At 71.5% G+C, this 50,674-nt stretch carries 40 protein-coding genes, 1 tRNA gene and 1 pseudogene (1 of these 42 cut by a window edge); 22 read left to right on the forward strand and 20 right to left on the reverse strand.

Features of this window, described 5'->3' with window-relative positions; genetic code table 11:
- Positions 1 to 702 carry the 3' portion of an aspartate-semialdehyde dehydrogenase gene (locus ACIBCU_RS04910; RefSeq protein ID WP_399229255.1) on the forward strand. Its footprint begins 327 nt before the window's first position, so 702 of the gene's 1,029 nt are visible here — the last part of the coding sequence; the start codon falls outside the window, past its left edge; the stop codon is at positions 700 to 702.
- Between the two features lie 68 nt (positions 703 to 770).
- Here ACIBCU_RS04910 and ACIBCU_RS04915 read toward each other — a convergent pair whose 3' ends face one another.
- From ACIBCU_RS04915 to ACIBCU_RS04925, 3 genes are read right to left on the reverse strand one after another with little or no spacing between them, the layout of a single operon-like run.
- Entirely contained in the window at positions 771 to 1,118 is a 348-nt protein-coding gene (locus ACIBCU_RS04915; RefSeq protein WP_399229257.1) for a type II toxin-antitoxin system PemK/MazF family toxin, read from the reverse strand.
- Positions 1,105 to 1,335 carry a ribbon-helix-helix domain-containing protein gene (locus ACIBCU_RS04920; RefSeq protein ID WP_033299349.1) on the reverse strand — a complete coding sequence of 77 codons (231 nt, stop codon included), beginning with the start codon at positions 1,333 to 1,335 and terminating at the stop codon, positions 1,105 to 1,107. Before ACIBCU_RS04920 ends, ACIBCU_RS04915 begins: the two co-directional genes overlap by 14 nt.
- 45 nt (positions 1,336 to 1,380) lie before the next feature.
- Positions 1,381 to 1,881: a DUF1203 domain-containing protein gene (locus ACIBCU_RS04925; RefSeq protein ID WP_362937135.1), complete on the reverse strand. Its 501-nt coding sequence runs from the start codon at positions 1,879 to 1,881 to the stop codon at positions 1,381 to 1,383.
- A 113-nt stretch (positions 1,882 to 1,994) separates the two neighbouring features.
- Between ACIBCU_RS04925 and pepN the strand changes: the two genes are divergently transcribed.
- Positions 1,995 to 4,571 carry an aminopeptidase N gene (pepN, locus tag ACIBCU_RS04930; RefSeq protein WP_362937132.1) on the forward strand — a complete coding sequence of 859 codons (2,577 nt, stop codon included), beginning with the start codon at positions 1,995 to 1,997 and terminating at the stop codon, positions 4,569 to 4,571.
- A 300-nt stretch (positions 4,572 to 4,871) separates the two neighbouring features.
- Here pepN and ACIBCU_RS04935 read toward each other — a convergent pair whose 3' ends face one another.
- The 3 genes from ACIBCU_RS04935 to ACIBCU_RS04945 form a co-directional block, all read right to left on the reverse strand.
- Positions 4,872 to 5,258: a hypothetical protein gene (locus tag ACIBCU_RS04935; protein WP_399229261.1), complete on the reverse strand. Its 387-nt coding sequence runs from the start codon at positions 5,256 to 5,258 to the stop codon at positions 4,872 to 4,874.
- Entirely contained in the window at positions 5,255 to 5,548 is a 294-nt protein-coding gene (locus tag ACIBCU_RS04940; protein WP_399229263.1) for a hypothetical protein, read from the reverse strand. Before ACIBCU_RS04940 ends, ACIBCU_RS04935 begins: the two co-directional genes overlap by 4 nt.
- A gap of 285 nt (positions 5,549 to 5,833) precedes the next feature.
- On the reverse strand, positions 5,834 to 6,637 hold the full coding sequence (locus tag ACIBCU_RS04945; protein WP_399229265.1) for a hypothetical protein: 804 nt from the start codon (positions 6,635 to 6,637) through the stop codon (positions 5,834 to 5,836).
- A 495-nt stretch (positions 6,638 to 7,132) separates the two neighbouring features.
- Between ACIBCU_RS04945 and ACIBCU_RS04950 the strand changes: the two genes are divergently transcribed.
- Positions 7,133 to 7,267, forward strand: a complete 135-nt coding sequence (locus tag ACIBCU_RS04950; protein WP_399229756.1) for a hypothetical protein — start codon at positions 7,133 to 7,135, stop codon at positions 7,265 to 7,267.
- Between the two features lie 406 nt (positions 7,268 to 7,673).
- Here ACIBCU_RS04950 and alc read toward each other — a convergent pair whose 3' ends face one another.
- The 6 genes from alc to ACIBCU_RS04980 all read right to left on the reverse strand — a co-directional run bounded on the left by alc (position 7,674) and on the right by ACIBCU_RS04980 (position 13,465).
- Positions 7,674 to 8,819, reverse strand: coding sequence for an allantoicase (gene alc, locus ACIBCU_RS04955; RefSeq protein WP_399229267.1), 1,146 nt, complete (start codon positions 8,817 to 8,819; stop codon positions 7,674 to 7,676).
- A 59-nt stretch (positions 8,820 to 8,878) separates the two neighbouring features.
- Positions 8,879 to 9,838, reverse strand: a complete 960-nt coding sequence (locus ACIBCU_RS04960) for a LysR family transcriptional regulator (RefSeq protein ID WP_399229269.1) — start codon at positions 9,836 to 9,838, stop codon at positions 8,879 to 8,881.
- A gap of 79 nt (positions 9,839 to 9,917) precedes the next feature.
- Positions 9,918 to 10,130, reverse strand: a complete 213-nt coding sequence (locus ACIBCU_RS04965) for a hypothetical protein (RefSeq protein WP_015577166.1) — start codon at positions 10,128 to 10,130, stop codon at positions 9,918 to 9,920.
- A 38-nt stretch (positions 10,131 to 10,168) separates the two neighbouring features.
- Positions 10,169 to 12,310 carry a 4-alpha-glucanotransferase gene (gene malQ, locus ACIBCU_RS04970; RefSeq protein WP_399229273.1) on the reverse strand — a complete coding sequence of 714 codons (2,142 nt, stop codon included), beginning with the start codon at positions 12,308 to 12,310 and terminating at the stop codon, positions 10,169 to 10,171.
- On the reverse strand, positions 12,311 to 12,643 hold the full coding sequence (locus tag ACIBCU_RS04975) for a hypothetical protein (RefSeq protein WP_362937119.1): 333 nt from the start codon (positions 12,641 to 12,643) through the stop codon (positions 12,311 to 12,313). It lies immediately after the preceding gene.
- A 285-nt stretch (positions 12,644 to 12,928) separates the two neighbouring features.
- Complete coding sequence (locus ACIBCU_RS04980; protein ID WP_104785722.1) at positions 12,929 to 13,465, reverse strand: HNH endonuclease; 537 nt, start codon at positions 13,463 to 13,465, stop codon at positions 12,929 to 12,931.
- A gap of 318 nt (positions 13,466 to 13,783) precedes the next feature.
- Here ACIBCU_RS04980 and ACIBCU_RS04985 point away from each other — a divergent pair, with 318 nt between their 5' ends.
- From ACIBCU_RS04985 to ACIBCU_RS05070, 18 genes are all read left to right on the forward strand, one after another.
- Complete coding sequence (locus tag ACIBCU_RS04985; protein WP_399229276.1) at positions 13,784 to 14,848, forward strand: mechanosensitive ion channel family protein; 1,065 nt, start codon at positions 13,784 to 13,786, stop codon at positions 14,846 to 14,848.
- A gap of 147 nt (positions 14,849 to 14,995) precedes the next feature.
- Positions 14,996 to 16,156, forward strand: coding sequence for an ROK family transcriptional regulator (locus tag ACIBCU_RS04990; protein ID WP_362937113.1), 1,161 nt, complete (start codon positions 14,996 to 14,998; stop codon positions 16,154 to 16,156).
- Between the two features lie 143 nt (positions 16,157 to 16,299).
- Positions 16,300 to 17,640, forward strand: coding sequence for an ABC transporter substrate-binding protein (locus ACIBCU_RS04995; protein ID WP_399229278.1), 1,341 nt, complete (start codon positions 16,300 to 16,302; stop codon positions 17,638 to 17,640).
- Positions 17,641 to 17,651: 11 nt separating this feature from the next.
- A complete protein-coding gene (locus tag ACIBCU_RS05000; protein WP_362937107.1) occupies positions 17,652 to 18,650 on the forward strand; it encodes a sugar ABC transporter permease in 999 nt (332 codons plus the stop codon).
- Between the two features lies 1 nt (position 18,651).
- A complete protein-coding gene (locus tag ACIBCU_RS05005) occupies positions 18,652 to 19,551 on the forward strand; it encodes a carbohydrate ABC transporter permease (RefSeq protein WP_362937104.1) in 900 nt (299 codons plus the stop codon).
- A 5-nt stretch (positions 19,552 to 19,556) separates the two neighbouring features.
- Positions 19,557 to 20,822, forward strand: coding sequence for a 6-phospho-beta-glucosidase (locus tag ACIBCU_RS05010; protein ID WP_362937101.1), 1,266 nt, complete (start codon positions 19,557 to 19,559; stop codon positions 20,820 to 20,822).
- Positions 20,813 to 21,781 (forward strand): BadF/BadG/BcrA/BcrD ATPase family protein, encoded by a 969-nt coding sequence (locus ACIBCU_RS05015; protein WP_362937098.1) that lies wholly within the window; start codon positions 20,813 to 20,815, stop codon positions 21,779 to 21,781. Before ACIBCU_RS05010 ends, ACIBCU_RS05015 begins: the two co-directional genes overlap by 10 nt.
- Positions 21,782 to 22,077: 296 nt before the next feature.
- Positions 22,078 to 23,469, forward strand: coding sequence for a hypothetical protein (locus ACIBCU_RS05020; RefSeq protein ID WP_399229281.1), 1,392 nt, complete (start codon positions 22,078 to 22,080; stop codon positions 23,467 to 23,469).
- 11 nt (positions 23,470 to 23,480) lie between these two features.
- On the forward strand, positions 23,481 to 24,521 hold the full coding sequence (locus ACIBCU_RS05025) for a glutamate ABC transporter substrate-binding protein (protein ID WP_399229283.1): 1,041 nt from the start codon (positions 23,481 to 23,483) through the stop codon (positions 24,519 to 24,521).
- Between the two features lie 47 nt (positions 24,522 to 24,568).
- Positions 24,569 to 25,906 carry a hypothetical protein gene (locus ACIBCU_RS05030; RefSeq protein ID WP_399229285.1) on the forward strand — a complete coding sequence of 446 codons (1,338 nt, stop codon included), beginning with the start codon at positions 24,569 to 24,571 and terminating at the stop codon, positions 25,904 to 25,906.
- Positions 25,903 to 28,638, forward strand: a complete 2,736-nt coding sequence (locus ACIBCU_RS05035; RefSeq protein WP_399229287.1) for a tetratricopeptide repeat protein — start codon at positions 25,903 to 25,905, stop codon at positions 28,636 to 28,638. The genes ACIBCU_RS05030 and ACIBCU_RS05035 overlap by 4 nt, the downstream gene beginning before the upstream one ends.
- A gap of 2 nt (positions 28,639 to 28,640) precedes the next feature.
- Positions 28,641 to 30,002 carry a PP2C family serine/threonine-protein phosphatase gene (locus ACIBCU_RS05040; RefSeq protein ID WP_362937083.1) on the forward strand — a complete coding sequence of 454 codons (1,362 nt, stop codon included), beginning with the start codon at positions 28,641 to 28,643 and terminating at the stop codon, positions 30,000 to 30,002.
- 150 nt (positions 30,003 to 30,152) lie between these two features.
- Positions 30,153 to 31,514 carry a VWA domain-containing protein gene (locus ACIBCU_RS05045; RefSeq protein ID WP_362937080.1) on the forward strand — a complete coding sequence of 454 codons (1,362 nt, stop codon included), beginning with the start codon at positions 30,153 to 30,155 and terminating at the stop codon, positions 31,512 to 31,514.
- A 111-nt stretch (positions 31,515 to 31,625) separates the two neighbouring features.
- Positions 31,626 to 33,068, forward strand: coding sequence for an FHA domain-containing protein (locus tag ACIBCU_RS05050; protein WP_399229290.1), 1,443 nt, complete (start codon positions 31,626 to 31,628; stop codon positions 33,066 to 33,068).
- Between the two features lie 73 nt (positions 33,069 to 33,141).
- Positions 33,142 to 33,546 (forward strand): globin, encoded by a 405-nt coding sequence (locus ACIBCU_RS05055; RefSeq protein WP_362937074.1) that lies wholly within the window; start codon positions 33,142 to 33,144, stop codon positions 33,544 to 33,546.
- A 187-nt stretch (positions 33,547 to 33,733) separates the two neighbouring features.
- Complete coding sequence (locus ACIBCU_RS05060) at positions 33,734 to 37,066, forward strand: FtsX-like permease family protein (protein WP_399229292.1); 3,333 nt, start codon at positions 33,734 to 33,736, stop codon at positions 37,064 to 37,066.
- Between the two features lies 1 nt (position 37,067).
- Positions 37,068 to 39,839, forward strand: coding sequence for an FtsX-like permease family protein (locus ACIBCU_RS05065; RefSeq protein ID WP_399229294.1), 2,772 nt, complete (start codon positions 37,068 to 37,070; stop codon positions 39,837 to 39,839).
- Positions 39,836 to 40,792: an ATP-binding cassette domain-containing protein gene (locus tag ACIBCU_RS05070; RefSeq protein ID WP_399229296.1), complete on the forward strand. Its 957-nt coding sequence runs from the start codon at positions 39,836 to 39,838 to the stop codon at positions 40,790 to 40,792. The genes ACIBCU_RS05065 and ACIBCU_RS05070 overlap by 4 nt, the downstream gene beginning before the upstream one ends.
- Positions 40,793 to 40,863: 71 nt before the next feature.
- Here ACIBCU_RS05070 and ACIBCU_RS05075 read toward each other — a convergent pair whose 3' ends face one another.
- The 7 genes from ACIBCU_RS05075 to ACIBCU_RS05105 form a co-directional block, all read right to left on the reverse strand.
- The gene (locus tag ACIBCU_RS05075; RefSeq protein WP_399229298.1) at positions 40,864 to 41,556 is read right to left on the reverse strand and encodes a hypothetical protein; all 693 of its coding nucleotides are present in this window, start codon (positions 41,554 to 41,556) and stop codon (positions 40,864 to 40,866) included.
- Positions 41,553 to 41,975 (reverse strand): thioesterase family protein, encoded by a 423-nt coding sequence (locus ACIBCU_RS05080; protein ID WP_362926592.1) that lies wholly within the window; start codon positions 41,973 to 41,975, stop codon positions 41,553 to 41,555. The genes ACIBCU_RS05075 and ACIBCU_RS05080 overlap by 4 nt, the downstream gene beginning before the upstream one ends.
- 5 nt (positions 41,976 to 41,980) lie before the next feature.
- Complete coding sequence (ettA, locus tag ACIBCU_RS05085; protein ID WP_104785750.1) at positions 41,981 to 43,645, reverse strand: energy-dependent translational throttle protein EttA; 1,665 nt, start codon at positions 43,643 to 43,645, stop codon at positions 41,981 to 41,983.
- Positions 43,646 to 43,853: 208 nt separating this feature from the next.
- A complete protein-coding gene (locus tag ACIBCU_RS05090; RefSeq protein ID WP_399229732.1) occupies positions 43,854 to 45,221 on the reverse strand; it encodes a Cys-Gln thioester bond-forming surface protein in 1,368 nt (455 codons plus the stop codon).
- Positions 45,222 to 45,514: 293 nt separating this feature from the next.
- The gene (locus tag ACIBCU_RS05095) at positions 45,515 to 45,940 is read right to left on the reverse strand and encodes a single-stranded DNA-binding protein (RefSeq protein ID WP_399229301.1); all 426 of its coding nucleotides are present in this window, start codon (positions 45,938 to 45,940) and stop codon (positions 45,515 to 45,517) included.
- 156 nt (positions 45,941 to 46,096) lie between these two features.
- Positions 46,097 to 48,091 (reverse strand): GTPase, encoded by a 1,995-nt coding sequence (locus ACIBCU_RS05100; RefSeq protein WP_399229303.1) that lies wholly within the window; start codon positions 48,089 to 48,091, stop codon positions 46,097 to 46,099.
- Positions 48,088 to 49,731, reverse strand: coding sequence for a dynamin family protein (locus ACIBCU_RS05105; protein ID WP_362926599.1), 1,644 nt, complete (start codon positions 49,729 to 49,731; stop codon positions 48,088 to 48,090). Before ACIBCU_RS05105 ends, ACIBCU_RS05100 begins: the two co-directional genes overlap by 4 nt.
- 307 nt (positions 49,732 to 50,038) lie before the next feature.
- Here ACIBCU_RS05105 and ACIBCU_RS05110 point away from each other — a divergent pair.
- A tRNA-Arg gene (locus ACIBCU_RS05110) sits at positions 50,039 to 50,111 on the forward strand.
- A gap of 213 nt (positions 50,112 to 50,324) precedes the next feature.
- On the opposite strand, the pseudogene ACIBCU_RS05115 reads toward ACIBCU_RS05110, so the two are convergent.
- Positions 50,325 to 50,674 (reverse strand): annotated as a pseudogene (locus tag ACIBCU_RS05115) (hypothetical protein); the annotation flags it as partial.

Genomic DNA, 50,674 nt, shown 5'->3' on the forward strand with positions numbered 1-50,674 from the left:
AACGCGCACGCGATCAAGAACCGCCCCAAGGGCATCATCGCCAACCCGAACTGCACCACGATGGCGGCCATGCCCGTGCTGCGCCCGCTGCACCAGGAGGCGCAGCTCGACGCGCTGACCGTCGCGACCTACCAGGCGGTGTCCGGCTCCGGTGTCGCCGGTGTCGCGGAGCTGCACGGCCAGGCGTCCAAGGTCGTCGCGGACGCGGACAAGCTGACGCACGACGGCGACGCGGTCGACTTCCCCGAGCCGGCCGTCTACAAGCGCCCGATCGCCTTCAACGTGCTGCCGCTCGCCGGCTCGATCGTGGACGACGGTTCCTTCGAGACCGACGAGGAGCAGAAGCTCCGCAACGAGTCCCGCAAGATCCTGGAGATCCCGGCGCTCAAGGTGTCCGGCACCTGCGTCCGGGTCCCGGTCTTCTCCGGCCACTCCCTCCAGATCAACGCCCGTTTCGCCCGCCCGATCAGCGTCGAGCGCGCCTACGAGCTGCTGAAGGACGCCGAGGGCGTCGAGCTCTCCGAGATCCCGACCCCGCTCCAGGCGGCCGGCAAGGACGCCTCGTACGTGGGCCGCATCCGGGCCGACGAGACCGTCGAGCACGGCCTCGCGCTGTTCGTCTCCAACGACAACCTGCGCAAGGGCGCCGCGCTCAACGCGGTCCAGATCGCGGAGCTGGTGGCGGCGGAGCTCAAGGGCTGATCCGCCTCGCCACCGAAAAGGGCGGCCACCGAAAACGGTGGCCGCCCTTTCACGTGCCTGGACCCGCCTCAGAGAGCGAGGTGCCTGCGCAGGGCGGCGTCGATCTCGCCCATCCGCTGACGCGGCACGGTCCCGACGCGCTTCAGGAACCGCTCGTGCGCCATCGCGCGTACCTGCTCGCACTGCACTTTGGAGTCCTTGGGCAGGCCTGACTCGTCCGCCTGCAGCAGCACCTGGAAGGGGTGGACCCGAGAGGTATTGGAGGTCAGCGGCACGACCGTGACCACGCCACGCCCGGTCCGGTCCACCACCGCGTTGGCGCCGTCGTTCGAGACGATCACCGAGGGCCGCGCCTTGTCGGCCTCACTGCCTCGAACAGGTTCGTACTCGACCAGGTAGATGTCACCGCGCTTCATCGGTCAGCCCGTCCCCGGAGAACCGGTCCCAGAAGGCGGCGTCCTCACTCGCGTCCCACTCCGCGAAAGCGGCCTCGTAGTCGGCCTCCAGGTTGGAGGCGCGCAGAGCCTCGATGGCGGCGTGTATCACCGCCGACCGGGAGTCCGCCTCGGTCTTCGCGGCGTACTCGTCGACGAAGGCGACATCCTCCTGCGGCAAGCTCACACTGATCTTCATACCGAATATCCTACCGCAGGTAGCACTCACTCGGCTACCGCAGCGTCAGCTCTGGCGCACCTCGAAGTGGAAGCACCCGTACTCCACCGCCCGCACGTGCACCAGCGCCACCTGCGGGTCGGCGAAGGCTTCCGCGAGGGCATCGTCGTAGCCCCGCTCCTCGTCGGCCGGGATCTCCAGCAGCCGGCCTCCGACGATCCTGCCGTCCGGGTCGTAGCGCCGGACCGTACGCAGCGCGCCCGCCCGCGAGAACGGGTAGCCGGTCCGGTCCGCCGCCGGGCCCTCGCACTCCTCGGCGTGGATGAAGACCGGGCCCTGTTCGTCGTACGCCCCCGGGCGCGCCCATGTCTCGGCCGCCCAGCGCCGCAGCGGCGCGTACGACACGAGGGCGATCCTCTCCCCGGGCTCGGCGCCGCGCAGGCAGCAGCGGAGGGGATCACCGCCCTCCGTCGCCGTGTACGGGACGCAGGGGCGTCCGGCGTCGTCGGTCGTGCGGAGCTCTTTCAGAGCGTCCGGCCCGATGGGCCGTGCCTCGTAAGTGGTCATGATCCGAGGGTGGCCCGATCGACTCCACCGGTCCGGCGGAAAACGGACATCGCGCTGTGCCCGCCCCACGTGGAAGGATGGCCAAAAACGTCGCATATCAAGGAGATGACCGCGTGCCTGGCACGAATCTGACCCGCGAAGAGGCACAGGAGCGGGCGCGCCTGCTGACCGTGGACGCGTACGAGATCGATCTCGACCTCTCCGGCGCACAGGAGGGTGGCACCTACCGGTCCGTCACCACCGTGCGCTTCGACTCCGCCGAAGCGGGTGCGGAGACCTTCATCGATCTGGTCGCCCCCGCGGTGCACGACATCGTGCTGAACGGCAAGGACCTGGACATCGCCGCCGTTTTCCGGGACTCCCGGATCACGCTGAAGCACCTCCGGGCCGGCGCCAACGAGCTGAAGGTCGTCGCCGACTGCTCGTACACGAACACCGGCGAGGGGCTGCACCGGTTCGTCGACCCGGTCGACGAGCAGGCCTACCTCTACACCCAGTTCGAGGTCCCGGACGCCCGCCGGGTGTTCGCGAACTTCGAGCAGCCCGACCTGAAGGCGACCTTCCGCTTCACCGTGAAGGCACCGTCCGGCTGGACCGTGATCTCCAACTCGCCGACCCCGGAACCCGAGGGCGACGTCTGGTCCTTCGAGCCGACGCCGCGCATCTCCACCTACATCACGGCGCTGATCGCCGGTCCGTACCACGCGGTGCACAGCAGCTACGAGAAGGACGGCCAGTCGGTGCCGCTCGGCATCTACTGCCGGCCGTCGCTCGCCGAGTACCTCGACGCGGACGAGATCTTCGCGGTCACGCGGCAGGGCTTCGAGTGGTTCCAGGAGAAGTTCGACTACGCGTACCCCTTCGCCAAGTACGACCAGCTCTTCGTCCCCGAGTTCAACGCCGGCGCGATGGAGAACGCGGGCGCGGTCACCATCCGCGACCAGTACGTGTTCCGTTCGAAGGTCACGGACGCGGCCTACGAGACGCGCGCCGAGACCATCCTCCACGAGCTGGCCCACATGTGGTTCGGCGACCTGGTCACCATGGAGTGGTGGAACGACCTCTGGCTGAACGAGTCGTTCGCCACCTACACCTCGATCGCGTGCCAGGCGGACGCCGAGGGATCGAAGTGGCCGCACTCCTGGACCACGTTCGCCAACTCCATGAAGACATGGGCGTACCGGCAGGACCAGCTGCCCTCGACGCACCCGATCATGGCGGACATCCAGGACCTCGACGACGTCCTGGTGAACTTCGACGGGATCACGTATGCGAAGGGCGCCTCGGTCCTGAAGCAACTCGTGGCGTACGTCGGCAAGGACGCGTTCTTCAAGGGCGTGCAGGCGTACTTCAAGGCACACGCGTTCGGGAACACGCGCCTGTCCGACCTGCTGGGCGCGCTGGAGGAGACCTCCGGCCGTGACCTGAGGACCTGGTCGAAGGCGTGGCTGGAGACGGCCGGCATCAACATCCTGCGCCCGGAGATCGAGACCGACGAGAACGGCCACGTCACCTCGTTCACCGTCCTCCAGGAGGCCCCCGCGCTCCCCGCCGGGGCGAAGGGCGAGCCGACGCTGCGCCCGCACCGGATCGCCATCGGCTGCTACGACCTCGACGCTGCCGGGAAGCTGGTCCGCACGGACCGGATCGAGCTGGACGTCGACGGGGAGCGCACCACCGTGCCGTTCCCGGCCGGAACGGCGCGCCCGGCGGTCGTCCTGCTCAACGACGACGACCTGTCGTACGCGAAGGTCCGCCTCGACGAGGAGTCCCTGCGGGTCGTCACCGCGCACCTGGGTGACTTCGCCGAGTCCCTGCCCCGCGCCCTGAGCTGGGCCTCGGCCTGGGACATGACGCGCGACGGCGAGCTGGCGACGCGCGACTACCTGGCACTGGTCCTCTCCGGGATCAACAAGGAGACGGACATCGGCGTCGTCCAGTCGCTGCACCGCCAGGTGAAGCTGGCCCTGGACCTCTACGCCGCCCCGGAGTGGCGCGAGGCGGGTCTGAACCAGTGGACCGAGGCGACGCTCGCGCACCTGCGCGCGGCGGAGCCGGCCAGTGACCACCAGCTGGCGTGGGCCCGTGCCTTCGCGGCGACGGCGCGCAGCCCGCTCCACCTGGACGTGCTGCAGTCGCTGCTGGACGGCACCCAGGAGATCGAGGGCCTGGCCGTCGACACGGAGCTGCGCTGGGCGTTCGTGCAGCGCCTCGCCGCGACCGGCCTCATCGACGAGGAGGAGATCGCCGCCGAGTACGAGCGCGACAAGACGGCCGCGGGCGAGCGCCACGCGGCGTCCGCACGCGCGGCCCAGCCCTCCGAGGAGGCCAAGGCCGAGGCGTGGGCGTCGGTCGTCGAGTCGGACAAGCTGCCGAACTCCTTGCAGGAGTCGGTCATCGGGGGCTTCGTGCAGACCGACCAGCGTGAGCTGCTCGCTCCGTACACCGAGCGGTACTTCACGGCGGTCAAGGATGTCTGGGACTCGCGCAGCCACGAGATGGCCCAGCAGATCGCGGTCGGTCTCTACCCGGCCCTCCAGGTCTCGCAGGAGACCCTGGACGCGACGGACGCCTGGCTGGACTCGGCGCAGCCGACCGCCGCGCTGCGCCGGCTGATGTCGGAATCGCGCGCGGGCGTGGAGCGTGCGCTGAAGGCCCAGGCCGCGGACGCGGCGGCGGCCACCGCGTAGCGGAACCCTGCACGCGAGAGGGGGCGCCTCCGCCGGGAGGCGCCCCCTCCATGGCTTCCCGCCGAGGGGCCGCAGCCGGCAACGAGAGTCCTGAAACGCCTTCCAGCGCAGGCTACTTGACGAGACAGAAACCCGTGGCACATCGAATCTCCGGCGGTCAAGGGCTCTCCTGGAAGGTCACCCCGTTCCACCGGAGTTCCGTTTCTGTGTACGTAACGTGCCGACCAGACCGTCCGGCCCGCAGATTCGCGTGACCACCAGGACTTGAAACGCCCGGGGGACTACCTTTCATGTTCGAGTTCAGTCACGCGAGGCCCTTACGCCACCTATGTTGATGTCGTCGCAGGACATCTCGATGAATTCGCCTATGGCGAAGCTCGCTTCGCGGGCATCCTCTTCGTCCTCGGCGTGGCGGTGGTCGTACCAGCTGTGAAGAGAATCAAATTCTCCGTGGATACCCTCAGGAGCCAGCTTACTCAGCTCCTCAAGAACGTGCCCTTTCTCGGTAATGGTCATGTCGTGAGAATTCTGTAGATCCAGCGGCGTGGCTGCCTCGCAGAAACTTTCCTGATCACCCTTGCTCTGAAATTCATCCGCTTCTGCCAACTGAAATCCCAGGACGCCGACAACGACCAGACCGATGACCGCCGCTATACCTATTCGCAGCTTAGCGCGCACCTGCATCACGTGCCTGCCGAAATTGCGTTCAAGTCGTGCTTGTCAAACTTGTAGTAGGCAGTAGCCGTACTGCTGCGCATACACGAGTTGTCATCCGTATCGTTACCCGAGGTCCGGTGACCAAGGTCTGCCGTGTGGCCGAATTCATGGCAGCCCATGACTACCCAGGTCCAGTCAGAGTGCTTGAAGGCCGTATTGAACTGGATAGTAAACACGTCACAGGAGGTCCAGAGCGCGTTCCAGTCCTTGCATCGCGTCTGAGCACCCCACGTGACGCCCTTCGTCGTGTAGTCGTGCACTTCGATATCCCCACCGCCCCACGAGGTGGAGATTACGCTACGTTCGAGTTCCCTCTTCCCCCACTCCATTGCACCCTTACCTTTGACAGTGAGGGAGTAGCCCTTTACTGCCTGATTTCTGTTGTCAGGATCAAATGACGAGTTATCGTGACTCGCATGGGCCGGTGTACACAGCGAGGCGATCAGGGCACCCGAAACAACTGCTACGGCGGCCCATCTGATTCTTATCACTATCATCTCCAGATTTAGCGAACAGCTGCAGGACGCTTCGGGACCTAACCCACTTTATTCCGAACCATCTCCCGTTCCCAGGTCAGACTTGGTGGCCGAGGGGAAGGGCTCTCCGCCTTCGGACACTCCCGGAATAGGGCTGTCGTTGACGTCTGGAACCGGTGATTCCCCGTAACCTGACGGCGCCGGCTCAGGCATATCGGCTGGCTGCGGCCTGTCCTCGGGCGGGGTGCTCTTGTCGAAGAGTTTTTCCAGAGTTCGAGTCAACGTCCATGCACTATGGTTCTGCATCGCGATACCAAGCGCCGAGCCAACCTCCGCAGAGGACGTCAAATTTTCGTTCTCCCCGATGTGCGCCCGCCCCTCCGTGCTGATCACGCTCCAGCGATTCGAGCCTATCGGCTCCCCCCAGGTCAGAAAGAAAATATACTCCTCGCCAACTTCGCTCCATGAGTAGTTATTGACCTGGTACCCCCGCCCCTCACTGTCCCAGCCCCACTCTTCAACAGTGATCGGATCAGCCCACGGATTGACGCCCGGCTTTTTGAGGTCGTCAGTTACCGTCAGCGTGACGTCTCTGGCCTGAGTGGTGGGAGGCGCTTCTCCCGGCTCCGTGACCTCATCCTCACCCGTGATGCGGCCGGGACCGACGGCAGTCACTGTGGCGCGAACCACCTTGACGGAAGTGACGGCCATTTGCTCGGCACTATCGAATTCAACAGTCTCCAAGGCGTCGACAACCACTTCAGGACGATCATCCATAACTCTCGGCTGGTCACCCACCCACATGAATGCCCCGCTCGTCAAGGCAATGACAGCGGTCGACGAGGCAACCCAGGCCCATTTTCTTACTGGCATCCAGAATCCCTCTTCCCTGAGCAGGCTTTACCTAATCTTCACAGCAAGAAGGAGGAGATGACAAGCTTACAAAGAGACCTAAACGCCCATCTGCCATCCTCACCGGAGTGACTTAGATCATTACCGTGCGGCGTTTAAGCCCTTCAATCGCGAAGTTTGTCCGGATTATTGACCTAAGTTGCGTCCCATTTGGCCAGTTTGAAAACCTTTCATGCCGGAAGGGGATGAATTCGAGTCCGAGAAAGGCCAGGCAGTTGATGAGTTCCGTTCGTAGCGGTGGTCGATTCCACGGGGCTCGGACCTGTGAGTTCGCCTCTTTTCAACCCTCACACACGCGGAGTCGAGAACTGCAGGGCAGACGTCGATCAGATCTCGCTCGCGCAGGAGGCGAAGAGCCGTTCAGGCCCGGCTGGAACGGGACTTGGGCGGCGAGGACGTCTCCCGGGATCTGCCGAGTCCCTGTCCCGCGCCCTGAGCTGGGCCTCGGCCTGGGACATGACGCGCGACGGCGAGCTGGCGACGCGCGACTACCTCGCACTGGTCCTCTCCGGCATCAGCAAGGAGACGGACATGGCTGCCAAAGCCGAGCGCCGCGCTGCGCCGGCTGATGTCGGAGTCCCGGGCGGCTAGGGGCGCGCCCTGAGGGACCAGGCGGTGGACGCGGTGGCGGCTTCCGCGTAACCGGCCCGTGCATCGCCGAAGGCGGCGTCTCCGGCAGGAGGCGCCGCCTTCGTGCGGCTGCGGCCGGGTTTCCCGGCGGCGGGCATGCTTGCGCTCTCGACGCTGCTGCCGGCCGTCGGCACGGCGGAGAGCGGCGCGATGGTGCTGCTGATCCTCTGGGGGCTGGTGCACGGGCGGTGCCCGTACCGTCAGCTGTGGTCCTGGCGTCGTCGCCGTCGGCCCCGGAAGCGGCGTCCGTGGTGTTCACCTCGTCGGTGACGCTGCGGATCGTCGGCGGCCCGGACGGTCCTCGCGCTGGAATCCGCCCGGCGGGCAGGCGCCGAAGCGCTGCCGTCCGCCGGGCGGCAGCAGGGGGCTACGAGGCCGACTGCTCGTAGCGGCGGGCCAGTTCGGCGGCGCCCGCCTCCGTCAGGGAGCCGTGCAGACGCATCCGGGCCACGCCCCCGTCGGGGTAGGCGTCCAGGCGTACGTGGGTGACCACGGCCTCGGTGCCGAGGACGAAGCGGTGCAGGGTGTCGGGCTGGAGCCGGGTGCGCGGGAGGATCTCGAACCACTCGCCGCTCTCGCCGTCGCGGCCCTGGAGGCCGATCCAGCCGGCCGCGTTCCCCTTGAGGTAGGCGGTGTCGATCTCGACGGCGCGCACCGCGCCCTGGGCGGGCAGCCGGAAGCGCACCCAGTCGTTCGTGTCGCGGACCCGGCGGCGGCGGTTCTCCCAGCCGTCGTCCATCTTGCGGGAGGTGCCGGGCAGGATGATCTGCGCCGGCGAGGAGTAGAAGCGGTCCGAGGCGTCCTCGTACATGCCGCCGTTCAGGATCGAGATCAGGTCGATCGTGCCCAGCGCCGCGAGCCAGGCCGGGTCGGGGACGACCTCGCCGTGGACGCGGAGGCGGGCGATGCCGCCGTCGGGGTGCTGGCAGATCCGAAGGTGGGTGTGGCGGCGGCCGCCCGTGACCTCGAAACCGTTGGCGGCGTGGCCGCGTACGGGGGTCGGCGGGACGAGCTCCTCCCACTTCACGTCGTCGGCGAGGAGCTCCTCCGTCCCGGGGGCGCCTTCCACGGCCGTCGCCTGGACGGAGACGCGCTGCGGGTAGTTGCCGCGGAAGTGCGCGGTGTCGACGACGATGCCGCGGATGATCCCGGGGGTGCCCAGCCGGACGATCGCCCAGTCGTGGTCCTCGGCTGCGGGGAAGGGGTGTTCCGCGTCCACGCCCCGGCGGCGGCGGGTCTCCCAGCCGTCCATGATCTTGCCCTTGTGGCCGAAACGCTCGGGGTCGAAGACGGCGGGTTCGCGGATCAGGAGGTTCTCGCGCTCGGCGAAGAACTCGTCGTTGGCCGCGATCACCCCCGCGCCGAGGCGGCGGTCCGCGAGGTCGACCAGTTCGGTGAAGGGGAAGTCACCGGTCCGGTAGTCGGCGTAGGGGTCACCGCCGCCGTAGGGGGCCGCGTCGTTGGCGTGCGGGTCGGTGGAACGGGACTCCGTCTGGATCTTGTCGGTGGGCATGTCCCCACTGTGCTGCCGCGACACCGATCAGGTCCATCGAAAGTTTTCGTACGATCCTTTCAGTTCTTCTGAACGTTCTGCTGAACGTCCTGCTGAACGTCCTGCTGAACGATCTGTTCCGCCGCCCGCTGGAGCGCCCCCAGCACCCGCGCGACCGCCGGACCGCGCTCCGCCCCCTGCCGCACCGCCGCGACGACATGACGGCAGGGCCGGTCCTCCTCGAGGACCCGCATCACCACGCCGTCGCGCGGCCGGTCGGAGGCCGACACCATCCGGGGGACCAGAGCGACGCCCATGCCCGCGCGGACCATGGCGAGGATCGCCGTCCAGCCGGCGGCGCTGTGGGCCTGCTCGGGGACGAATCCCGCGGCCTCGCACGCGGCCGTGGTGATCTCCGACCACGGGCCGGACCCGCCGAAGATCCAGGCCTCCCGGGAAAGGTCGGCCAGCCTCAGGGCGGGCGACCCGGCGAGGCGGTGACCGGCGGGCAGCGCCACGTCCAGCGGGTCGGCGAGGAGCGGCAGCCGGGCGAAGCGGGGGTCCCGGGCCGTCGGGGCGTGTGCTGCCAGGGAGAGCGCCAGGTCTACCTCGCCGGCCGACAGCAGCTCGTACGCCTGGGCCGCCTCCGCCTCCCGCACGCGCACCTGGGGCCCGGGCCGGTCCCCGGCCTCCAGCAGCCGCACGGCCGGCACGACGAGGGCGGGAACGGCGGTCGAGAAGGCACCGACCCGCACCTGGCCCGCCTCTCCCCGCAGATAGCCGGTCAGCTCGGCGTCGGCCCGCTCCAGCTGGGCGAAGACCGCCTCCGCATGGCGCAGTACGAGATGGGCGGCGTCGGTGAGCCGGACGCGGCGGCCCTGCGCCTCCAGCAGCGGTACACCGAGCTGCCTGGAGAGGTTGGTGAGCTGCTGCGAGACGGCCGACGGGGTCATGCGAAGCGCTTCGGCCGTGGCGGTGACGGTGCCCCGGTCACGCAGGGTGCGCAGGATGCGGAGCTTCTTGACGTCCCACTCGGTCATGGCCGAAACCTACCCGTCGCCCGGACATGCCGATGCGCCGCGCGGTACGTCGTACCGGCGGCGCACTCGGAAGAGCCTGCTAGGCCTGCTTCTTGGACTTGTCGAGGACCATGACGAGTCCCGCGATCACCAGGAACAGGACGATCGGGAGCGCGACGTAGAGGCCGAGGGTCTCCAGCACGTTCAGCCCCGGGCCCGGGTCGTCACCGTCGTCGCGGGTCAGCGCGAGCGCCGGGGACGACATGAGCAGCATCATCAGCGTCGTACCGGCCGCGACGGCGCCGGCGCGCATAGCGTTCTTCTTGTCCACGGTGCAAACGTAGCGAACGCCTACGAGGGGCGCGCGCCCGGGGGTGCCGTACGGGACTGGTGGCCATCCGTCAGGACGGCCATGAGCCGGTGCAGCCGGGGCGAGGCGGTGATCTCCTCCAGCGTGACGGGGTGGCCTTGGGCGTCGGCGATGGGCAGGCGCCAGTTGGGGTACTGGTCCCAGGTCCCGGGGAGGTTCTGCGGCCGGCGGTCGCCCACGGTGTCCGGGAGCCAGACCCCGGCCATCCGGGCGGGGGTGCGCCGCAGGAAGCGGTGGACGGCGCGGACGGCCGCCTCCTCGTCGCCGTCGCCCTCGGGCAGCAGCCGGAGCCGGGCCAGGTAGGCCAGCCACTCGGCGGTGTCGGCGGCGTCCTCGGCCAGCTCCTGCTCCAGGCTCCGGGTGAGCAGCCCCAGCCGGTGGCGGAGCGTCACGTGATCGCCGGTCAGGCGGGCGGCGGTGGACGGCAGATCGTGGGTGGTCGCCGTGGCCACGCAGTCCTCGCGCCACTTCTCGGGGGCCAGCGGCCGCCCCGTGCCGTCCCAGTCGCGCTCGAACCAGAGCACGGAGGTGCCGAGCACCCCGCGCCGGGCGAGCGCCTCGCGTACGCCGGGCTCGACGGTGCCGAGGTCCTCCCCTATGACGACGGCACCGGCCCGGTGCGCCTCCAGGACGAGGACGGCGAGCATCGCCTCGGCGTCCTGGCTGACGTAGGCGCCCTCGGTGGGCGGGCGCCCCTCGGGCACCCACCAGAGCCGGAAGAGGCCCATGACGTGGTCGATGCGCAGCGCTCCGGCGTGGGCGAGGAGACCGCGCAGGAGGTCGCGGTAGGGGGCGTAGCCGGACGCCGCGAGGGCGTCGGGGCGCCAGGGGGGCAGCCCCCAGTCCTGGCCGTGGGCGTTGAAGGCGTCGGGGGGCGCGCCGACGGACATGCCCTGCGCGAAGGCGTCCTGCTGGGCCCAGGTGTCGGCGCCGTCGGGGTGGACGCCGACGGCGAGGTCGTGGACGATCCCGACGGTCATCCCGGACTCCCGCGCGGCGCTCTGGGCCGTAGCGAGCTGGGTGTCGGTGAGCCAGGCGAGCCGGCAGTGGAAGTCGACCCGGTCCAGCAGCTCGGTGCGGGCGCGGGCGCTCTGCGGGGAACGGGGGTCCCCCAGCCCTTCGGGCCAGGCACGCCACAGGGGGCCGTGCACCTCGGCCAGGGCGCACCACAGGGCATGGTCCTCCAGGGACTGTCCCTGCTCGGCGAGGAAGTCGCAGTAGGCGGCGCGACGGCCGGGCGTCAGGGGGACCCCGCGGATGATCTCCAGGGCCTGCTTCTTGAGCGCCCAGACGGCGTCCCGGTCGATCAGCGCGCCCTTGTTCAGCACGGCCTCGCGAAGGGCCGCGGCTTCCTGGCGCAGGTCGTCCAGGGCCGCCCTGCCGGGCTCGGCGACGTGGCCGTACTCCGGGATCGACTCGATGTGCAGATGCACGGGGTCGGGGAAGCGGCGGGAGGAGGGGCGGTACGGGGACGGGTCGGTCGGGCTGCCGGGTACGGCGGCGTGCAGCGGGTTGACCTGGACGAACCCGCTCCCCAGGGTCCGCCCCGCCCAGGCGGCGAGGTCGGCCAGGTCCGAGAGGTCGCCCATGCCCCAGGAACGGGCGGACAGCATCGAGTAGAGCTGGACGAGGAATCCGTGCGTGCCGACGGGCGGCTGGGGTACGCGGTCCGGAGCGACGACGAGCGTGGCGGTGGCGTAGCGGCGGTCCGCGGTACGGACGGTCAGCCGGTGGACGCCCAGGGGCGGTTCGGTCCACCAGGTGGGCGTCGTCGGCGTGTTCGCGTCGGTGGCGGGGAGCACCCGCATGCGCAGGGGCGACCGCGCGTCGGTGGCGCCCGGTTCGGGGTCGACCGTCAGGAGCGCGCCGGGCGGCAGCGCGGTGAGCGCGGCCGGCAGCGGCTCCCCCGACCAGGCCACCACCGTCGGCGGGAGCAGTCGGGAGGCCGCTGCCGATTCGGCTGCGGCGAGTGATCTCCGCACCTCCGCGGGGGTGTCGGCGTCGACGCCCAGGGCGGCGAGCACGGCCGTGACCGTGTCGTCGGGGACGGACACCGTGACATCCGCGGACGGGGAGAAGGAGGTGGCGACGCCGTGCAGTGCGGCGAGCCGGGACAAGCCCATTCAGACTCCTGGGGACTCCATGCCCCCTGCGGTGCCGGGTGCTGTCGGCTCGCTGGTCAGAGGGGCGACGGCGGCGAGCGGTGGCTCGCTCGTGAGGGGTGTGGCGTCGGCGAGCGGAGGCTCGCTGGTGAGCGGGGGTTCGCTGAGGAGCGGGGCGCTGTCGGCGGGCGCGGGTTCACCGATCAGGTGGGAGACATCGGCGAGCGGCAGCTCACTGATCATCGGAGGGGCGGTGAAGGTCGAGGGCTTCTTGCCCGCCATCGGATCGGAACCCATGGGGCTAGGCACCTGTTTGGAGAGGGCGGAGAGCAGAAGCTGCGCAGAAGCGGGCATGTTGGCCTCCTGGCCGTGGACAACAGGACACAGCAGACCTACCCAGCGGGCGCGGGAGCAGACGTGGACGTGACATAGGCGTTATGACAACGATTCCAACGTGCCGTGGGTCACACTTCGTTCCCCGGCGCGTCAGGTATGGGCCGTTTTCAGCCACTCGGCGGCGCCTTCCCCGCGGCAAGGGCGCCCTGGACCCGGTCCCGGCCCGCACCCGCCCGCCGGACGTCGCCGCGCTCACCCGGCCGGGTGACGCGGCGGCCTCCGATACGTCGACGGCCCGGTTCCTCAGGCGGAAACGCCGTCGATCCGGGCCATCACGTCGTCCGCGCCGAAGGGCTGCAGATAGGGCAGCCAACGCGGGTCCCGGTGCCCGGTCCCGATGATCCGCCAGGCGAGACCGCTGGGCGGCGCGGGCTGGTGGCGCAGCCGCCAGCCGAGCTCCGGCAGGTGGCGGTCCGCCTTGACGTGGTTGCAGCGGCGGCAGGCCGCCACGACGTTGTCCCAGGCGTGCTGCCCGCCGCGGCTGCGGGGAATGACGTGGTCGACGCTGGTCGCGGCGGCCCCGCAGTACATGCAGCGGCCACCGTCCCTCGCGAAGAGCGCCCGGCGAGTGAGCGGGACGGGCCCCCGGTACGGGACCCGCACGAACCGCTTGAGGCGGACCACGCTGGGCGCCGGCACGGCACGGGTGGCACTGTGCATGAAGGCGCCGGACTCCTCGAGGCAGATGGCCTTGTTCTCGAGGACGAGGACGAGCGCGCGGCGGAGAGGTACGACGCCGAGCGGCTCGTACGAAGCGTTGAGAACCAGGACGTGCGGCACGGTGGATGCCTCCTTGTACGCCGGCGACGCGTGGCTCGCGCCGGGACGATCCGATCTCAGTCTCTCCTCATGCCTGGTCCGAGCGCCACCACGTGCGGGTAACGGGCCGGAGGGATTTTTCTCACCGTCCGGCCGTACGCACGCCCCGGGCACACCCGGAACAGGTGTGTGAACGGGGCCGCGGCCCCCCTGAGGGATCGGCCACACCCGCCGTGACCCCGGGTGAGACGTGTCTCTCCCTCCCCGACGGCAACGAACCGGCCCCCCGCCTTCGTTACTGTGGTTGGTCTGCTGTCGCCCCATATGGAGGTCCCCGTCGTGTCCCTGTCCGCCCTCCTGGCCGCGGCTCCGTCCCCCGGGGCCGCGGGCTCGCTGGACGAAGCCGCCGAGCGGGCCGGGAACGCCGCAGGCTGGGTCGAGGAGAACTGGTCCACCTGGCTGAACACCGGCCTCCGGATCATCCTCATCGCGGCCATCGCGATCGTGCTGCGCTACCTGATCCGGCGCGCCCTGACCAACCTCATCGACCGGATGAACCGCAGCGCCCAGGCGGTGGAGGGCACGGCCCTCGGCGGCCTGCTGGTCAACGCGGAACGCCGCCGCCAGCGCTCCGAGGCCATCGGCTCCGTGCTCCGCTCGGTGACGTCGTTCCTGATCCTCGGCACCGCGGCCCTGATGATCCTGGGCGCCTTCCAGATCAACCTGGCCCCCTTGCTGGCCTCCGCGGGGGTCGCCGGTGTGGCACTGGGCTTCGGCGCGCGCAACCTCGTCACCGACTTCCTCTCCGGCGTCTTCATGATCCTGGAGGACCAGTACGGCGTCGGGGACCAGATCGACGCGGGTGTCGCCTCCGGCGAGGTGATCGAGGTCGGTCTGCGGGTCACCAAGCTGCGGGGCGACAACGGCGAGATCTGGTACGTGCGCAACGGCGAGGTGAAGCGGATCGGCAACCTCAGCCAGGGCTGGTCCACGGCCGGTATCGACGTCACGGTCCGCCCGACGGAGGACCTGGAGTCGGTCCGCAAGGCGATCGCCGGCGCCGGCGAGACCATGACCAAGGAAGAGCCCTGGTCGGAGCGGCTCTGGGGCCCGGTGGAGGTGCTCGGCCTGGACGCGGTGCTGCTCGACTCGATGACCCTGCGGGTCACGGCGAAGACCATGCCCGGCAAGTCGCTGGGCGTCGAGCGCGAACTGCGCTGGCGCATCAAGCAGGCGCTGGACGCCGCCGGGATCATGATGATCGGCACCATCCCCCTCCACACGGACGGAGAGACCGTCACCGATCCGACGGCGGCCGTGTCGGCCCCCTCGGCGTACGCGTCGGCGACGTCGCCGCAGTCGCTGGCGGCGACCCCGATCCCGCCCGCCAACCTCACGAAGTAGCCGGCGCCGGACATCCGGTGCGCACAGCGCCCCCGCAGGTAACGCTTTGGTTGCCACGGGGGCGCTTCCCATTGACGCCCCGGTGGCGCCGCCATACCTTCCTCTCACCGATAGGAAAGTTTCCTAACAGAGGCAGGCGCGTCGCTCATGGCCGGAACCACACCAGGCACCCCCAGCGTTCTGCGTGCCATGAACGACCGGGCGGCGCTCGATCTCCTCGTCACCCAGGGGCCCCTGACCCGCACGCGCATCGGCGAGCTGACCGGGCTCTCCAAGCCCACCGCCTCCCAGCTGCTGGCGCGTCTGGAGGAGGCGGGCCTGGTCCGCTCGACGGGCAGCCAGAGCGGGCGCCCCGGACCGAACGCCGTGCTCTACGAGATCAACCCGGCCTCCGCCCATGTCGCGGCGCTCTCCGTCGGGCCCACCGGGATCGACGCCGTGATCGCCGACATCACCGGCGCGGTGGTCGGCTCCTGCCGTGTGGAGGCCGAGGCGGTCGCGGAGGACGTACGGCACCGCACCGCCCAGCTCGTCGCCGAGGCCGTGGACGGGGCCCTGCGTCCGACCGGTCTCGGCCATGACGACCTCGCCGCCGTGGTGGTGGGCACTCCGGGCGCGATCGACCCGCACACCGGGCAGCTGCGCTACGCGCCCCATCTGCCCGGCTGGCACTCCCGCACCCTGCTCGCCGACCTCGCCGAGGTGGTCGGCAGGCCGGTCGTCATCGAGAACGACGTGAATCTCGCCGCCGTCGCCGAGCAGTACGAGGGCGCCGCGCAGGACCACGACCACTTCGTGCTCGCCTGGGTCGACGAGGGCGTCGGCGCCGCGATCGTGCTGGGCGGCACCCTCCTGCGCGGTGCCACCGGCGGTGCGGGGGAGATCGGCTACATGCCGCTGCCCGGCGCCCCGCTCGCCCGGGGCGGCGCCGCCGACTGGGCGGGGCCCGACGCGGGGGGCGGCTTCCAGAGCCAGGTCTCCTCCCCCGCCGTACGCGACCTGGCCGGAGGCAGGCCGCTGGCCGAAGCCCTCGCCGACGAGGCCGTGTCCGCCGAGGTCGCCCGCAGGCTCGCCACGGGCCTCGCCTCCGTGGTCGCCGTGGTCGACCCGGAGCTGGTCGTGCTCTCCGGCTCCGTGGCGCAGGCCGGCGGGGACGACCTGCGCAAGCGGGTGGAGGCCGAGATGACCGGACTGGCACTGCCCAGGCCGCTGCTCCGCATCAGCGACATCGAGGGCGACCCGATACTGACCGGCGCCCTGCGCACCGCCCTCGCCCAGGCGCGCGACAGCACCTTCGACACCGCCTGACCCCTCCCGACGACCCGCCGTACCGCCCGCACCCGGTGGTCCGTACGGCACCCCCATGCCCGGTGAGCCCCTGCGCGCCGCGGTTCCGAGCCGTACCTCCACGCTTCACCACCCGCCCCTCCTCCCCGCGAAGGAAGTCCGCCATGGCGCTACGGCGCATTCGTATCCGCGTGCCCCTGGCGCTCGGCACAGCCGCCCTGCTGCTGTCCGGCTGCGCGAATCCGAGCACCGGCAGCAACACCGACGACCCCACGAAACCGGTCACGCTGAAGTTCTGGCACGGCTGGTCGGCGCCCGGCGAGGTCAAGGCGATCAACGAGAACATCGCCCGGTTCGAGAAGCTCCACCCCAACATCGACGTCGTCTCCACCGGCAACGTCAGCGACGAGACGATCAACCAGGCGCTGCGGGCCGGGGGCGGCGACGCACCCGACGTCGTCACCTCGTTCACCACCAACAACGTCGGCCAGTACTGCTCCTCCGGCATGTGGGCGGATCTCGACCCCTTCCTGAGGAAGAGCGGGATCGACAAGGCGAAGGTCTTCCCGAAGACCCTGCTGGACTACACGCGGTACGAGGGCGTCCAGTGCGCGACGCCGCTGCTCGCCGACGCCTTCGGCATGTACTACAACAAGGACGCCTTCGAGGAGGCGGGCATCAGCCGGCCTCCTCGCACCATGTCCGAGATGAAGGCCGACGCGGTCAAGCTGACGCGGAAGAAGAAGGACGGCTCGCTCGAGCGCGCCGGCTTCATGCCGAACTTCCAGCTCTACCAGAACTCCCCCGACCGGATGTTCGCGCAGTGGGGCCCGCAGTACTTCGACGGCGAGGGCAAGGCGAAGCTCGCCGACGAGCCCAGGACCGAGCAGTTCTTCACCACCATGCGCGGGATCTCCGACGCGCAGGGCGGCTACAACGCCATGGAGCGGCTGCGCGCCACCTTCGGTGACGAGATGTCGTCCCAGAACGGCTTCCTGACCGGCAAGCTCGCCATGCACCTGGACGGCGAGTGGCGCGGCCTGATGCTCGACGAGGCGAAGGCGGAGTTCGACTGGGGGGTCGCCCCTCTGCCGGTCCCCGACGACCAGGCCGACACCTACGGGCGCGGCTATCTGACGGGCACCGTCGCCGGCATCGCGCACAGCAGCCGGCACCAGAACGCGGCGTGGGAGCTGGTGAAGTACCTGACGATCGACACCGAGGCGGTCGTCCACTTCGCCAACGCGATCCACAACGTGCCGTCCACCTTCGACGCGCTCAAGTCGCCCGACCTGGACCCCGACCCGGCCTTCCGCGCCTTCATCAAGATCGCGCAGAACCCGCACAGCCAAGCAGTCCCGCCCTCGAACAACGGCGGTCAGTACATCACCTCGTTCCGCGACTTCTCGCAGTCCGTCGAAGCGGGCAGGACCAAGAACCTGCACGGCGCCCTGAAGGAACTCGACGAGCAGATCGACGCCGACAACCTCCAGTCGGAAAACTGAGGAGCCGAGTCATGGCACTTTCCCTCTCCACCCCGGCGAAGTCCGCCGGACAGGGGACCGAACCGGCCCCCCGCAACTCCCCCCTGCGGCGCAAGCGGAACCGCGAGCGGCTGCGCACCCTGGGGTTCCTCTCGCCCTGGCTGGTCGGCTTCTCGGTCTTCTTCGGCTACCCGCTGATCGCGACCGTCTACTTCTCGTTCATGCACTACAACCAGATCAAGGCGCCCACCTTCGTCGGGCTGCGCAACTGGAAGTACGTGCTGGAGCAGATGCCGTTGTTCGGCCCGGCCCTGTGGAACACCCTGTGGCTGGTCGTGGTGATGGTCGCGCTGCGCGTGGTGTTCGGTCTCGGTGTCGGCCTGCTGATCACGAAGATCAAGACGGGGGTCGGGCTGTTCCGCACGGCCTTCTACATCCCGTACCTGGCACCGCCGGTCGCGGCCACCGTCGCCTTCGTCTTCCTGCTCAACCCGTCCACCGGACCGGTCAACGAGATCCTCTCGTGGATCGGCCTGCACGGCCCGAACTGGTTCAACGACCCCAACTGGTCGAAGCCCTCGCTGGTACTGCTCTCCCTGTGGGGCATCGGCGACCTGATGGTCATCTTCATGGCCTCGCTGCTGGACGTACCGAAGGAGCAGTACGAGGCCGCCGACCTGGACGGCGCGGGGTCCTGGACGAAGTTCCGCTACGTCACCTGGCCCGCCATCACGCCGATCGTGCTGTTCGCCGTCGTCACGGGCGTCGTGCAGACGATGCAGTACTACACGCAGGCCCTCGTCGCGGGGAAGCTCGCCTCCGGCGTCTCCATCGGCCCCGGCACCGTGATCCAGCCCGGCTACCCGGACCACTCCACCCTGACGGTGCCGCAGCTCGTCTACTCGATGGGCTTCCAGAACTTCAACACCGGTGCCGCGTGCGTCCTCTCGCTCGTGCTCTTCGCCATCGCCATGGCCGTCACCCTTCTGCTGATGCGCAAGAGCGTCGGCCTCATCCCGGCGGAGGACTGAAATGACCACCACCCTGACCAGGCCGGACACCGCCGTGGCAAGCCGCCCGAGCGGCCCCGACGCCGCCCGGCACCGCCGCAAGCGCGTCCTGAACTGGATCGCGGTCCACTCCGTGGCCGTCGCGCTCGCCCTGTTCTTCGTCCTGCCGTTCGTCTTCGTCCTCCTCACCTCGGTGATGAGCGACGACCAGGCGATGAGCGGCGACCTGTGGCCCGACTCCTGGAACTGGTCGAACTACTCGACGGTCTTCCACACCCCGGGCTTCCTCGGCTGGTGGCGCAACTCACTGATGTACGCGCTCGTGGGCACGGTGTTCACGGTGTGCTCGTCGGTGCCGGTCGCCTACGCGCTGGCCAAGTTCCGCTTCCGCGGCCGGCGTACGGCGATGATCCTCGTCATCTCCACGATGATGCTTCCGCCGCAGGTCATCATCATCCCGATGTACCTGGTGTGGGCGCAGCAGTTCCACCTGTCGGGCTCGCTGTGGCCGCTGATCATCCCCATGGCGTTCGGCGACGCCTACTCGATCTTCCTGCTGCGGCAGTTCCTGCTCACCATTCCGCAGGAGTACATCGAGTCGGCGAAGGTCGACGGATGCGGTGAGTTCCGCACGCTCCTCAAGATCGTCGTACCGATGGCCAAGCCCGGCATCGCGGCCATCGCGCTCTTCCAGTTCTTCTACTGCTGGAACGACTACTTCGGACCGCAGATCTACGCCGCGCAGAACCCGGGCGCCTGGACCCTGAGCTACGGCCTGGAGTCCTTCAAGAGCGCCCACGCGGTCAACTGGAACCTGACGATGGCCGCGACCCTGCTCGTCATGGCGCCGGTCATCATCGTGTTCTTCTTCGCACAGAAGGCCTTCGTCGAAGGCGTCACCCTCACCGGAGTAAAGGGCTGAGAAGCATGAAGCTCGCAGTAGTTGGCGGCGGGTCCACCTACACCCCCGAACTGATCGACGGTTTCGCGCGGCTGCGGGACACCCTGCCGGTCGAGGAGCTCGTGCTCGTCGACCCGGCGGCCGACCGGCTGGAGCTGGTCGGCGGCCTGGCGCGGCGGATCTTCGCCAAGCAGGGCCACCCGGGACGGATCGTCACCACCTCCGATCTGGACGCCGGGGTCGCCGGTGCCGACGCCGTGCTGCTCCAGCTCCGCGTCGGCGGGCAGGCCGCCCGCAACCAGGACGAGACGTGGCCGCTCGAATGCGGCTGCGTCGGCCAGGAGACCACCGGGGCGGGCGGTCTCGCCAAGGCGCTGCGCACCGTCCCGGTCGTCCTCGACATCGCCGAGCGGGTACGCCGCGCCAACCCCGACGCCTGGATCATCGACTTCACCAACCCGGTCGGGATCGTCACCCGGGCACTGCTCCAGGCCGGGCACAAGGCCGTCGGTCTGTGCAACGTGGCGATCGGCTTCCAGCGGAAGTTCGCCGCGCTGCTCGACGTGACGCCGGGCGAGGTCCACCTCGACCATGTCGGGCTCAACCACCTGACGTGGGAGCTCGGGGTGCGCCTGGGCGGCCCGGACGGCAAGGACGTCCTGCCCGAGCTCCTCGCGGAACACGGTGACGCGATAGCCGGCGACCTGCGCATGCCCCGGCAGATCGTCGACCGCCTCGGCGTGGTCCCGTCGTACTACCTCAGGTACTTCTACGCGCACGACGAGGTCGTACGGGAGCTCGGCACGAAGCCGTCCCGCGCGGCCGAGGTCGCCGCGATGGAGAAGGAGCTCCTGGAGATGTACGGCGACCCGGCCCTGGACGAGAAGCCCGCACTGCTGGGCAAGCGGGGCGGCGCCTTCTACTCGGAGGCGGCCGTCGACCTGGCGTCCGCACTGCTCGGCGGGGGTGGCTCCGCGGTGCAGGTGGTCAACACGTACAACAAGGGGACGCTGCCCTTCCTGCCGGACGACGCGGTGATCGAGGTCCAGGCCCGGGTCGACGGCACGGGCGCGACACCGCTCGCGGTGCCCTCCCTGGACCCGCTGTACGCCGGGCTGATCGGGCACGTCACCGCGTACGAGGACCTGGCCCTGGACGCCGCGCTGCGCGGCGGCCGCGACCGGGTGTTCAAGGCGCTGATGGCCCACCCGCTGACCGGACAGTTCGAGTATGCCGAGGCGCTCACCGACAAGCTGATCGCGCACAACCGGGAGCACCTGGCGTGGGCCTGACCGCACATGTGCTCGCGATCGACGCGGGCAACAGCAAGACCGACGTGGCCGTGATCGGCGCCGACGGGACCGTCCTCGGCACCGGGCGCGGGGGTGGCTTCCAGCCGCCTGTCGTCGGGATCGGCACCGCCGTCGACGGGCTGGCGGAGGCGGTCCGGCCCGCCCTCGCGCAGGCGGGAGTCGACGGCGTTCGCCATGTGTCGGCATGTCTGGCCAACGCCGATCTCCCGGTCGAGGAGGAGGAGTTGGCCGAGGCGCTGGAGGGCCGCGGCTGGGGCGGCACCGTGGAGGTGCGCAACGACACCTTCGCGATTCTGCGCGCGGGGGTCGACGAGCCCCGCGGCGTCGCCGTGGTGTGCGGTGCGGGGATCAACTGCGTCGGCATGCGTCCGGACGGAGCGACCGCCCGCTTCCCCGCGATCGGCCGGATATCCGGTGACTGGGGCGGCGGTTCGGGGCTGGCCGAGGAGGCGCTGTGGTTCGCGGCGAGGGCCGAGGACGGGCGCGGCGAGCCGACCGAGCTGACCCGGACCCTGCCCGGGCACTTCGGGCTCGACTCGATGTACGCCCTGATCGAGGCGCTGCACCTGGGGCACATCCCGTACGCCCGCCGGCACGAGCTGACACCGGTGCTGTTCTCCACCGGCGCGGCCGGCGACCGGATCGCGCGCGGCCTCGTGGACCGGCTCGGCGACGAGGTGGTGGCGATGGCCGCCGTCTCGCTGGCCCGGCTCGGCCTGCTGGAGGAAGAGGTGCCGGTGGTGCTGGGCGGCAGCGTGCTGGCGGCCCGCCACCCCGCTCTGGACGACAGGATCGGTGAACTCCTCGCCGTGCGCGCACCGAAGGCGGTGGTCCGGGTCGTCTCCGCTCCGCCGGTGCTGGGCGCCGGGCTGCTGGGTCTTGACCACACGGGGGCCGCCCCCGCGGCGTACGACAGGCTGCGGACGCAGTACGCCTGAGAGGGCCGGAGGAGTCGGGCGTCCCGTGGCTGTGCCGCGCGGGGCGCCCCTCGCGTACGGGAACCGATCAGCTGTCCCGAACGTGTTCACGGTAGGGAGATCAGTCTGCTCAGAGGCCCGCCCGGCCGATCGCCTTGATCGCTCGCGCTCGTCCTGATCGAATACGGGAGGGGCGGGGGCGGGATCCGGGCATTCCTGGTGGACTGCGGCCCCTGGGGCCATACTTCAGGCCAGGACGAGTCGTCCCCCGATCGGCCGGGGGCCCGGGCCGTCGTCATGACCGAGGGGGAGGTCAAGTGACATACCCGCCGAGCGGGGCCGCACTGCGGGAGCCCGAGCCGGATGCGCCGGCCGCGCCCGTGACCGTACCCGCGCAGCGCCGTGGTGCCCTGTCCGTGGCCGTCGACCGGCTGCGCGCCGCGGCGACGACCGAGCCGGGCAGGCTGCAGATCTTCGGCGCCGCACTGGCCCTGCTGGTCGTGGTGTTCGGCGCGGTCACCGTCACGGAGATCTCCGGACGGTCCTCGTCCGCCGACGACGTGGTGAAACGCAGTCAGCCGCTGAGCGCGGCCGCCGCGAGCATCTACCGTTCGCTGGCCGACGCGGACACGATGGCCGCGAGCGGCTTCCTGGCGGGGGCGCAGGAGCCCAAGGACGTGCTGGCGCAGTACGACGCGGACATCAAGGAGGCCTCCCGGCTGCTGGTGAAGGCCGCGGCGAGCACCGACGCCTCGACCTCGTCGCACCGGGAGATCACCACGCTGGGCGAGCTGCTTCCCGAGTACACGGGGCTGATCGAGCGGGCCCGGGCCAACAACCGCCAGGGGCTGCCGCTCGGCGGCGCCTATCTCCGGTACGCCAACCAGAAGATGACGAACGAGATCCTCCCGGCGGCCGAGCGGCTGTACGCGGCGGAGACCGGCCGGCTCTCCACCGACTCGGCCGACGCGCGGCGTTGGCCCTTCCTCTCGCTGGCCGCCGGGATCGTGGCGCTGGCCGCGCTGGTGTGGATGCAGCGGCGCAACTACCGCAGGACGAACCGCGTCTTCAACCACGGGCTGCTCGCGGCGACGGCCGCGGCCACGGTGGTGCTGCTGTGGCTGGCCGTGGGGCACACGGTGGCCAGGGCGGAACTGCATAGCGCGATGGTGAACGGGCAGCAGTCACTCGACGTCCTCAACAAGGCCAGGATCAACTCGCTGAAGGCACGGGCCAACGAGAACCTCACGCTGGTCGCCCGGGGCGCGGTCCTGACCCCGGACGGCAAGCAGGACAAGTACGAGACCGACTACAGCACGGGTATGAAGGCACTCGGCACACAGCTCGAGAGCGCGGAGAAGCTCGCCGGCGACGACTCCGGGGGGAGTGGGCCGGTGGAGGCCGCCATCAACAGTGTGTCCGAGTGGCAGGACCGCCACAAGAAGGCCAGGGCAACGGACGACCAAGGCGATTACGACAGCGCGCTGGTGCAGATCATCGACCCGGAGAACTCCACGGGTGAGTCCTTCGAGAAGGTCGACGACGCGCTGGAGACGGCCCTCGCCCATGAACAGGACCAGTTCGACGCGGCGGCCGAGGACGGCCGCGGGGCCCTGGGCGGACTGCCGGCCGGGGCCGCCGTCCTCGCCGTGCTGGGTGCGGTCGCCGTGATAGTCGGGGTCAACCGCAGGCTCTCGGAGTACCGGTGAGGGGACGAGCGATGACCAGGCCGAAGGGCTGGGCCTCACGTGGCAGACTGCGCGGCTGGGGCGGTGTGACGGGCATGGCGGTGGCCTGTGCCGTCACGGCCTCGCTCACCCTGCTACCACTGGCGCACGGCGAGGGGACGCTGGGCGGGCTGCGCACCGGGCAGGGGGCCACCTCAGCGGTGCCCGCGAAGGCCGAGGAGTGCAAGGACCCGGAGGCGAGCCTGCCGGCGTCGAGCGCCGACGGCCCGAGCATCGAGAAGATCAGGAAGCGCGGCAAGCTGATAGCCGGTGTCGACCAGAACAGCTTCCGGTGGGGCTACCGGAACCCGGAGGCCGAGTCCGGCACGCTCGAAGGCTTCGACATCGACCTGGTGCGGGCCATCGCGGAGAACATCCTCGGCGACCGCGACGCGGTGATCTTCCGTGCCATCCCCACCAACCAGCGCATCGCCGCGCTGGAGAACGACAAGGTCGACGTCGTCGTACGCACGATGACGATCAACTGCAAGCGCGCCGAACAGGTCGCGTTCTCCACGGCCTACTTCCAGGCGGGCCAGCAGGTCCTGGCGCCCAGGAAGTCGACGATCACCGGCTACGACGAGTCCCTCAAGGGCAAGCGGGTCTGCACGGCGGAGGGCTCGACGGCGTACGACGCGCTGAACGAGAAGTCCTTCGGCGCGGTCTTCGAGGACGAGCACGACGACACCGAGCTGGACGAGGACCAGCTGACCGTCCCCAACCAGCTCGACTGCCTGGTGCGGCTGCAGCTCGGTGAGGTCGACGCGGTGGTCACGGACAACGCGCTGGCGGCCGGCCAGGCGGCCCAGGACCCCGCGGTGGAGCTCAAGGGCGAGAAGCCGTTCACCACCGAGTACTACGGCGTGGCCGCGAAGCTCGGCGCCGACGACCTGGTGGCGCGGGTCAACCAGGTGCTGGCGGAGTACCGCCAGGGCGGTGCGGACAGCCCCTGGATGACGTCGTACCGCACCTGGCTGGCGGAGGGGCTGCCCGGCATCAAGGGCCCCCCGGCACCCAAGTACCGCAGCAACTGAACCTGTCCGGGCCCTGGGGTCCGGCGGCCGGAACGGAGAGGTGATCGATGGGCGTGGCGGGATCCTTCCCCGGTTTCGCGGGGAGGCCCCCCGGCCCGGTCATGGACCGGGACGAGGCGGACCGTGCGCTGGCCCGGCTCGGTGCGGAGCACGAGGCCATCGAGACCTCGCTCCTCGCCCTGCAGGACCACGCCGGCCGCCGGCTCCTGGAGGGCGCCGATCTGACCGGCGTCACCAAAGGACGCTGGGCCACGACCGAGCAGTCGATCACGCTGCTGTGGGGGTACTTCGACGCCTACGCGGGTGCGCTCGCCAGGGCCCGGGAGATCCGGTCCGGGCGCCGCTACCCCAGCAAGGACGACCTGGCGGCCCTCACCGACATCCTGCGCGGTGACAGCGTGACCGTCGCGAACCCGGGAGCGGTCAGCCCGGGGCCCTCCGGCGGCGGCCCGGCCAGACTCTCCGAGCGGTTCACGCTGGAGGAGCTGGTCGCCCGGATGAACGACCTGTACGCCCGTTCGCTGGACATGGTCGTCGCCGCGGACTCCGTGTGGTCGGCGCTGCCCGCCCGGATAGACCTGCTCGCCGCGGAGCTGCGCCGCACGCGCTCGCTGGCGCACTCCGTAGGGGTGCGCCCCGGGGAACATCCCGCCGGGGACGACCTGGAGTCGATCACCCACGAGCTGACCACACTGCGGGTGCAGGTGATCTCCGATCCGCTGGCGTTCTGGATGCCGGGCCCCGGCAGTGCCGCGCCCGGCGGAGGACGTCCCGACACCACACGCTACGACCGGGCGGCCCGCGCCCTGGAGGACGTACGGCGGGAGATCGAGGCGGTGCTCGCGGTCCGGCAGGACGCCGAACAGCGCCTGGTCCAGCTGCGCGACGTCCTGTCCCGCGCGGACCGTACGCTCTCGGAGGCCCGGTCCGCGCGCGGCGAGGTGCTGGCGAAGATCGCCGCCTCCGAGGTGCCCGCCGTCAGCGGCCCGCCGACCGCTCTGCAGGAACGGCTGGCCGCCGCCTCCGAATACCGCAGGCACGCCCAGTGGAACCGGCTGTCGCCGCTGCTGGACTCGCTGGAGCGGGAGGCCGAGGACGAACTGCTGCGCGCCCGGGAGTCGCTGACGTCCGTCACGGCGCCGCTCGCGGTCCGTGCGGAGCTGCGCGGCAGGCTCGACGCGTACAAGGCGAAGGTGGCCCGGCACGGCCTCGCGGAGGACCCGCTCCTCATCGAGCGGTACGACGCGGCCCGCCGGATGCTGTGGAGCGCCCCGTGCGATCTGCGCGTCGCCGAACAGGCGGTGCTGCGCTACCAGCAGGCCGCCACCGATCTGCTGACACCGCGCCGTCGGGGCGAGTACGACGGACAGGGGGAGACATCATGAGTACGGAGTGCCAGCGCCCCACGTGCGAGGGCAGCTACGAGGACATGGGCGGCGGCGAGCTGTACTGCGACACCTGCGGCCTCGCGCCGGTCGTGTCGCCGACGGGCATGGTGAGTTCACCGCCCACCGGCATCGCGGGAGGTGGCAGGGCGGCGGGCGGCCGGGGAAGCGGCAGCACCTCGCAGCGGACCGGTTCGCAGGCGTCCGCCCGGTCCTCGTCCCGCTCGTCGACCTCCCGGCGCTCGGTGTCCGGGCGGCTCTCCCGCTCCCTGTCCGGAAGCTCCACGTCCCGCTCGGTGTCGGTGCGTTCCTCGGGCATCTCGACGGGTTCCTCCTCCGGGCGCGGCCGGCTGGGCGCGGGCCTGGTGCTCGTGCCCGACGTGCCGCGGCCCGACCCGCACACGGCCGTGATGGAGAACCCCGAGGTCCCCGAGCGGAAGCGATTCTGCTCGCGCTCCGACTGCGGTGCGCCGGTGGGCCGGTCCCGTGGGGAGCGGCCGGGCCGTACCGAAGGGTTCTGCACCAAGTGCGGTCACCCGTACTCCTTCGTGCCGAAGCTGCGCGGCGGCGACATCGTGCACGGGCAGTACGAGGTGGCGGGCTGCCTGGCGCACGGCGGGCTCGGCTGGGTCTATCTCGCGGTGGACAGGGCGGTCTCCGACCGCTGGGTGGTCCTCAAGGGCCTCCTGGACACCGGGGACCAGGACGCCATGGCGGCGGCCATCTCCGAGCGGCGCTTCCTCGCGGAGATCGAGCACTCCAACATCGTCCGCATCTACAACTTCGTGGAACACCTGGACCAGCGCACCGGCTCGCTGGACGGCTACATCGTCATGGAGTACGTCGGCGGGAAGTCGCTCAAGGAGATCGCCAACGAGCGCCGCACACCGGCCGGCAAGCGGGACCCGCTGCCGGTGGAGCAGGCCTGCGCGTACGGCATCGAGGCGCTGGAGGCGCTCGGCCACCTGCACAGCCGCAACGTGCTGTACTGCGACTTCAAGGTCGACAACGCGATCCAGACAGAGGACCAGCTCAAGCTCATCGACATGGGCGCGGTGCGCAGGATGGACGACGACGAGTCGGCCATCTACGGAACCGTCGGCTACCAGGCGCCCGAGGTGGCCGAGGTCGGCCCGTCCGTCGCCTCCGACCTCTACACGGTCGCTCGGACCCTCGCGGTGCTGACCTTCGACTTCCAGGGGTACACGAACGTCTTCGTGGACTCGCTCCCCGACCCGGACAACATCGAGGTGTTCCGGAGGTACGAGTCGTTCTACCGGCTGCTCGTGCGGGCCACTGACCCGGATCCGGCCCGCCGGTTCTCGTCGGCCTCGGAGATGGCGGAGCAGCTGACGGGTGTGCTGCGGGAGGTGGTCGCCGTGCAGACGGGGCGTCCGCGCCCGGCGCTCTCGACCCTGTTCGGTACGGAGATGCGCGTGACGGACACGGCGTTGTTCGCGGAGCTGACCGGTGACGTGTCGCGGCTCGGCGCCCGGACGGGCCCGTCCGGCGGCGCGGGACGCGTCGGACGCCGACGGGCGGCGGCCGTCCCCGCGGTCACACTCCCCGCCCCGTCGCTGACGGCCGCCCCCGCCGTCGCCCCCGCACCGCAGGGCCCACCGCCCGGCGCCGCTCCGCTGTACGCGCCCGACACCCATGTCCGGGGCAGCGCGGGAAGCGGCGCCGTGGCATATCCGCAGCCCCAGGCGGCCGTCCCGGCGCCTCGCTCGCCCATCCAGGGGCCAGGGGCGCTTCCTGCCGTGTACCCGGGCGGCCCCCGGCTCGCCGCGTTCGACGCGCGGGCGACCTCGCTGGCCCTGCCCGTGCCCCGGGTCGACCCGAACGACCCCAACGCCGGTTTCCTCGCCGGGGTGATGACGTCGGCGCCCGCGGAGCTGATCTCCGCCCTGCACTCCGTGCCCGCCGCCTCGCTGGAGACCCGGCTGCGGGAGCTCCGCGCCCGCCTGGAGATGAGCGAACTCAACTCCGCGGTCCGGGCGCTGACGGCCGTGGAGGCCCAGCACCCGGACGACTGGCGGGTGGTCTGGTACCGCGGGATCACCTCGCTGGTGACCGGTGACAACGAGAACGCCGCGCTGTCCTTCGACGCGGTCTACGACGCCTTCCCGGGCGAGCCCGCGCCGAAGCTCGCGCTGGGTGTCTGCGCGGAGGTGCTGGGGCAGCTGGACAACGCCGCGGAGTACTACCGCCTGGTGTGGGCGACTGACCCGAGCTTCGTCAGCTCGGCGTTCGGTCTGGCCCGGGTGCAGATCGCCGCGGGCGACCGGCCCGCCGCCGTGCGCACCCTGGAGTCCGTGCCCGAGTCGTCGATCCACTACACGGCGGCCCGGGTCGCCGCGGTACGGGCCCGGCTCCGTGAACGGGCCCCGCACGAGCCGCTGATCAACGATCTGTCGGCCGCCGCGGACCAGGTGACCGCGCTGCGGGGCTACGGCCTGGACGCGGTGAGACGCGAGCAGTTGTCGACCGAGGTACTCGGCACGGCGCTCGACTGGGTACTCTCCGGTAGTCCCACGGCTCAGCCGTCGGCCCAGCCCTCTCCCGCAGCCGCGGGGCCGAGGACGGTGCTCGGCAGCGAGCTGGACGAGCGGGGCCTCAGGTTCGGCCTCGAACGCTCGTACCGGATGCTCGCCCGGCTCGCGCAGCGGGGCGACGAGAGGATCGAACTGGTGGAGCGGGCCAACCGTTTCCGCCCCCGGACCTGGGTGTGAAGATGTCACAGAGCCACCAGCAGGCCTCCTTGCCGGGGTGCCCCAGCTGCGAGGAACCGCTGGAGCCGGGCGACCTGTTCTGCGGAGCGTGCGGTTACGACCTCTCGGCCGTGCCGGCGCCGCCCGCCGACCGTCCGACGGTCGCCATCACGGTGCCCGGGCAGCGCCCGGGAGCGCCCGCCGGCGCCGGTCCGGTGGAATGGCCCTCCGCCTCCGAGACGGACAGCTCCGACATGCCTGCGCCCACGCACCGCCCGGCCGATCTCCCGGGGGTGGACTCGGGCGGCAAGCCTCTGCCCGCCGCGGAGGGGGCGACGGTCCGCTACGACGAGCCGGGCGCCCCGGAAGGGGCCGCTCGGGCCGGCGCCTCCGCCGACTTCGAACTGGCCGCCCCCGACCCCCGTACCGCGGAGCACGCCACCGCCGGTGGGGCGGCGTCCGGTGCCAAGGTCTGTGTGGCCTGCCGCTCGGGCCACGTGGACACCGACGGCTACTGCGAGAACTGCGGCCACGCCCAGCCCCGCGAGCGCGACCACATGGAGCAGGAGCTCGGCTCGGTGGCCGCGGTCAGCGACCGGGGTCTCCGCCACCACCGCAACGAGGACGCGTTCGCGGTGTCCTCCACCGCGCTGCCGGACGGTTCACCGGCCGTCGTCGCCATCGTGTGCGACGGCGTCTCGTCGGCGAGCCGCCCCGACGAGGCGTCGGCCGCGGCGGCGAGCGCCGCCAACGAGTCACTGCTGGAGTCGCTGCCGCGCGGCACGCACGCGCAGCAGGCGATGCACGAGGCGATCCTGGCCGCGTCCGAGGCCGTCAACGCCCTGGCCCAGGACCCCGGTCAGGCGTTGGAGCACGATCAGCACCGCCATCAGAACGCCCCTGCCTGCACCCTGGTCGGCGCGATCATGGCCGGCGGTCTGCTGGTCGTCGGCTGGGTCGGCGACAGCCGTGTCTACTGGGTCCCCGAGGACCGCTCCCATCCGCCGGCCCGGCTCACGGAGGACGACTCCTGGGCGGCGCAGATGGTGGCGACCGGCCTGATGAACGAGGCGGAGGCGTACGCCGACGATCGCGCCCACGCCATCACGGGCTGGCTCGGCGCCGACGCGTACGAACTGGAGCCGCACACCGCGTCGTTCAAGCCCGACCGGCCCGGCCTGGTGGTGGTGTGCACCGACGGCCTGTGGAACTACGCGGAGGCGGCGGCCGAGATGGCCGCGGCCGTGCCGGCCGACGCGTACGAACGGCCTTTGCACGGCGCCCAGGTGCTGGTCGGTCATGCCCTCGACGGCGGGGGCCACGACAACGTAACAGTGGCGCTGCTGCCGTTCGCCGTGGCGGCGCGAGGGGCAGGATCGGCCTGAGCCGCTCGCGGTCCGCCGGCTGGCGGCCGGCGTTCCGCCCTGTCCCCGCTCCCTGCTCGTCCCGCGCCCCGTGCCCGCGTCCTACGCCCTGAACTCTGTCCGCCCACCTGTCTTCTTCCGACATATGTGGAGCATCGAGGAGCCGATCAGATGGCCAACTTCTCCAAGTCCGGCGTGCCGCAGTTCTCCGTCGAGGTGTACCAGAACGAATACCTGCCCGAGGGCGGCCGCGAAGTCAACGCGATCGTCACCGTCACGTCCACGGGCGGGGGGACGACCGGCGGTGTGCCGCTGGCCGTCGGTGTGCCGGCATCGGGGCGCCTCCCGGGGCAGGCGCCGGACGCCGCCGTGGTGCTCATGGTCGACTGTTCGGGCTCGATGGACTACCCGCCCACGAAGATGCGCAACGCCCGCGACGCGACGGCGGCGGCCATCGACACCCTGCGCGACGGCACGCGGTTCGCCGTGGTCGCGGGGACGCACGTGGCCAAGGACGTGTATCCGGGCAACGGGCAGCTGGCGACGGCCGACCCGGGGACCAAGGCCCAGGCGAAGGAGGCCCTGCGCCGGCTGAGCGCGGGCGGGGGCACCGCGATCGGGACCTGGCTGCGGCTGGCCGACCGGCTGCTCGGGGCCGCCGAGGCGGACATCCGGCACGGCATCCTCCTCACCGACGGCCGCAACGAGCACGAGTCCCCGGAGGATCTGCGGGCCGCCCTGGATTCCTGTGCGGGCCGGTTCACGTGTGACGCGAGGGGTGTCGGCACCGACTGGGAGGTGAAAGAGGTCACAGCGATCGCCTCCGCCCTGCTCGGCACGGCGGACATCGTCGCCGACCCTGCGGGGCTGGCCGCGGACTTCACACAGATGATGGAGAACGCGATGGGCAAGGAGGTCGCGGACGTGGCGCTGCGGCTCTGGACACCCGTCGGCGTGGAGATCGTTTTCGTCAAGCAGGTGGCCCCCACGGTCGCCGATCTGAGCGGCCGCCGCACCGAGGCGGGACCCCGCGCGGGCGACTACCCGACCGGCTCCTGGGGCGACGAGTCCCGGGACTACCACGTGTGCGTCAGGGTTCCGGAGGCCGGGATCGGCCAGGAGATGCTGGCGGCCCGGGTCTCGCTGATCCTGCCGGCTCCGTCCGGCGGCGGCGCCCCGCAGACCCTTTCCCAGGGTCTCGTACGGGCCGTGTGGACGGACGACATGGTCGCCTCCACCTCGATCAACCCCCAGGTGGCGCACTACACAGGACAGGCGGAACTGGCACAAGTCATCCAGCAGGGACTTGATGCGCGTAAATCGGGAGACTTCGACGGCGCGACAGCCAAACTGGGCCGTGCGGTGCAGCTCGCGTCGGGCTCCGGAAACGCGGATACTGCGAAACTGCTTTCGAAGGTGGTCGACGTCGTCGACGCGGCGACCGGTACTGTGCGACTGAAAGCGAGGGTCGCGGAAGCGGACGAGATGACACTCGAAACGCGCTCGACCAAGACAGTTCGCGTCAAGAAGTAGCGACACGGACGACAGGAACCGACCGTACGGAGAGCCGCCCCGGCCGACCGGACGGTGCACCGAACAGCATGGCGGCCTCCGGGCCGGACGAGGAGAGGGGGAAGCGCCGACATGCCGACCTGCCCGAACGGACACCAGTCGGGTTCCGAGGACTGGTGCGAGGTCTGCGGACACCGCATGGCCGGGACGGGCGCGCCCACGGGCGCGGTCCCGCCGCCGCCTCCCCCGCCGCCCGCACCCGGTTACGGCTACCCCCCGGTGCCCGGCACCGGGGAGCCGACCGCACAGGCCGAGCTCTGCCCGCAGTGCCGCACCCCGCGTGAGGCGATGGCGCCGTACTGCGAGGAGTGCCGCTGGAACTTCCTCACGAACACGGCGACGTCGTACACCCCGCTGGCCCCGCAGGGCGGCGCGGGTGGCCCGGCGCCGGGTCTGAATCTGCCGCCCGGCTTCCAGGCGCAGCAGGGCCCGCCGCAACAGCAGCGGGACCCGTTCGAATACCAGGGTTCCCGGCCGTCGCAGATGAACCGGCCGGCCGAACCGCTCTCGCCGGACCAGGGCAGCCGCCCTGGTCCGCCGCCGCCCCCGCCTTCCTTCCAGCAGGGGCCGCCGCCTCCGCCGTCGTTCCAGCAGCAGTCGCCGTCCCCGTTCGAGTCGCAGGGGCAGCAGGGTCCCGGGCCGCAGGGTCAGGGGCAGCAGGGGCCCGGCTCGCAGGGGCCGGGCTCGCAAGGTCCCGGCTCGCAGGGGCCCGGCCAGCAGGGCTCTCCTTCGCCGTTCGAGCCCCAGGGCCGGCCGGGCCAGCAGGTCCCCGGACAACAGGGCCCCGGTCAGCACGGCGGGCCGCAGGGTCAGGGCCCGCAGGGTCCCGGTCAGCAGGGCGGCCCGCCGTCGCCGTTCGAGCCGCAGCGGCAGGGGCCGCCTCCCCCGCCGTCGTTCCAGCAGCAGTCCGCGCCGCCCGCGCCTCAGCGGCCGCAGGCGCCGCAGCCCGGTGGCGACGACGACTGGATGCTGCCGCCGCCCTCGCAGCAGCAGCATCCGCAGGCCTTCCAGCAGGGCCCGCAGACACCGCAGGCACCTCGCGCGCCTCACTCCCCGCAGCAGCAGTTCCCCGGTCAGGGTCCCGCCCAGGGCGGACTGGACCAGGGAACGGTCAGCTGGAAGGCCGTCATCGGCCCGGACCGTGACTACTTCCTGGCGATGATGCAGCGCAGCGGCCCCGAGGCGACCGGGCTCAACCTGCCCGCGTACTCCCCGGAGCAGCACCTTCCGCTCACCGGCAACCAGATCACCATCGGCCGCCGCCGGCACAGCACCGGCGAGTCCCCCGACATCGATCTCGCCGTGCCGCCGGAGGACCCGGGCGTCTCGCACCAGCACGCCGTGCTGGTGCAGCAGCCGGACGGCACCTGGGCCGTCGTCGACCAGAACTCCACCAACGGCACCACGCTCAACGGCGCCGAGGAACCGATCCAGCCCTATGTCCCCGTCCCGCTCCAGGACGGTGACCAGGTGCACGTGGGGGCCTGGACGACGATCACGGTCCGCCGCGACTGAACCGCCGGAGCCGGCCGGGGTCAGGAGTCCTAGGACTCCTGACCTCGGCCGGTGTGTCTGCGACGATGGACGGGTGACAGAGATTCCGCGCGACACGCTTCAGGAGCAGACCTTCTACGAGCAGGTCGGCGGCGAGGAGACCTTCCGGCGCCTGGTCCACCGCTTCTACCAGGGCGTCGCGGACGACCCGCTGCTGCGACCGATGTACCCGGAGGCGGATCTGGGCCCCGCCGAGGAACGGTTCACGCTGTTCCTCATGCAGTACTGGGGCGGGCCGCGCACCTACAGCGACCAGCGGGGGCACCCCCGGCTGCGGATGCGGCACGCCCCGTTCCAGGTGGACCGGGCGGCGCACGACGCCTGGCTCGGCCACATGCGGGTGGCCCTCGACGAGCTCGGCCTCCCCCCTGAGCAGGAGCGGCAGTTGTGGGAGTACCTCACCTACGCGGCCGCCTCGATGATCAATACCGCGGGCTGAACCATGTGCGGAATCCGGTACCCCAGCGCCGCATAACGGTCACGATCGCATCAAGGTGCGCCCACAAGCGGTTTCCAGGAGCCCGGGCACTCTGAAAGCATCCGGTACACGCCGGGGGGCGTGCGAGGCGTGCGGCTGCTGAGGGTTCGGGGGATCACGTGCGGCTGCTGAGGGTTCGGGGGATCAGGTGACGGGGTTCGTCCTTCTGCGGGTGCGCGCGCACCGGCTCCTGCTCGCCGCCGCCGTCCTGGCCGTGCTGCTCACCACCTGTGTGCTGGCCGCGCTCACCGCGTTCTCGGGTTCCATAGGCGACGCCGCCCTGCGGCACACGCTCGCCCACCGTTCCGCAGCGCAGGCCTCGCTCTTCGTCTCCGCCGATGTGGACCGCGGGCAGCGGGGCGAGGCCGACGCCGAGGTGCGCCGGGCGGCCCGCGACACCTTCGACGGGCTTCCGGTGACCGTACGGAAGCTGGAGAGTTCGGGGTCGTACGCGCTGCCGGACGGTCTCCAGGCGCCCGCCGCGCGGCGCGACGAGCCCGATCTGACGCAGCTCGCCTCGCTCGACCGCAGCCGGGTCCGTCTCACCGCGGGGCGCCTGCCGGACGCCGGGGCGGGTGACGCGAAGGAAGGCGTGCAGGTCGCGCTGCCCCGCGCCGCCGCCGAGGCGCTGAAGCTGAAGCCGGGTTCCCGCCTCACCCTCACCGACCGGCTGAAGGAGACGTCGCTGCCGGTCGAGGTCACCGGCCTCTACGAGCCGGCCGACCTGGACGACCCGTACTGGCAGCTGGACCCGCTCGGCGGGCGCGGCGCCCGCAAGGTCGTCTTCACCACGTACGGCCCCCTGCTGGCCGACCCCGCCGTGCTCGCTTCCGGCCGGGTCAGCGCCGGTCCGGTGTCCTGGCTGGCCGCCGCCGACTTCCGTACGGTGACGACCGGCCGGACCGAGGCGCTGCGCCGGGCGTCGGCGGACGGGCCCGGGGCGCTGTCCGCCTCGCCGGTCTTCGGGGACGGTGCCACGGTGCGGACCTCGCTGCCGACCGTCATCGACCAGATCGAACGGGCGCTGCTGGTGTCCCGCTCCACGATCATGATCGTCGCCGTGCAGCTCGTCCTGCTCGCCGGGTACGCCCTGCTGCTCGTGGCCCGGCTGCTGAGCAGCGAGCGTGGCGGCGAGACCGAACTGCTCCGGGCCCGGGGCGGGTCCAGGGGCCGGATCGCCTCACTGGCCGCGATCGAGGCGCTGCTGCTCGCGGTGCCCGCCGCGGTCGTCGCGCCGCTGCTCGCGGGTCCGCTGACCCGGCTGCTCGCGGCCCGGAGCGAGCTCGGCAGGATCGGGCTGCGGCTCGACGGCGGGGTGGACGGCACGGTCTGGCTGGTGGCGGGCACCGTCGCGCTGACGTGCGCGCTCGCCGTGGTCGCGCCCGCCCTCACGGCGGGCGCGGGGGGTCGCCGTGGCGTCCGGGCCGCGGCGCTGCCCACGCCGGTGCGGGCGGGCGCCGACATCGGGCTGCTGCTGATCGCCGGGGTGGCGTACTGGCAGCTGGACCGGCAGACCGGGGCAGCCGGGAGCGGTGCGCTCAGCGGCGACCGGGAGGGTGACCTGGGCATCGATCCGCTGCTGGTCGCCGCCCCCGCACTGGCCCTGCTCGCGGGCACCGTCCTGACTCTGCGTCTGCTGCCGCCCGCGGCCCGGCTCGCGGAGCGCCGTGCGGCGGGTGGGCGGGGACTGTCCGCGGCCCTGGCGGGCTGGCAGTTCAGCCGCCGGCCGCTCCGGGGCGCGGGCCCGGTCCTGCTGCTGGTCCTGTCGGTCGCGATGGGCATGCTGGCCATCGGCCAGAGCGCGTCCTGGGACCGTTCGCAGGGTGACCAGGCGGACTTCAGGTCGGGCGCGTCGGTGCGCATGGTGGGAACGCTGTCGGGCGACCCGGCGAAGGCCGCCGCGTACACGGATCTTCCGGGCGTACGGGAGGCGGCTCCGGCCTTCCGTACGACGGCCGATCTCTCCGGCGGCCGGACGGCCGAGGTCCTCGCCCTGGACACCGCGCACGCGGACGAGCGGATGCTGATGCGGGAGGACCTGTCCGGCACGTCTCCGCAGGAGCTGTTCGACGCGATCGCGCCGCCGAGGACCGCGCGGACCGGGGTGGTCCTGCCCGAGGGCAGCGAGCAGGTGTTCTTCGATCTGCGGGTCCGTGACACCTCGGCGCCCGGCGGGACGTCCCCGTCCTCCTCGACGGCGCTGGTGAGCGTGCTGCTGGAGGACCGTTACGGCGTCGGGTACCGGATCGGGGCGGGCACCGTGGCCGTCGACGGCCGCGCGCACAGCCTGTCGTTCCCTGTGTCCGCCGCCGGTGAACTGGCGGTGACCGGCTTCGAGCTGGACGGGGAGGTGCCCGCCGTCCGCCCCGAGAAGCGGCTGGTCGACGTGGCGAGGCTCCGGGCCCGCACCACGGACGGACGTGAGGAGCCGGCGCCGGCTGCTGAAGGAGTGCGCTGGAAGGCCGGGACGACGGTGTCCGAAGGGAGTGAGACCCGCCCCGGCGAGGCCGTTGAGGAGGTGACCGGCTCGGGCGCCGCCCCGGCGTTCCGGTACGGCACCGGAGCCACCCTGCCGGACGACTCGTTCTGGGGCAGCGGCGCCGCGGTCGGCACCCTGCGGATCACCGCGGCCCGCCCCGCGGCCCCCGTGCTGAAGGCGGTGGCCACCGATGCGTATCTGACGTACGCGGGGGCGGAGCCGGGGCAGGAGATCGACCTCACGCTGGCGGGCAACACGGTCCGGGTGAAGCTGGTGAAGTCGGTGCGCCAGCTCCCGACCACCGGCCCCGGGGCGTCCGCCGGTGTGCCCGAGGGCGCCTCGGAGGAGTCGTCCACGAAGCCGGGCGGCAGCCTGCTGCTGGACCTGAAGGCCGTGTCGGAGGTGCTCGCCCACCGGGCGGGGGCCACCCTGGCGCCCACCGAGTGGTGGCTGAGCGCCGCCCCCGGCGACGGCCCGAAGGTGGCGGCGGAGCTGCGCGCGCTGCCGGGCACCGATCCGGCACAGGTGCGGGTGCGCGACGAGGTGGCGCGGGAGCTGGCGGACGACCCGCTGGGGGCGGGCCCGCAGTCCGCGCTGCTGGCCGTCGCCGTGGTGGCGGCCGCGCTGGCGGCGGTCGGATTCGCCGTCGGCCTGGTGGGCTCGCAGCGCGAACGGGCGGCCGAGTTCGCGGTGTTGCGCGCGCTGGGCGCACCTCGTCGACGGCTGGCCCGGACCGCGGCCGCCGAACAGGGCGTCCTGATCACCTTCGCCCTGCTGATCGGGCTCGCCCTGGGGGCGTTGCTCACCAGGGCCGTCGTACCGCTCGTCGTGCTGACCGGGCAGGCCGCGAGGCCCGTGCCGGACGTACTGGTGCTGCTGCCGGCCGGGCAGGTCGCGGTCCTGCTCGCCTCGGTCGCCGCGGTGCCGTTGCTGACCGTCGCCGCGATCACACTGCGCCGCGCCGATCCCGCGGTGTCGCTGCGCCACCAGGGGGACAACTGACATGAACGCAGCCAAGATCCCGGCCGCGTGCGCCCCCTGGGTGCGTACGCGGCTGCGCACGGCCCCCGGTATCTCCGCCGCCCTCGCGGTCCTGGTGTTCCTGACCGCCTTCCTCGCCGCCGCGTTCCCGCGTTCCGTGGACGCGTACGAGACGAAGGCGCTGCGCCATGACGTCACGACGGCGGCGCCCGGACAGAGTGTGCTCGAAGTGGCCACGCCGCCGCCCTCGCTCGCCGCGCCGCGTACGGTGCGGGAGCAGGCCATGCGGGAGGAGTCCCTGGCCGGGATCGACCGCGCGCTGGTGAAGGCGCTTCCCGACCCCGTGCGGGCCGATCTCCCCCTCTCCTCCTACGGGGTGCACACCACGAAGCCGATCGTCGCGGAGGAGGCCTGGCTGCCCCGTCCCAACGCGATGCCTCCCCAGCTGCACTACGCCGTGCCGTCGGCGCTCGGCGAGCACAGCGAGCTGGCCGCCGGGCGCTGGCCCGCCTCCCACGGCGAGGTGACCGCAACCGCCGGTGAGGTGGAGGCGGCCGTCACCGAGGAAACCGCGACGGACCTGCGGATGAAGCCGGGCTCCACGCTCACGGTGCCCACCCAGGGCGGGAAGCCGCTGACCGTACGTGTCACGGGCATCGTGACCCCGCTGCACCCGAAGAGCGGCTACTGGTCGGTCGATCCCCTCTACCGCGCCCCGTCCCTGATGCAGGACCCGGCCTCCCCGACGCCGGTCCTCTACTGGACGGGGACGCTGCTCCTGGCGCCCGGCACCGGGCCGGCGCTGCTCGACACGATGGGCGAGCCGGAGCTGTACTGGCGTCTCGCCCCGGACCCCTCCGGACTCACCGCGGCGGACGTCCCCCGGCTTCGCGACGCGGTCGCCGGGCTGGAGAACGGCCCGGCGCTGCTGAAGCTGCGTGCCCTGGTGGGGCCCAACACGACGCTCACCACGGACCTGGACGCGATCCTCGACGCCTACACGGCGATGCGCGCCGCCATCGGCCCCGTGGTCACGGTGGCCGCCGTGGGTATCGGCGCGGTGGCCGCCGTCGTCCTGCTGATGACGGGCGGGCTGATCGGCGCGCGCCGCCACCACGAACTGGCCCTGCTGCGCTCCCGGGGCGGCTCGCTTCGGGGCATCGGTGTGCGGCTGCTCGCCGAGACGGCGGTGGCCGTGCTCCCCGCTGCCGCTCTCGGGCTGCTGCTGGCCGTCCTCCTCGTCGGCGAGGCCCGGTTGCTGCCCGCCGTGGCGGGTGCGGCCGCCGTCGCGGTGCTCGTCTGCCTGGTGCTGCCGCTCCGTACGGCCCTGCACCACCGCAGGCCGCTGCTGCACGGCGCCCGCGACGACATGGTGGACGCCAGGCCCACCCGCCGTCGTACGGTGGCCGAACTGACCCTGCTCGTCCTGGCCGTCGGCGCCGTCACCACGCTGCGCCGCCGTGGCACGTCGACGGGCTCGGGCGCCGATCTGCTGGTCAGTGCCGCGCCCGTCCTGGTGGGGCTGATCTCCGCGCTCGTACTCGTACGGCTGTATCCGCTGCCCCTGCGCCTCGCGGCCCGCCCCGTGGCGCGGCTGCGCGGAGCGGTCGGCTTCCTGTCGCTGGCCCGCGCGGGCAGGGCCTCGTCGAGCGGCACGCTGCCCCTGCTGGCCCTGCTGATCGCGCTGACCACCGCCGCGTTCGGGGGCTCGGTGCTCGCGGGGGTCGCGGACGCCCGTGACGAGGCGTCGCTGCGGGCCGTCGGCGCGGACGCCCGGATCAGCGCGGAGGGCGGGCTCTCCCCGCTCTCCGAACGCTTCGTCCGTGAGGTGCGGGCGGTGGACGGCGTCGAGGACGTCGCCCCCGTGCGCATCGAGGACGGGACCCCGCTGGCGGCCGGCCTGGACGTCAGGTCGGAGACGAAGCGCGCGACGCTGATGGGCGTCGAGCCGGAGTCGTACGCGCGACTGGCGCGCGGCACCGGGCTGCCCGCCTTCCCCGTGGCCACGCTGGAGAGCGGGCCGGGGCAGGACAAGGTGCTCCCCGCGCTCGTCTCGCCCGCGCTCGGTGAGCGGCTCGGTGAGCGGCCGCACACCATCCGGTCGCAGGCGGGTGACATCAGGGTGCGGGTCGCCGGGGTGCTGGCGCGCACCTCCGCCGTGAGCGATTCCGAGTTCCTGATCGTCGACGCGAAGGGGCTCGCCCAGCCGGATCCCACGACCCTGCTGGTCACCGGTTCCTCGCTCGACGGGCGCCGGCTCACGGCCGCCGCGCGCGACGAGGGGCCGGAGGTCGGGGTGCGGCTGCGGTCGGCGGAGCGCGAGAGGTTCGTGGACACCCCGATGCAGTCGGGCGCCGACCGGATCTACGGGGCTGCGGTCGTGGCGGGCGCCGGATACGCGCTGCTCGCCGTGGGTCTCTCCCTGCTGCAGACCGCCCCGGAGCGCACCACGCTCCTGGCCCGGCTGCGCACCATGGGGCTCACGACGCGCCAGGGGAGGCGGCTGCTCGCGTCCGAGGCGATGCCGCAGGCGCTGCTGGCCGCGTTCGGCGGGCTCCTCGTCGGCTGGGCGACCATCGCCCTGCTGGCACCGGGCGTCGATCTGGGCGCGCTGGCACTGGCCGGTGGCGACCCCTCGACGCCTCACACCGCTTCACTGCGGGCCGACCCCTTGTCGCTGGTGCTCCCGGCGGCCGGGGTGGTCGTCCTCGCCGCCGCCGTGGCCGGCGTCCAGGCGTGGTGGGCGAGCCGTCGTGGATCGATCAAGGAACTCAGGGCAGGAGACACCCGGTGACATCGTCGACAGAGACCACCCTGGCGGAACTCGAACGACGGGCCGCGGCGCGCCGTGACCGGCCCTCGTACGGGCACGACGCCCTGATCGCCTGCGACCGGCTGGTGCGCATCTTCTCCACGGACGGCGTGGAGGTGCAGGCGCTCCAGGGGCTCGATCTGCTGGTCACCGAGGGCGAGTTGATGGCCCTGGTCGGCGCCTCGGGCAGCGGGAAGTCGACCCTGATGAACATCCTGGCGGGCCTGGACGTCCCCACGGCCGGGTCGGCGAAGGTGGCGGGCTGCGACCTGCTGGCGATGGGGCAGAAGGAGCGGCTGCGCTACCGCCGCGACGTCGTCGGGTTCGTCTGGCAGCAGACCTCCCGCAATCTGCTGTCGTATCTGACCGCCGTACAGAACATCACGCTCCCCATGCAGCTGCGTGGCGGCGGCCGGAACCGTGAACGGGCCGCGCGGGCCGAGTCGTTGCTGGAGATGCTGGAGGTCGCGGACTGCCGCGACCGCCGCCCCGCCCAGATGTCGGGGGGACAGCAGCAGCGGGTGGCGATCGCGGTGGCCCTGGCCAACGACCCGTCGGTGCTGCTCGCCGACGAGCCGACCGGTGAGCTGGACTCCGCGACCGGCGAGCAGGTGTTCGCCGCGTTCCGGCGTGCCAACGAGGAGCTCGGTACGACGATCGTCATCGTCACCCACGACCAGGCGGTGGCGGGCGAGGTGCGCCGCACGGTCGCGATCCGCGACGGCCGCACGTCGTCCGAGGTGCTGCGGCGCACCGAGGTGGACGCGGCGACGGGGCAGGAGTCCCAGGTGGCGCGGGAGTACGCGATGCTCGACCGGGCGGGACGGCTGCAGCTGCCGGCCGACTACACGGAGGCCCTGGGGATGGAGCACAGGGTGATGCTGGAGCTGGAGCAGGACCACATCGGGGTGTGGCCGGACGCACCGAAGGAGTAGGTGCTCCCGTACGGAGCGAACCGCCCGGAGCGAACCGCCCGGAACAGGCCGTTCGGGTCACGCCGTTCGCGTCAGGCCGTTCCGACCGTCACGGCGAGCGCGCCGAGGCCGGCACCGCCCGCGCCGCGCAGCGCGATCGAGCCGAACGGCGTGCGCAGCCGCAGCCAGGATCCCGCCGTGAGCAGCGCGACGGGGAAGTCGGGCGCCGGGCGGAGGAAGCCGAGGGACTGGGCGGCATGGACGGCGCGCAGCGGGAGCTCCGTGTCCCCGACCGTCCGGGACCAGATGTCGTGGCCGATCAGGTCGCGTTCCGCCCGGGTGCGCCGGTCCTCGGGCAGCGCCGCGTCACGGGACCGGAACTCGGCCACGGCAACGGTGAGCCGGGTGCGCAGGTCGGCGGGGTCCGGCAGCCCTGGGCGCTCCTGCCAGCCGCTCCGCGGCGGCAGCAGCCCGGCCCACGGCGGCCCGGTGACCGGCGCGGGCAGGGGGCAGGCCGCTTCGCCGGCCCCTTCCGTGTCGAGCGCTTCAAGGAGCTCACCGGCCGAGACCGTGACGTCGAAGTCGTGCGCCCCGGACAGCCGGGCCGTCCGGATCGCGAGGACCTCGAACGACGGCGGCCGGCCGAAGACGGCCAGCGCGCCGCCGCCCGCCTGGAGACGGACGGCGGCGGCCCGGTCGTAGTGCAGGAGCCGGCCGAGGAAGGCGGCGAGATCGGCCGCCTCCCTCACGTCGGCGAACCGCGCCGACCGCACAGGCACTGTCATGCGACGGCGGGCTCCTGGTCGAGGTACTCCTGCAGGAAGAGCTTCTCCTCGGCGGTGATCCGCCGGGGCCGCTCCTCGGCCAGGTTGTACGGCACGACGACCGTCGACGCCCGTACGTACACCTGCTCGGGGTCCTTGACCTCGTAGGCGATCGTGAGGGACGCCGCGGTGATCTTCGTGACCCAGGACTCGATGGTCACCGGGGCGTGCCGGTGGACCAGCGGGCGCACGTAGTCGATCTCGTGCCGGGCCACGACGGACCCGCCGGCGAAGGACGGCGAGCCGTCCCCCGGCGCCAGCCGGAACATGAAGTCGATGCGCGCCTCCTCCAGGTAGCGGAGGAAGACCACGTTGTTCACGTGGCCGAAGGCATCCATGTCCGACCAGCGCAGCGGGCAGCTGTAGATGTGACGGGCCAAGTCGATCAGCCTCGCGTGAGCTTCTTGTAGGTGGCACGGTGCGGGCGGGCCGCGTCCGCGCCGAGACGCTCGACCTTGTTCTTCTCGTACGACTCGAAGTTGCCCTCGAACCAGTACCACTTGGAGTCGCCCTCGTACGCCAGGATGTGCGTGGCGACGCGGTCCAGGAACCAGCGGTCGTGAGAGATGACCACCGCTGCTCCGGGGAACTCCAGCAGCGCGTTCTCGAGCGAGGACAGGGTCTCGACGTCGAGGTCGTTGGTGGGCTCGTCGAGGAGCAGCAGGTTGCCGCCCTCCTTGAGCGTCAGCGCCAGGTTCAGGCGGTTGCGCTCACCACCGGAGAGGACACCGGCCGGCTTCTGCTGGTCCGGGCCCTTGAAGCCGAACGCGGAGACGTACGCCCGCGAGGGCATCTCGACCTGGCCGACGTTGATGTAGTCCAGCTCGTCCGACACGACGGCCCAGAGGGTCTTCTTCGGGTCGATGTTGGCGCGGGACTGGTCGACGTACGAGATCTTGACCGTGTCGCCGACCTTGATGGCGCCGGAGTCCGGCGTCTCCAGGCCCTGGATCATCTTGAACAGCGTGGTCTTGCCCGCGCCGTTCGGACCGATGACGCCGACGATGCCGTTACGCGGGAGCGTGAAGGACAGGTCGTCGATGAGGACCTTGTCGCCGAAGGCCTTGGAGAGGTTCTCGACCTCGACGACGATGGAACCGAGCCGCGGGCCCGGCGGGATCTGGATCTCCTCGAAGTCCAGCTTCCGCATCTTGTCCGCCTCGGCCGCCATCTCCTCGTAACGGGCGAGACGTGCCTTGGACTTGGTCTGCCGGCCCTTGGCGTTGGAGCGGACCCACTCCAGCTCTTCCTTGAGCCGCTTGGCGCGCTTCTCGTCCTTGCGGCCCTCGACCTTGAGGCGGGTGGCCTTCTTGTCGAGGTACGTGGAGTAGTTGCCCTCGTAGGGCAGGGCGCGGCCGCGGTCGAGCTCGAGGATCCACTCGGCGACGTTGTTCAGGAAGTACCGGTCGTGCGTCACGGCGACGACGGCGCCCGCGTACTTCGAGAGGTGCTGCTCCAGCCAGTTCACCGACTCGGCGTCGAGGTGGTTGGTGGGCTCGTCGAGGAGGAGCAGGTCCGGGGCCTCGATGAGGAGCTTGCAGAGCGCCACACGGCGCTTCTCGCCGCCGGAGAGGTTGTTGACGGGCCAGTCGCCGGGCGGGCAGCCCAGGGCGTCCATGGCCTGCTCCAGCTGGGCGTCGAGGTCCCAGGCGTTGGCGTGGTCCAGGTCCTCCTGGAGCTTGCCCATCTCGTCCATGAGCGCGTCGGAGTAGTCCGTCGCCATGAGCTCGGCGACCTCGTTGAAGCGCTTGAGCTTGCCCATGATCTCGGCGGCGCCGTCCTGGACGTTCTCCAGGACGGACTTGTTCTCGTCGAGCTTCGGCTCCTGCATGAGGATGCCGACGCTGAATCCGGGCGACAGGAAGGCGTCACCGTTGGACGGCTGCTCCAGGCCCGCCATGATCTTCAGCACTGTGGACTTACCGGCACCGTTGGGCCCCACGACACCGATCTTCGCGCCGGGCAGGAAGTTCAAGTTGACGTCATCGAGAATCACCTTGTCGCCGTGCGCCTTGCGCGTCTTGCGCATGGTGTAGATGTACTCAGCCAAGAGAAACCGTCCGGCAGCAATAGAGGTGTGGGCAGATACACCCATCTTGCCTGACGTCCGCACCCGGACGGAAACCCGTCCGGTTCCCGGTACGGGCCCGGCCCGTACCGGGCGGCCCGGCCGGAGGGGCCCCGGGGGCACGAAGGGCCTGGTACGGAGGTCCGTACCAGGCCCTTCACCGGCGCATTCCCGCTACGCCTGTGCTCAGTCACTCACCGCTGGTCTGCGGCTTCTTCCGGCGGAGCAGGAAGACCGCGCCGCCGCCGAGAACGACCAGGGCGATGGCGACACCCGCGATGACGGGGGTGGCGCTGGAACCGCCGGTCGCCGCGAGGTCACCCTCCGCAGCGGGGGTGCTCGCGGCGGGCGTGGGCTCGGAGCCGGTCTGGGTGGTGACGTCGTCACCCGGGGCGGGGGTGCCGGCGGTCTCGCAGTCCAGGACGCCCTTGAAGTTCTTGCTGAAGCCGCCGGGGCCGGTGATCGTGAAGTCGTAGGCCTCGTCCTCGCCGACCGGGACGGTCACCGTGCGGGTCTCACCGGCCGGGATGGTGTGCTCGGTGCCGGCGAGCTCGAAGGTGAACGCCTCGTCACCCGTGTTGCTCACGGTGATGTCGACGCCGCCCTTGGCGCAGTTCTTCTGCGAGGTCACCGCCGGGACGGCACCCTTCTCGGCCCAGGTGGCGGTCGCCGTCGCGGAGACGGTCGACTCGCTGGAGCCGGCGAGGATCATCGTCTGGCTCTTGATCAGCCCGGCGAAGACCCGGCCCACGGGCACGGAGGTCGAGGCCTGGACGGAGAACGAGGCGGAGCCGTCGGTGGCGTCCTCGGGGACGGAGAAGTAGAGGTCGGCGCCATCGGCGGCCTCGGTGACAGGCTTGCCGGCCTTGTCGGTGACCTGGACCCCGCTGGCGGCGGCGTCGACGGGCGGTGCCACCGCGACCTGCCCGGCGTCGGTGTGGACGGTGATCGGACCCAGCTTCTCACCGGCCTTGCCGGAGACCGCGGCTGGAGACAGCCCCACGGACGCCTTGGGCTCCGCGACGTTCTGGGCGTTCGCCTCCAGCCAGTCGGCGAGCTTCTCGGCGTTCGCGTCCTTGGCCGTCACGTCGGCCTTGTCCGAGAAGCGCCAGATGGCGACCTGGGTGCCGGCGGCGGCGGTCTTCTCGTCGAGCGGGCCGGTACCGGCCTTCTCGGCGAGCGCCGCGAAGTCGTTGACCTGCGGGTAGGAGTGCTGCAGGATCCAGCGCACCTTGCCGGCGTCCTCGTTGGTGCCGAGCGAAGACTGGTCCCAGGGGGTCTCCAGGTACTTCGCGCCGTCCTTGGTGGGCGTGTGGAAGTCGATGCAGTACGTCTGGATCGTGCCGCCGCCGTCGACCTTCATCTCGAACAGGCCGGCGGGCAGCTCCTGGGGCTTCTTGCCCTCACCGGTGTTGAGCTGGGCGGTGCCGTAGGTCTTCAGACCGTCCAGCACGGCGACCGCCCCACCCTGGTGCTGACCCGTCTCGTCCGCCGGCGCGGCCGTGGCGGCCGTCGCTCCGACGATCGTTCCCGCGGCGACCAGCCCGGTGGCCAGCATCGCGGCGGCCGCCCTGACGAGACCGCGGCCCTTGCTTCGGCTCCCTGGGGAGCCCTCCGTCGCCGCCGTCGACGACGAAGTGGATGCTGAAGACACAGAAAACACAGAATTCCCCTCCGGGCGAGACCTTCACGCATGATGCGCGTGTGGGAGGTGCCCCGCCAGCAAACTCAAGTGCCGCATGAGTACTGGGGAATCGTAAGGAGCCGAGCGAACGGGAATCCCCGTCATGCCGTCAGATAAGCATTCCGACTCGTAATCGTTATAGCCCTGTTCGGCGCGCCCCCTCCCCTTCAGGACACCGATGCCATTTCCGTGGCTGGTTTCTGACGATGCGTAGGCGCCGTCAGGGCGGGGCCGGCTCTGACGACGCGCCGGAACGCCGCCGTCCCCCTGGTCAGGTCGTGTCCCACCGCCACCGCCTCGATGTCCACAGAGGTCTTCCACACCCCGTCCCGCTCCTCCTCGCGCACCTTCAGGCGGCCGTGCACGACGAGCGGCTCTCCGACCGAGACCGAACCGGACAGATTCGCCGCCAGCGTCCGCCGCGCCCACACCGTGTAGAAGCTGGTGCGGCCGTCCGTCCAGGCTTGCTGCTCCCGGTCCCACCGCCGGGGCGTCACCGCCAACCGGAACCGCGCCGTCGGCCCCGTGGCCGCCTCCCGGAAGTCCACCGCGGTCGCGGCGTTTCCCACCAGCGTCACCAACGTCTCGTTCATTTCCCAGGCCCCCGATTCCTGCCGCATTCCGTCCGCTTTCCGGCCCGCTGTCCGCCCTGCACCGATGCGGTGCGATGACGTGCGATCCGGTGCGTCTGTCTGATCCGCTGCGAACCATGCTGGACGGAAAGCGGGAATCCCGCCGAGGCCTGTGGATTACCCGCCGGTTGTGGACAATTCCGTCACCGCCACATATCGCTCCCGCACCTCGCGGTAGCGGGCCAGTTCCGCCGCCACCGGGTCGAGGACCCTGACCCTGCCGCATCCGGCGGCGGCCTCGCGGAGCCGCCTTTCCGCCTCCTGCCCGTACCGGCGCGCGGGCCCCCGCGCCGCCGCCGCGCACGACCACTCGACGAGCGGCCCGCCGACCACTCCGGCCAGCATGAGCAGGGCCGGGGTGAGCAGGCCCGGTTCGAGCACGCCCACGATCTGGCCGAGCAGCCACAGCCCGCCGAAGATCTGGAGCAGCGTCATCGAGGCCTGCGCGAGCACCGCCGCGGGCCACCATGCCGGGCGGGGCGGCCTGGCGACGCGGCCGCCCAGCGCACCGGCGACGGGCGCGGTGGCCCTGCCCACGGAACCGGAACCGGAACCAAAACCCGCGGAACCGGAACCACGCTTGCCCTGTCCCGCCGCAGTAGCCGCCCCGCCCGAGCCCCACACACCCGGGCCCACGGAAGCGGACCCCGTGTCCGCGGCGCCCCCGCGGCCTCGGCCGCCGGCTCCCGCCTGCGCGTTCCGTGACAGCTCGTCCAGCGCCTCCGGCAGCCCCTTCGCGCCGTTCACCGCCGTCTCGCGCACGGCCTGCGCCCACGGCGCGGGCAGCCCGTCCACCGCGTCGTCCGCCAGCTTCCGTACGGCCTGCTCCACGCGCTGCCGGGCGGTGAGCTCCTCCTCCGGCGGTGCGAGGGCCTGCGCCATCAGGTCGAGGCCGCCGCCCAGCTGCCGGGTGGACTCGTACCAGCGCCACAGCCGCAGCCAGGGCGTCCCGCAGGCCCGCCCGGCGTTCCTCCGCCACTCGCGCTCCGCCGCCTGGCCCGCCGCCGCCGCGCCGACGGCTTCCGAGAGCCGGTCGGTGAATTCCTCCCGGGCCCGCTCGCCGAGCCCCGGCCGCCCCTCGGCGACGTACACCGGCCGGAGCCGCGCGGCGGCCGCGTCCACGTCGGCGGAGAGCCTGCGCGCCGCCGCCGTACGGGCCTGGACGAACCTGCCGAGCAGCTCGCGCAGGTCGCCCACCCCTGCCCCGGTGAGCGCGGACAGGGACATGACGGTGGCGCCCGGCTCTCCGTGCTCCCCCACCGCCATGCCGTCCTCGTCGAGCAGCCGGCGCAGGTCGTCCAGGACCAGGTCGGCGGCCTCGCCGGACAGCCGGTCGATCTGGTTGAGCACGACGAAGGAGATCTCGGCGTGCCCGGCGAGGGGCCGCAGATAGCGTTCGTGCAGGGCGGCGTCGGCGTACTTCTCCGGGTCGACGACCCAGATCACCGCGTCGACCAGGGACAGCACCCGGTCCACCTGCTCACGGTGGCCGGTCGCCGCCGAGTCGTGGTCGGGCAGGTCGACCAGGACGAGCCCCTGCAGCGCCTCGTCGGTGGCCGTGCCGCCCTGCACCGGCCTGCGCCGGAGCCGGCCGGGGATGGCCAGCCGGTCGAGCAGTCCGGCGGCGCCGTCGGTCCAGCTGCAGGCGATCGGGGCCGAGGTCGTCGGCCGGCGCAGCCCCGTGTCGGAGATCTGGACGCCCGCGAGCGCGTTGAAGAGCGCGGACTTACCGCTGCCGGTGGCCCCCGCGAGGGCGACGACCGTGTGCCGGGAGGAGAGCCGCTGGCGCGCCGACGCCTCGTCGAGCACCCGGCCGGCCTCGGCGAGGGTGTCCGCGTCGAGCCGGGCGCGGGAGAGACCGACCAGTTCGCGCAGTGCGTCCAGCCGTGGCCGCAGCGGGCTGCCGGGCAGTCCGTACGCCTCGACCTGGGGCCCCGGTTCGTCGTCCTGGGGAGTCCGCTCGGCCTCCGCGCCCTCCTGCGCGGCGTCGGCGGCACGGCGCGCGATGAGCCCGTCGTCCCACCGCCTGCCGTCGTCCAGCCCGGCGTCTTCCGCGCCCTCGTGCTCCGGTCCCTGTCCATGGTCCCGGCCCTGGTCAGTGACGGCAGTCATCGCTGCCACCTCTCCTTCTGCAGTACGGACAGCGCGGCGATGAGTTCGGCCTGCGGCTCGGGTGCGACGTCGAGCGCGTCCAGCGGGGCGAGGCGCCGGTCGCGCTCGCCGTGCATGACCTGGTCCAGGCAGTCGGTGAGCAGCGCCCCGCCCTTGTCGCGGAGGCGCAGCGCCCCCTGGGCGCCGATCCGTTCGGCGAGCTGCTCCCCGGCGCCCCTGGCGCGGCGGCCGCCGAGAAGGGCGGCGGCCAGCAGCGCGGCCACCGTCTCGGCGTCGGGCGCGGCATTGCGTTCGAGCAGCCGCGCCTCCTCCTCGGCGAGCTCCTCCAGGACGCGCCGCCAGCGCCGTACGGCCATGGCGATCCGGCCCTGGATGTCCTCGGCGGGCCCCCACCCGCCGGCCTCCCGGCCGGCGTCCTCGAACCGGAAGATCCCGGCGGCGGGCTCCCGCTGCCAGATCGTGCGGATCTGCTCGTCGGAGGCCGCCACGGCGCACTGGAGCAGAGCGATCAGGCTCTCCACGAGTGCGTCCAGCAGCTCCCCCTCGGTGCTGTAGAGCGGATATCCGCGCCACCGGGTGCGGGCGCCCCCGGCGAGCACCGCGCCGTCGCGGAGCCTCCGTCGCACGCGCGAGAGCTCCTTCCCGTACGCCTCCTCGACCACGCCGGTCAGCCGTACGGCCGCGGCGTACTGCGCGGCGACGGCCCCGGCCAGCTCGGGCATCCGTACGTTGAGCGAGTCGATGACCCCGGACGCCGTACGTCCCACGGCCTGCTGACGGGCCGCCGGGTCCTGCGCCCGGTGTGTGAGCCAGGCGCGCAGGGGTGCGACGGCGGTGGTGGGCAGCAGTCCGCTGCCTCCGCCCGCGGACTCGGGGAGCTCCGGGATGGTGAAGCGGGGCACCTCGCCGAGGCCGGCCCGGGTGAGCAGGGCTGCGTACTGCCGGGACACCTCGGCGATCACCTGGTGCGGCACCCGGTCCAGGACGATGACGAGGGAGGCGTCGTACTCCTTGGCGGTGCGCAGCAGATGCCACGGCACGGCGTCCGCGTACCGGGACGCGGTGGTCACCATGACCCATACGTCGGCGGCGCAGATGAGTTCGGCGGCCAGGACCCGGTTCCGGACGACGAGGGAGTCGATGTCCGGGGCGTCCAGGAGCGCGAGCCCCCGGGGCAGGGTCGCCGCGGTCTCCACACGCAGCACGGTGTCGTCCCGGTCCCCGTCGGCCCCGAGGTGGTCGAGCCCGTCCGGGTCCGGGATCTGCCCCGGCGGCAGCCACACCCTGGTCAGCTGCGGCAGCACCCGCACCCCGGCGAACCAGTGGTGGTCGTCCGGGTGGCAGACGAGTACGGGGGTCCGCGTGGTCGGGCGCAGCACACCGGCCTCACTGACCCGGCACCCCACCAGCGAGTTGACGAGCGTGGACTTGCCGGCTCCGGTGGATCCGCCGATCACCGCGAGCAGGGGTGCCTCGGGATCCTTGAGACGGGGTACGAGGTAGTCGTCGAGCTGGGCGAGCAGTTCGGTCCGCGTCTGCCGGGCGCGTGGGGCCCCCGGCAGGGGAAGTGGAAGACGCACGGCAGCGACACGGTCGCGCAGGGCGGAAAGTGCGTCGATGAGCTGGGGCCGTACATCCATGGTTACCACATGTGAAGAATGCCCAATTTTGACGCCTTTTTGAAGCGTATAGGCCCCTCTGCGCGGCGGATCCACCCTGGGGGACAGAGGGGACGAGTGGGGCGCAGGCATAACGAGTGCACAACACCCGGGGCGCGAGGCGTCAAAAGCGATGCATGAATCGCACCCACCTGCGATTATCGGTTCGCTTCACTGAACCTCCACATCGTGCCACGCAGGTGAAGCAACCGGGACGAGGTGATCTGAGCCCTATCCTTGTCCCCGCAAGGTCACGGATGGCTTGAACCAGCGCCCTCCGGGACACCCGGCCCCCGTAGCTCAGTGGATAGAGCAGGCGCCTTCTAAGCGCTTGGCCGCAGGTTCGAGTCCTGCCGGGGGCACACATCGCGCACCACTGTGAGGCCCTCCGACCCGGAGGGCCTTTCCGCTGGTCGGACGCAGACTAGAGGGTGGCCCGTAGAGCGCGCGTAAGCGCCGGACCGGCCTCGGGCGGTTGCGAGGACGGTCCGGCGCTGTCCGGCTGTCACCGGGGCGGGGGTGCGGGCATGCAAGCGCTTGGCCCGGGACTCCTTCTTACAGGGACGCTCAGCGATTCACTTCTGCACCGGCGGGCAGGTGCCCGTGTCCTCGCCGATGGAGTTGATCTCGGCGTTCGAGCGGGAGTCGCCCGCGTAGTTCACCTGGTCCGTGCACTTCGTGTCCGGGTCCTTCGGCGTACCCGACGCCTCGTCGGACTCCTGCACCGGCGGGCACGTACCCGTGTCCTCACCGATGGAATTGATCTCGGCGTTCGAACGGGAGTCACCCGCGTAGTTCACCTGGTCCGTGCACTTCGTGTCCGGGTCCCTCGGCGTACCCGACGCCTCGTCGGACTCCTGCACCGGCGGGCACGTACCCGTGTCCTCACCGATGGAATTGATCTCGGCGTTCGAACGGGAGTCAC

The organism is Streptomyces sp. NPDC051064 (assembly GCF_044455985.1).
Classification (GTDB): domain Bacteria; phylum Actinomycetota; class Actinomycetes; order Streptomycetales; family Streptomycetaceae; genus Streptomyces.

Coding starts and splice junctions, on each gene's coding strand:
- ACIBCU_RS04915 (WP_399229257.1), bottom strand. CDS start 1,118: ATGAAGCGCGGTGACATCTACCTGGTCGAGTACGAACCTGTTCGAGGC.
- ACIBCU_RS04920 (WP_033299349.1), bottom strand. CDS start 1,335: ATGAAGATCAGTGTGAGCTTGCCGCAGGAGGATGTCGCCTTCGTCGAC.
- ACIBCU_RS04925 (WP_362937135.1), bottom strand. CDS start 1,881: ATGACCACTTACGAGGCACGGCCCATCGGGCCGGACGCTCTGAAAGAG.
- ACIBCU_RS04945 (WP_399229265.1), bottom strand. CDS start 6,637: ATGCCAGTAAGAAAATGGGCCTGGGTTGCCTCGTCGACCGCTGTCATT.
- ACIBCU_RS04950 (WP_399229756.1), top strand. CDS start 7,133: ATGACGCGCGACGGCGAGCTGGCGACGCGCGACTACCTCGCACTGGTC.
- alc (WP_399229267.1), bottom strand. CDS start 8,819: ATGCCCACCGACAAGATCCAGACGGAGTCCCGTTCCACCGACCCGCAC.
- ACIBCU_RS04960 (WP_399229269.1), bottom strand. CDS start 9,838: ATGACCGAGTGGGACGTCAAGAAGCTCCGCATCCTGCGCACCCTGCGT.
- ACIBCU_RS04965 (WP_015577166.1), bottom strand. CDS start 10,130: ATGCGCGCCGGCGCCGTCGCGGCCGGTACGACGCTGATGATGCTGCTC.
- malQ (WP_399229273.1), bottom strand. CDS start 12,310: ATGGGCTTGTCCCGGCTCGCCGCACTGCACGGCGTCGCCACCTCCTTC.
- ACIBCU_RS04975 (WP_362937119.1), bottom strand. CDS start 12,643: ATGCCCGCTTCTGCGCAGCTTCTGCTCTCCGCCCTCTCCAAACAGGTG.
- ACIBCU_RS04990 (WP_362937113.1), top strand. CDS start 14,996: ATGGCCGGAACCACACCAGGCACCCCCAGCGTTCTGCGTGCCATGAAC.
- ACIBCU_RS04995 (WP_399229278.1), top strand. CDS start 16,300: ATGGCGCTACGGCGCATTCGTATCCGCGTGCCCCTGGCGCTCGGCACA.
- ACIBCU_RS05000 (WP_362937107.1), top strand. CDS start 17,652: ATGGCACTTTCCCTCTCCACCCCGGCGAAGTCCGCCGGACAGGGGACC.
- ACIBCU_RS05005 (WP_362937104.1), top strand. CDS start 18,652: ATGACCACCACCCTGACCAGGCCGGACACCGCCGTGGCAAGCCGCCCG.
- ACIBCU_RS05010 (WP_362937101.1), top strand. CDS start 19,557: ATGAAGCTCGCAGTAGTTGGCGGCGGGTCCACCTACACCCCCGAACTG.
- ACIBCU_RS05025 (WP_399229283.1), top strand. CDS start 23,481: ATGACCAGGCCGAAGGGCTGGGCCTCACGTGGCAGACTGCGCGGCTGG.
- ACIBCU_RS05030 (WP_399229285.1), top strand. CDS start 24,569: ATGGGCGTGGCGGGATCCTTCCCCGGTTTCGCGGGGAGGCCCCCCGGC.
- ACIBCU_RS05035 (WP_399229287.1), top strand. CDS start 25,903: ATGAGTACGGAGTGCCAGCGCCCCACGTGCGAGGGCAGCTACGAGGAC.
- ACIBCU_RS05040 (WP_362937083.1), top strand. CDS start 28,641: ATGTCACAGAGCCACCAGCAGGCCTCCTTGCCGGGGTGCCCCAGCTGC.
- ACIBCU_RS05045 (WP_362937080.1), top strand. CDS start 30,153: ATGGCCAACTTCTCCAAGTCCGGCGTGCCGCAGTTCTCCGTCGAGGTG.
- ACIBCU_RS05050 (WP_399229290.1), top strand. CDS start 31,626: ATGCCGACCTGCCCGAACGGACACCAGTCGGGTTCCGAGGACTGGTGC.
- ACIBCU_RS05065 (WP_399229294.1), top strand. CDS start 37,068: ATGAACGCAGCCAAGATCCCGGCCGCGTGCGCCCCCTGGGTGCGTACG.
- ACIBCU_RS05075 (WP_399229298.1), bottom strand. CDS start 41,556: ATGACAGTGCCTGTGCGGTCGGCGCGGTTCGCCGACGTGAGGGAGGCG.
- ACIBCU_RS05090 (WP_399229732.1), bottom strand. CDS start 45,221: ATGCTGGCCACCGGGCTGGTCGCCGCGGGAACGATCGTCGGAGCGACG.
- ACIBCU_RS05095 (WP_399229301.1), bottom strand. CDS start 45,940: ATGAACGAGACGTTGGTGACGCTGGTGGGAAACGCCGCGACCGCGGTG.
- ACIBCU_RS05100 (WP_399229303.1), bottom strand. CDS start 48,091: ATGACTGCCGTCACTGACCAGGGCCGGGACCATGGACAGGGACCGGAG.
- ACIBCU_RS05105 (WP_362926599.1), bottom strand. CDS start 49,731: ATGGATGTACGGCCCCAGCTCATCGACGCACTTTCCGCCCTGCGCGAC.